General features: G+C 70.4%; 50 protein-coding genes and 2 pseudogenes (1 of these 52 running past the window's edge). 22 read left to right on the forward strand and 30 right to left on the reverse strand.

The window, feature by feature from the left end; genetic code table 11:
- Window positions 1-118, reverse strand: a pseudogene (locus DR046_RS24240) (IS30 family transposase); the annotation flags it as partial.
- Window position 119: 1 nt separating this feature from the next.
- Here DR046_RS24240 and DR046_RS14370 point away from each other — a divergent pair.
- A pseudogene (locus DR046_RS14370) lies at window positions 120-350 on the forward strand (integrase core domain-containing protein); the annotation flags it as partial.
- Window positions 351-401: 51 nt separating this feature from the next.
- Window positions 402-1,289 (forward strand): fatty acid desaturase, encoded by an 888-nt coding sequence (locus DR046_RS14375; RefSeq protein WP_115383094.1) that lies wholly within the window; start codon window positions 402-404, stop codon window positions 1,287-1,289.
- Between the two features lie 93 nt (window positions 1,290-1,382).
- On the opposite strand, the gene kduD is transcribed toward DR046_RS14375, so the two are convergent.
- The 3 genes from kduD to DR046_RS14390 are packed head-to-tail and all read right to left on the reverse strand — an operon-like array spanning window position 1,383 to window position 3,266.
- Window positions 1,383-2,120 (reverse strand): 2-dehydro-3-deoxy-D-gluconate 5-dehydrogenase KduD, encoded by a 738-nt coding sequence (kduD, locus tag DR046_RS14380; RefSeq protein WP_115383095.1) that lies wholly within the window; start codon window positions 2,118-2,120, stop codon window positions 1,383-1,385.
- The gene (kduI, locus tag DR046_RS14385; RefSeq protein WP_115383096.1) at window positions 2,117-2,938 is read right to left on the reverse strand and encodes a 5-dehydro-4-deoxy-D-glucuronate isomerase; all 822 of its coding nucleotides are present in this window, start codon (window positions 2,936-2,938) and stop codon (window positions 2,117-2,119) included. The genes kduD and kduI overlap by 4 nt, the downstream gene beginning before the upstream one ends.
- A 10-nt stretch (window positions 2,939-2,948) precedes the next feature.
- Window positions 2,949-3,266 carry a cupin domain-containing protein gene (locus tag DR046_RS14390; RefSeq protein WP_115383097.1) on the reverse strand — a complete coding sequence of 106 codons (318 nt, stop codon included), beginning with the start codon at window positions 3,264-3,266 and terminating at the stop codon, window positions 2,949-2,951.
- A gap of 520 nt (window positions 3,267-3,786) precedes the next feature.
- Between DR046_RS14390 and DR046_RS14395 the strand changes: the two genes are divergently transcribed.
- Entirely contained in the window at window positions 3,787-4,470 is a 684-nt protein-coding gene (locus DR046_RS14395; protein ID WP_115383098.1) for a GntR family transcriptional regulator, read from the forward strand.
- Window positions 4,471-4,767: 297 nt separating this feature from the next.
- Here DR046_RS14395 and DR046_RS14400 read toward each other — a convergent pair whose 3' ends face one another.
- The 4 genes from DR046_RS14400 to DR046_RS14415 form a co-directional block, all read right to left on the reverse strand.
- On the reverse strand, window positions 4,768-5,646 hold the full coding sequence (locus tag DR046_RS14400) for a Brp/Blh family beta-carotene 15,15'-dioxygenase (RefSeq protein WP_115383099.1): 879 nt from the start codon (window positions 5,644-5,646) through the stop codon (window positions 4,768-4,770).
- Complete coding sequence (locus DR046_RS14405; RefSeq protein ID WP_115383100.1) at window positions 5,643-6,767, reverse strand: lycopene cyclase family protein; 1,125 nt, start codon at window positions 6,765-6,767, stop codon at window positions 5,643-5,645. Before DR046_RS14405 ends, DR046_RS14400 begins: the two co-directional genes overlap by 4 nt.
- Window positions 6,768-6,860: 93 nt before the next feature.
- On the reverse strand, window positions 6,861-8,369 hold the full coding sequence (crtI, locus tag DR046_RS14410) for a phytoene desaturase family protein (RefSeq protein WP_115383101.1): 1,509 nt from the start codon (window positions 8,367-8,369) through the stop codon (window positions 6,861-6,863).
- 111 nt (window positions 8,370-8,480) lie between these two features.
- The gene (locus tag DR046_RS14415) at window positions 8,481-9,311 is read right to left on the reverse strand and encodes a bacteriorhodopsin (RefSeq protein WP_115383102.1); all 831 of its coding nucleotides are present in this window, start codon (window positions 9,309-9,311) and stop codon (window positions 8,481-8,483) included.
- A gap of 219 nt (window positions 9,312-9,530) precedes the next feature.
- Between DR046_RS14415 and DR046_RS14420 the strand changes: the two genes are divergently transcribed.
- The 3 genes from DR046_RS14420 (at window position 9,531) to DR046_RS14430 (ending at window position 12,200) form a co-directional block, all read left to right on the forward strand.
- Complete coding sequence (locus DR046_RS14420) at window positions 9,531-10,994, forward strand: TrkH family potassium uptake protein (RefSeq protein ID WP_115383103.1); 1,464 nt, start codon at window positions 9,531-9,533, stop codon at window positions 10,992-10,994.
- A gap of 1 nt (window position 10,995) precedes the next feature.
- Window positions 10,996-11,442 carry a potassium channel family protein gene (locus DR046_RS14425; RefSeq protein WP_115383104.1) on the forward strand — a complete coding sequence of 149 codons (447 nt, stop codon included), beginning with the start codon at window positions 10,996-10,998 and terminating at the stop codon, window positions 11,440-11,442.
- Between the two features lie 362 nt (window positions 11,443-11,804).
- Window positions 11,805-12,200, forward strand: coding sequence for a (R)-mandelonitrile lyase (locus tag DR046_RS14430; protein ID WP_115383105.1), 396 nt, complete (start codon window positions 11,805-11,807; stop codon window positions 12,198-12,200).
- A 243-nt stretch (window positions 12,201-12,443) separates the two neighbouring features.
- On the opposite strand, the gene DR046_RS14435 is transcribed toward DR046_RS14430, so the two are convergent.
- Window positions 12,444-13,370 (reverse strand): acetamidase/formamidase family protein, encoded by a 927-nt coding sequence (locus DR046_RS14435; protein WP_115383106.1) that lies wholly within the window; start codon window positions 13,368-13,370, stop codon window positions 12,444-12,446.
- Window positions 13,367-14,527 (reverse strand): M20 aminoacylase family protein, encoded by a 1,161-nt coding sequence (locus DR046_RS14440; protein WP_115383107.1) that lies wholly within the window; start codon window positions 14,525-14,527, stop codon window positions 13,367-13,369. Before DR046_RS14440 ends, DR046_RS14435 begins: the two co-directional genes overlap by 4 nt.
- 464 nt (window positions 14,528-14,991) lie before the next feature.
- Between DR046_RS14440 and DR046_RS14445 the strand changes: the two genes are divergently transcribed.
- The 4 genes from DR046_RS14445 (at window position 14,992) to DR046_RS14460 (ending at window position 18,358) form a co-directional block, all read left to right on the forward strand.
- Entirely contained in the window at window positions 14,992-15,198 is a 207-nt protein-coding gene (locus DR046_RS14445; RefSeq protein ID WP_115383108.1) for a cold-shock protein, read from the forward strand.
- A gap of 441 nt (window positions 15,199-15,639) precedes the next feature.
- Window positions 15,640-15,765: a hypothetical protein gene (locus DR046_RS24660; protein WP_280652848.1), complete on the forward strand. Its 126-nt coding sequence runs from the start codon at window positions 15,640-15,642 to the stop codon at window positions 15,763-15,765.
- Window positions 15,766-15,846: 81 nt separating this feature from the next.
- The gene (locus DR046_RS14455) at window positions 15,847-16,524 is read left to right on the forward strand and encodes a hypothetical protein (protein WP_135227305.1); all 678 of its coding nucleotides are present in this window, start codon (window positions 15,847-15,849) and stop codon (window positions 16,522-16,524) included.
- A gap of 349 nt (window positions 16,525-16,873) precedes the next feature.
- Window positions 16,874-18,358 carry a fused MFS/spermidine synthase gene (locus DR046_RS14460; RefSeq protein ID WP_167767122.1) on the forward strand — a complete coding sequence of 495 codons (1,485 nt, stop codon included), beginning with the start codon at window positions 16,874-16,876 and terminating at the stop codon, window positions 18,356-18,358.
- A gap of 165 nt (window positions 18,359-18,523) precedes the next feature.
- Here DR046_RS14460 and copM read toward each other — a convergent pair whose 3' ends face one another.
- The 6 genes from copM to DR046_RS14490 form a co-directional block, all read right to left on the reverse strand.
- A complete protein-coding gene (gene copM, locus DR046_RS14465; protein ID WP_306418050.1) occupies window positions 18,524-18,991 on the reverse strand; it encodes a CopM family metallochaperone in 468 nt (155 codons plus the stop codon).
- 44 nt (window positions 18,992-19,035) lie between these two features.
- Window positions 19,036-19,227 (reverse strand): heavy-metal-associated domain-containing protein, encoded by a 192-nt coding sequence (locus DR046_RS14470; protein WP_115383111.1) that lies wholly within the window; start codon window positions 19,225-19,227, stop codon window positions 19,036-19,038.
- A 384-nt stretch (window positions 19,228-19,611) separates the two neighbouring features.
- The gene (locus DR046_RS14475) at window positions 19,612-22,125 is read right to left on the reverse strand and encodes a cation:proton antiporter (protein WP_115383192.1); all 2,514 of its coding nucleotides are present in this window, start codon (window positions 22,123-22,125) and stop codon (window positions 19,612-19,614) included.
- A gap of 457 nt (window positions 22,126-22,582) precedes the next feature.
- Window positions 22,583-23,161, reverse strand: coding sequence for an antibiotic biosynthesis monooxygenase family protein (locus DR046_RS14480; RefSeq protein WP_167767123.1), 579 nt, complete (start codon window positions 23,159-23,161; stop codon window positions 22,583-22,585).
- Between the two features lie 269 nt (window positions 23,162-23,430).
- Window positions 23,431-25,704 (reverse strand): HWE histidine kinase domain-containing protein, encoded by a 2,274-nt coding sequence (locus tag DR046_RS14485; protein WP_135227306.1) that lies wholly within the window; start codon window positions 25,702-25,704, stop codon window positions 23,431-23,433.
- Between the two features lie 652 nt (window positions 25,705-26,356).
- Entirely contained in the window at window positions 26,357-27,967 is a 1,611-nt protein-coding gene (locus tag DR046_RS14490; protein WP_115383114.1) for a coiled-coil domain-containing protein, read from the reverse strand.
- A 130-nt stretch (window positions 27,968-28,097) separates the two neighbouring features.
- On the opposite strand from DR046_RS14490, the gene prfB reads away from it, so the two are divergent.
- Entirely contained in the window at window positions 28,098-29,216 is a 1,119-nt protein-coding gene (prfB, locus tag DR046_RS14495; protein WP_115383115.1) for a peptide chain release factor 2, read from the forward strand.
- 196 nt (window positions 29,217-29,412) lie between these two features.
- Here the strand turns inward: prfB and DR046_RS14500 are convergent, their stop codons facing one another.
- The 5 genes from DR046_RS14500 to DR046_RS14520 form a co-directional block, all read right to left on the reverse strand.
- A complete protein-coding gene (locus DR046_RS14500) occupies window positions 29,413-30,768 on the reverse strand; it encodes a glycosyltransferase (RefSeq protein WP_167767124.1) in 1,356 nt (451 codons plus the stop codon).
- A gap of 19 nt (window positions 30,769-30,787) precedes the next feature.
- Window positions 30,788-31,321: a bactofilin family protein gene (locus DR046_RS14505; RefSeq protein WP_115383117.1), complete on the reverse strand. Its 534-nt coding sequence runs from the start codon at window positions 31,319-31,321 to the stop codon at window positions 30,788-30,790.
- Window positions 31,311-32,642, reverse strand: a complete 1,332-nt coding sequence (locus tag DR046_RS14510) for a M23 family metallopeptidase (RefSeq protein WP_115383118.1) — start codon at window positions 32,640-32,642, stop codon at window positions 31,311-31,313. The genes DR046_RS14505 and DR046_RS14510 overlap by 11 nt, the downstream gene beginning before the upstream one ends.
- A 209-nt stretch (window positions 32,643-32,851) precedes the next feature.
- Window positions 32,852-33,661 carry a ferritin-like domain-containing protein gene (locus DR046_RS14515; protein WP_115383119.1) on the reverse strand — a complete coding sequence of 270 codons (810 nt, stop codon included), beginning with the start codon at window positions 33,659-33,661 and terminating at the stop codon, window positions 32,852-32,854.
- Window positions 33,662-33,680: 19 nt separating this feature from the next.
- Window positions 33,681-34,145 (reverse strand): peroxiredoxin, encoded by a 465-nt coding sequence (locus DR046_RS14520; protein ID WP_115383120.1) that lies wholly within the window; start codon window positions 34,143-34,145, stop codon window positions 33,681-33,683.
- A 91-nt stretch (window positions 34,146-34,236) separates the two neighbouring features.
- On the opposite strand from DR046_RS14520, the gene DR046_RS14525 reads away from it, so the two are divergent.
- From DR046_RS14525 to lpdA, 6 genes are all read left to right on the forward strand, one after another.
- Window positions 34,237-37,518 (forward strand): AsmA-like C-terminal region-containing protein, encoded by a 3,282-nt coding sequence (locus DR046_RS14525; protein WP_115383121.1) that lies wholly within the window; start codon window positions 34,237-34,239, stop codon window positions 37,516-37,518.
- 9 nt (window positions 37,519-37,527) lie between these two features.
- Window positions 37,528-38,592: a tRNA preQ1(34) S-adenosylmethionine ribosyltransferase-isomerase QueA gene (queA, locus tag DR046_RS14530; protein WP_115383122.1), complete on the forward strand. Its 1,065-nt coding sequence runs from the start codon at window positions 37,528-37,530 to the stop codon at window positions 38,590-38,592.
- Window positions 38,593-38,704: 112 nt separating this feature from the next.
- Window positions 38,705-39,967: an MFS transporter gene (locus DR046_RS14535; protein WP_115383123.1), complete on the forward strand. Its 1,263-nt coding sequence runs from the start codon at window positions 38,705-38,707 to the stop codon at window positions 39,965-39,967.
- A gap of 14 nt (window positions 39,968-39,981) precedes the next feature.
- Entirely contained in the window at window positions 39,982-40,551 is a 570-nt protein-coding gene (locus DR046_RS14540; protein ID WP_115383124.1) for a DUF924 family protein, read from the forward strand.
- A gap of 53 nt (window positions 40,552-40,604) precedes the next feature.
- Window positions 40,605-40,802, forward strand: coding sequence for a hypothetical protein (locus DR046_RS14545; protein ID WP_115383125.1), 198 nt, complete (start codon window positions 40,605-40,607; stop codon window positions 40,800-40,802).
- A 97-nt stretch (window positions 40,803-40,899) separates the two neighbouring features.
- A complete protein-coding gene (gene lpdA, locus DR046_RS14550; protein ID WP_115383126.1) occupies window positions 40,900-42,294 on the forward strand; it encodes a dihydrolipoyl dehydrogenase in 1,395 nt (464 codons plus the stop codon).
- Between the two features lie 226 nt (window positions 42,295-42,520).
- Here lpdA and DR046_RS14555 read toward each other — a convergent pair whose 3' ends face one another.
- A complete protein-coding gene (locus DR046_RS14555) occupies window positions 42,521-42,856 on the reverse strand; it encodes a DnaJ family domain-containing protein (protein ID WP_115383127.1) in 336 nt (111 codons plus the stop codon).
- A gap of 182 nt (window positions 42,857-43,038) precedes the next feature.
- Here DR046_RS14555 and DR046_RS14560 point away from each other — a divergent pair, with 182 nt between their 5' ends.
- Entirely contained in the window at window positions 43,039-44,190 is a 1,152-nt protein-coding gene (locus DR046_RS14560) for an MFS transporter (RefSeq protein WP_115383128.1), read from the forward strand.
- A 94-nt stretch (window positions 44,191-44,284) separates the two neighbouring features.
- Window positions 44,285-47,158, forward strand: coding sequence for an excinuclease ABC subunit UvrA (uvrA, locus tag DR046_RS14565; RefSeq protein ID WP_115383129.1), 2,874 nt, complete (start codon window positions 44,285-44,287; stop codon window positions 47,156-47,158).
- Between the two features lie 34 nt (window positions 47,159-47,192).
- Here the strand turns inward: uvrA and DR046_RS14570 are convergent, their stop codons facing one another.
- The 4 genes from DR046_RS14570 to DR046_RS14585 form a co-directional block, all read right to left on the reverse strand.
- Entirely contained in the window at window positions 47,193-47,417 is a 225-nt protein-coding gene (locus DR046_RS14570; protein WP_115383130.1) for a YgaP family membrane protein, read from the reverse strand.
- A gap of 78 nt (window positions 47,418-47,495) precedes the next feature.
- A complete protein-coding gene (locus tag DR046_RS14575) occupies window positions 47,496-47,804 on the reverse strand; it encodes an excinuclease ABC subunit A (protein WP_245190951.1) in 309 nt (102 codons plus the stop codon).
- A 290-nt stretch (window positions 47,805-48,094) separates the two neighbouring features.
- Window positions 48,095-48,409: a hypothetical protein gene (locus DR046_RS14580; protein WP_115383131.1), complete on the reverse strand. Its 315-nt coding sequence runs from the start codon at window positions 48,407-48,409 to the stop codon at window positions 48,095-48,097.
- Between the two features lie 50 nt (window positions 48,410-48,459).
- Complete coding sequence (locus DR046_RS14585) at window positions 48,460-49,617, reverse strand: cytochrome P450 (RefSeq protein WP_115383132.1); 1,158 nt, start codon at window positions 49,615-49,617, stop codon at window positions 48,460-48,462.
- 225 nt (window positions 49,618-49,842) lie between these two features.
- On the opposite strand from DR046_RS14585, the gene DR046_RS14590 reads away from it, so the two are divergent.
- From DR046_RS14590 to DR046_RS14600, 3 genes are all read left to right on the forward strand, one after another.
- A complete protein-coding gene (locus DR046_RS14590; protein WP_115383133.1) occupies window positions 49,843-50,844 on the forward strand; it encodes a DctP family TRAP transporter solute-binding subunit in 1,002 nt (333 codons plus the stop codon).
- Between the two features lie 62 nt (window positions 50,845-50,906).
- A complete protein-coding gene (locus tag DR046_RS14595; RefSeq protein ID WP_115383134.1) occupies window positions 50,907-51,629 on the forward strand; it encodes a TRAP transporter small permease in 723 nt (240 codons plus the stop codon).
- Window positions 51,630-51,632: 3 nt separating this feature from the next.
- Window positions 51,633-53,120 carry a TRAP transporter large permease gene (locus DR046_RS14600; protein ID WP_115383135.1) on the forward strand — a complete coding sequence of 496 codons (1,488 nt, stop codon included), beginning with the start codon at window positions 51,633-51,635 and terminating at the stop codon, window positions 53,118-53,120.
- Between the two features lie 65 nt (window positions 53,121-53,185).
- Here the strand turns inward: DR046_RS14600 and tpiA are convergent, their stop codons facing one another.
- The 4 genes from tpiA to DR046_RS14620 all read right to left on the reverse strand — a co-directional run.
- Complete coding sequence (gene tpiA / locus DR046_RS14605; RefSeq protein ID WP_115383136.1) at window positions 53,186-53,908, reverse strand: triose-phosphate isomerase; 723 nt, start codon at window positions 53,906-53,908, stop codon at window positions 53,186-53,188.
- 36 nt (window positions 53,909-53,944) lie between these two features.
- Window positions 53,945-54,313 (reverse strand): HesB/IscA family protein, encoded by a 369-nt coding sequence (locus tag DR046_RS14610; protein ID WP_115383137.1) that lies wholly within the window; start codon window positions 54,311-54,313, stop codon window positions 53,945-53,947.
- A gap of 57 nt (window positions 54,314-54,370) precedes the next feature.
- Window positions 54,371-55,576, reverse strand: a complete 1,206-nt coding sequence (locus DR046_RS14615) for an MFS transporter (RefSeq protein WP_115383138.1) — start codon at window positions 55,574-55,576, stop codon at window positions 54,371-54,373.
- Between the two features lie 114 nt (window positions 55,577-55,690).
- Window positions 55,691-56,123: the 3' portion of a glycosyltransferase gene (locus DR046_RS14620; RefSeq protein ID WP_115383139.1), read on the reverse strand. Its footprint extends 1,619 nt past the window's final position; 433 of the gene's 2,052 nt are visible here — the last part of the coding sequence; the start codon falls outside the window, past its right edge; the stop codon is at window positions 55,691-55,693.

A 56,123-nucleotide genomic window follows, 5' to 3' on the forward strand; every position in this document is an offset into this window, starting at 1 on the left:
GGCGCTTCATCTGGCGGGTGAAGCTGTCCAGCACCGCCTCGGCGCCGTTGCCGCGCATCCTGCACAGAACGACGAAGCGCGTCTTGCGCTCGACCATCGTGCCCACCGACGAGCGGTTGAAAGGGCGCTGCATCGACAACATCTTCATCGAGCGCCTGTGGCGGTCCCTGAAGTATGAATGCGTCTATCTCCACGCCTGGGAAACCGGGTCGCAGGCCAAGGCGGGCGTCGCGCGCTGGATAACCTTCTACAACCACCAGCGGCCACACGCCGCCCATGGCGGCCAGCCGCCCGCCGTGGTCTACTTCGACGGCATCCAAACCGATCAGCAGGTGCAGGCAGTAGCTTAAACTACCCCGGAAACTGTCCAACCGACGGGGAGTAGCTCACTAATTGCCGCGATGCTGGGACCGCTGCTGACGCTGCATTCCTCGCTGCAGCACGAGGTGCTGCACGGCCATCCTTTCCGCGACCCGCGCGCCAACGAGGCGACGGTGTTCCTGCCGCTCGGGCTCGCCGTGCCCTACCGGCGCTTCCGCGACCAGCACCTCGCCCATCACCACGACCCGAACCTGACCGATCCCTACGACGATCCGGAGACGAACTATGTCGATCCCGCCGCGTGGCAGCGGATGTCGCCCCTGCGCCGCCTGATCCTGCGCGCCAACAACACGCTGCTCGGGCGGATGGCGGTCGGGCCGTTCCTGTCGCTGGCGGGGCTGTGGCGGGGCGACCTGCGCGCGATGCGGGCGGGCGATGCGCCTGTCCGGCGCGCCTGGGCGCTGCATGCCGTCGGCGCGGTGCCGGTGCTGGCGGCGGTGGCGGCCTCGGGCATGCCGGTCTGGAGCTACCTCGCGGCCTGCTGGCTCGCGCTCTCGATCCTGCGCATCCGTACCTTCCTGGAGCACCGGGCCGAATTGCGCCCGCGCGAGCGCAGCGTCGTCATCGAGGATCGCGGGCCGCTGGCCTTCCTGTTCCTCAACAACAACTTCCACGCCGTCCATCACGCCTGCCCGGGCCTGCCTTGGTACGGACTGCCCGCTGCCTATGCCGCCGACCGCGCGGCGGTGCTGCGCCGCAACGGCGGCTACCGCTACCGCTCCTACTGGCCGGTGATCGCGCGGCATCTGCTGCGCGCGAAGGACCCGGTGGCGCATCCGTTCTGGACCTGGGGCAACCGGACCACGGCGCGCGAGGACGCCGAGGCGCTTCTGGCTGGCGTCCTGCCGGAGCCGCTGCCGCCCCCGGCGGTCGCGCCGGCCAGGCTGCGGGCGCGGACGCGCCGCTGACCGCCGGCCCCGGAAAGGACTGTTCTCGACCTCGCGTCTGCCCGCCTGAAGTTCCGCACCGTCCCCCGGCCGCCGCCTACGCGACCCGCTGCTTCAGCGGGCCAGCCAGCCCCCGTCGACGTTCAGGACGGCGCCGGTGATGTAGCCCGCCGCGGGCGTGCACAGGAACGCGGTCGCGCCGCCGATATCCGAGGCGGCGCCCCACCGCCCGGCTGGGATGCGCCCCAGGATCTCGGCCGTCCGCTTCGGGTCGGCGCGCAGCGCCGCGGTGTTGTTCGTCTCGATATAGCCCGGTGCGACCGCGTTCACCATGATGCCCGACGCCGCCCATTCGTTGGCGAGCGCCTTGGTCAGCCCCGCGATCCCGTGCTTGGAGGCCGTATAGGCCGGCACCCTGATGCCGCCCTGGAACGACAGGAGCGACGCGATGTTCACGATCCGCCCGCCCCGTCCCGCGGCGATGGCGGCGCGGGCGAAGGCCTGCGACAGCAGGAAGGCGGCCTTGAGATTGACGTCGAGCACGTCGTCCCAGTCCGCCTCGGCATGATCGACCGCGTCGGCGCGCCGGATGATGCCCGCGTTGTTGACGAGGATGTCGAGATCCTCCGGCAGCCGCCAATCGGAAGCGGGACGGGAGAGGTCCAGGATCAGGTCCTCCGCCGACCCGCCCGCCGCCGCGATGGCGGCGACGGTCTCGGCCGAGGACCGGCGCCCCGCGGCGATCACATGGGCGCCCCGCTCGGCGAGGCTGATGGCAATGGCCTGCCCGATGCCGGTATTGGCCCCGGTCACGAGCGCGCGCTGGCCGTCCAGACGGAAGGGATCGGTCATCGCAGCGCCTCCATCGGGACCATGTCCATGTCGGTGAAGTCGGTATTGTCGCCCGCCATCGCCCAGCAGAAGCTGTAGGCGTTCGTGCCCGCGCCCGCATGGATCGACCAGGGGGGCGAGATCACCGCCTCTTCGTTGGCGACGACGATGTGGCGCGTGGCCTCGGGACGTCCCATCAGGTGGAAGACCCGCGCCTGCGGGGCGAGGTCGAAATAGAGATAGGCCTCCATCCGCCGGTCGTGGAGATGCGCCGGCATCGTGTTCCACATCGAGCCGGGCGAGAACTGGGTGTAGCCCATGCTGAGCTGGCAGGTCTCGTGCACCTCGGGGTGAAGGAACTGGATGATGACCCGCTCGTTGGCCTGATCCTTCGAGCCGAGCTCGACCCGGCGCGCCTCGCCGGGGCGGATCAGCCGCGTCTGGCAGGCACGGTGCGCGGGGGTGGAGACGATGTAGAACTTCGCCTCGCCCTCGAAGGTTACCGGGCCGGAGCCCATGGCGAGGTAGAGGACGTCGCCCTTCTCCATCGCGTGGGACTGCCCGGCGGCCGAGACGGTGCCCGATCCCTCGACGGCAAGCACGCCCATCTCGCGCCGGTCGAGCACCGAGGCGGTGCCGGCCTCGGCCACATGGTCGAGCGTCAGCGCCGCGCCCTCAGGCATCGCGCCGCCGACGATCATCCGGTCGTAATGGGTGTAGACGAGCGTCACCTCGCCCGGACGGAACAGGCCGGGCACGTGGAAATGCGCGCGGAGGTCTTCGGTGCCCATCGCCTCGGCGGAGGTCGGGTCGATGGCGTAGCGGGTCTGGGTGGTCATGGAGCCTCTCTTACAGGAAGTCGTCGCGGCGCGGGGTGAAGGTGTCGATCAGGCGGCCGGGGGCGAGGCACGCGCAGCCATGAACCGCGCCGGAGGGGATGACAAAGCTGTCCCCCGGCCCGACCTCGAAGCTGTCCCCGCCGATGTGGAAGCGAAAGCGGCCGCGCTCGACATAGGTGGATTGGACGTGGGGATGGCTGTGCAACTTGCCCTCCGCGCCGTCCTCGAAGTCGAAGGAGACGACCATCAGCTCGGGACTGTCCGACAGGACCTGCCGGGTGACGCCGGGATCGGCCTCGATGGCGGGGAAGGTTCTCAGATGTGGCATGCGGGGGCCTTTCCTGTTCGGGCGTCAGCCTGCGGAGTCGAGGCGCTTGTCCGGGGCGATCCGGGCACCGAGGAAGTTGAACGCGTGCCGGGGCGCGTGGGCGGGGCAGGGGACGAGCAGGGCCGCGAGCCGAGCGCATGGTTCGGGAATACCCTCGCGACGTCGTGATCCTTCGGCGCGACAGAGTTAGTGATCCGGCCGTCGAACATCGGTGCGCTCTTTCGGCTGTCCGGGAGTCCGAGCGGCGAGAGGAATTCCCGCAGGGGCACCGTCTGGTCGAACCCGTGCAACCCGTCCAGCGCGCCGGCCGGCTCGACGACCGGGTGCAACTCAAAAGACATGCAGCCTCCCTGCAAATTGCGCCGCCGGTCCGTCTGGCCGGTCCGACGCGCGCCAGGCGAAATGGCCCGGCCCACTCGCATACTTGTATGCTAGTCGCCTAGGATACTTGCAATCGGGAATCTGGCCCCCTCTATATGACGCGCCGGGTCCCGGGCCCGCGCGCTAGGACGGACCCGCGATGCCTGCTTTGGACCTGACCCCGAAACGTCGGACGAACGCCGATCTCGTCTTCGACGGCGTCTATGGACAGATCGTGTCGTTGCAGCTTCTGCCCGGCGCGAAGATCTCCGAGACCGAGATCGCGGAGCGCTATGGCGTCTCGCGGCAGCCGGTGCGGGAGGCGTTCAACCGGCTCGACGGGCTGCAACTGCTGCAGATCCAGCCGCAGCGCGCCACCCAGGTGCGCCGGTTCTCGCGCTCCGGCATCGCTGCGGCGCGCTACATCCGCCTCGCGCTGGAGCTGGAGATCGCGCGCAGCGCGATCGCGGCGTGGAGCGAAGAGGCGGCCGCCGGGTTCGATGCCAATCTCGACGCGCAGGCCGACGCGGTCGGCCGCGGCGACCGGGCCGCCTTCCACGCGCTCGACGAAGCGTTCCACGCGCGCATCGCCGATGTCGCCGACAAGCGCTTCGCCTTCGAGATGGTCCTGCAGAAGAAGGCGCAGGTGGACCGCATCTGCGTCCTCAGCCTGAAGGACGCCGCCGGGATGCGCTGCCTCGTCGAGGATCACCGGCGCATCTCCGGCTGCCTGCGTAGCGGAGACGCCGCTGGCTGTGACGCGGCCCTGCGGCTGCACCTGTCGCGGATCGAGGACACGATCGCCCGCATCCACCGGGACTATCCCGACTATTTCGAGGACTGACCGGAAGCGGCCTTTCCTCTGCCGGCAGGGCCCGGTTCGGGCAATACAGCAGGAACGGAGAGACCCGGTCGTCGCTCCACACACCACCCAGGCTCACATGCTGCTCGGTGCCGGCGACGTCCGGACCTTCCGCGGAACAGGCAGATGCGGTTATGTGCGAGACCGGTCGCGCCCATCAATGGCACCCGCTGCACCCGGCGGACCTCCCGCTGTTATCGGGCGGGCGTGCGCCCTGGCCGACCTCTTCTCCGCCTCCGCCCCCTGCCGATCCGAAACGGCCGGGGCAGCCGCCGTAGTTCACTCCGCCAGAAAGCGGCCGTGGAAGCGGTCCATCAGAATCATGTGCGGCACGGTCAGGGCAGAGAGGGTGATGAAGACGACCGAGAGGGCGGTGCTTTCGGCCCCGATCCCCAGACCAAGCAGCAGGGCGCCGGCAAGCCCGGCGCCCAGCAGTGTCACGGCGGTCGCGGGCGCCGCGGCCCGGAGGGCCTGGCGCGGCGCAAGCTGCAATCCGCGAGCGGTGCGGCGGAAATGGCGGGGGGAATGCAGCAGGCAGAAATAGAGCACGAAATAGACGAGCGGGGGCAGCGCCCAGGCGCTCAGCGCGATGACGGCCGCTTCGGCGGCGCCGGGCCGCAAGCGGGGCCTCCCGATCGACAGCACGGCCACCCCCGCGCAGACCGCCAGCGCCGCGACCCCGACCCAGCCGCCAGCCGCCACGGCCGTCGCCGCGGCGGGCTCCGGGGCGAGATGCCCGAAGATCGCAGCCGACTCCCCTGGCCGGAACAGCAGGGGCGCGCCGACCACCGCCCCCCCGCCCGCGATCCGCGCGGCCAGGGGCCATTCGCCGCGCCAGTCGTCGGCGAAATGCCAGGCGGAATACGCGAGGAACGCCATGAGCGAGGGGCCGGGCGCAATCAGCCAGAACGCGACGGTCACCCCGGCGAGGCCGAGATAGACGGCGCTGAACACACGTTCGGCCCGCCCGTCGGGCAGGGGCCAGAGCGTCCGCGCCACGTCGAAGTCGAGCGCGCCATGCGGCACGCCGAGGATCGCGACCAGCACGACCAGCCCGGCGATCTGCGCCGGCATTCCGGGCGGGGTCGCGGCGAAGACCGCGATCACCGCAAGGGCGGCGGCGGCGAAGCCCAGGGCATGCGCCTCGCGCAGGCTCACCGCCCGATCACCTCGCGCAGGAAGGGGCGGGGCGGCATGGCCGCGATGACGCTGGCGCGGTCGAGCGGGGCCGTCGAGTCGGACAGGAACCGCTCCAGCCGGTCGGCGGGCGCGCCCTGGAACAGCGCGAGGAACAGCGCGGGCCCGTTCTGCGGGGCGCGTTGCAGCACCCGCAGGAACAGCCGGTCCATGAAGCGCGTGACCGGCGCGTCGTAGGGCGGGGCGAGTTCCGCCTCGCTGCGGAGCAGTCGGTCGGCCAGCCGCGCGGTCTGCGTCGCGATGCGCTGGAAGGCGTAGCCGGTGCTCGGCCGGGCGGCGCCCCCGGCGATCCCGGCATAGGCATGGTTCGGGCCCAGCGACGTCTGCGCCTGCCGCGCGGGGACCATGGGGATGAACCCCGCCTCCTCGCGCAGGGTCTCGACCCGTGCGCCGCCGGTGCGGGCCGCGACCTCGCGGGCAAGCCAGGTGTCGAGCTCGTCCCGGTCCGGGGGCGCGGGTCCGAAGACCGTCGCCTCGACCAGGGCGTGATCGGGGGCGAAGGGCAGGACATAGGTAAAGTCGATCCGGTCGGGGCGTGGCAGGCCGAAGGCCATCAGATCGACGGTCTGCGCGTCGAAGACGGGCCGGTCGGTGCGCAACTCGCGCCCGACGAAATACTGTCCGAAGCCGCCCGGTCCGCGCAGTGGCCGGCTGTCGACGACGGAGCGGGCGGTGAAGGCCCCTGCGTCGGTCTCGATCCGCCAGAGCCCATCCTGCCGCACGGGCTCGGCCGTGACCCGCATGCCGAGGGCAAGCTCGGTGTCCCGCGCCCCGGTGCAGGTCTCAAGCGCCCGGGCGTAGAAGGCGCCCGCCGCCACCGTCCGGTATTGCAGCCGGTCCGAGCGGCGCGTGACGGACTGCCCGCCGGCCGAGACGGTCCATGACCGCCAGCGGCCCTTGACGCAGGATTCGAACGGGCCCGGCCCCTCGGCCCAGAAGGACCAGGAGCGGTCGTCCTCGTAGGCGGTGCGCGGCTCGACGATGCGAAGCCGCAGGCCGCGCCCGGCCAGCCGCGCCGCTAGGGACAGGCCGGCGCAGCCGCCCCCGAGGATCGCGAGGTCGACGTCAGGTGTGGGCGGCATGGGCAGGCTCCTCCGGGGCAGGGGTTGCAAGGACAAGAGCGCGGCCCCTTCGCCCGAGGCGGCGCGGTCGGCGATGAATGTCGGCGCGGACGGTCATGCGGCCTGCGCGGGGGCAGGGACGAGGCGGTCGAGGACCTTCGCCGAGGAGATGACGCCGGGGACGCCCGCCCCGGGATGGGTGCCCGCGCCGACGAGAAAGAGCCCCGGCACGCCTTCGCCGCGGTTGTGGAACCGGAAGAAGGCCGATTGCCGGAAGACGGGTGACAGCGAGAAGCCCGCGCCCTGGACCGACAGGTAGTCCTCGGCGAAGTCCTCGGGCGTCTTGGCGAACTCGGCGCAGATGTTCCGAGAAAGGAGGGGCAGCAGGCGGCGTTCCAGCATCGAGACGATGCGGTCGCGCAGGCGCGGGCCTTCGACCGACCAGTCGTGCCCCGCCCCGAGATTGGGCACCGGGCAGAGCGCATAGAACCCGTCGCAGCCAGGGGGCGCGAGGCTCGGATCGGTCGCGGTTGGACGGTGGAGGTAGACCGACGGATCCGCGCCCAGCACGCCCTTCCGGAAGACGTCGTCGAGCATCCGCCGATGGCTGTCGCCGAAGACGATCGTATGATGGGCGACGTCCTCGTAAACGCGCCGCGTGCCAAAATGGAGGACGAAGACCCCCATCGACAGCGACCCCGTCCGGACCCGTGCCCGCGCCAGCGGCGAGGGCGTGCCGGGCGGCAGCATCTCGCGGTAGAGATGGACGGGATCGACGTTGGAGACGACGATGTCCGCGGCGATCCTGCGGCCGCCCTCGACCTCCACTCCGGCGGCGCGGCCGCCCTCGATCAGGACGCGCTCGACCGTGGTGCCGGTCTCGATCTCGACGCCTTCCTCGGCCATGAGCCGGGCCAGCGCCTCGACCAGCGCGCCGGTCCCGCCCATCGCGAACCAGATGCCGTGGGCGTGCTCCAGATGGGTGATCAGCCCGTAGAGGCTGGTCGTCTGGTACGGGTTTCCCCCGATCAGCAGCGGCTGGATCGAGAAGGCGCGGCGCAGCCGGTCGTCCTGCAGGTGGCCCGACACCATCTGCCAGACGGTCCGGTAGCTGCGCAGACGCAGCATGTCGGGAAGCTGCCGCAGCATCGCGGCGGGCGCGTGGAACGGCGCATGCGACAGGTCGGTGAAGGCGGCGTCGTGGATGGCGCGGCTGTGGTCCAGCAGGTCGCGGAAGCCCCGGACGTCCCCGGGCGAGAGGCGCGCGATCTCCTCCAGCGTCCGGTCGAGCGTCGGGCCGTAGTCCATCGTCTCGCCATCGGCGAAGGCGAAGCGATACCAGGGATCCGGCTGGACCAGCGTCACATGGTCCCGAAGCCGCCGCCCGAAGAGGCCGAACAGCTCCTCCAGCAGGTGCGGCGCGGTGAGGAGGGTCGGGCCCGCATCGAAGCGGAACCCGTCGCGGTCGTAGACCTGCGCGCGGCCGCCCAGACGGGGGCAGCGGTCGATCAGGCGGACGGCGTAGCCGCGGGCGCGCAGCCGGAGCGCCGCCGCCATCCCGCCGAGCCCGCCGCCGATGACGACGGCGCTGGCCGAGGGGGGCTGGGTCGTGTCACGCGGCATGGCGATCCTCCGGCTGGATGGGTGAGGGGGAGGGCAGGGCGCCGCCCGCGACGGCATCGCGGGCGGCATGTCCGGCCGGGCCGGTCACGTTCGCCCTCGGGCCCCCGGGCCTCAGGCAGCGCGGCGCTGCCCGGAGCCGCCCTCCTCTGTCCTCGACTGCTCCAGCGCGACCTGGCTCAGCAGGATGCCGAACACGGCCTTCGAGCAGACGTCGGCGAAGGTGAAGATGCCTTGGCGGAAGACGACCCAGGTGCTGGAGTCGTTGATGCCGGGAATGCCGGGGATCATGTAGGCGAAGCCGTAGATGAACCAGGTGACGATCAGCAGGATCCAGGCGTTCTGCATCAGCCCGGCGGCGCGCGGCTCGAGCCGCGCCTTTCCGGTGCCGACCGCCTCGTTCGCGGCGTAGAGCAGGTAGAAGAACACCAGCCAGCTGAGCCCGCCCCAGATCCAGAACGGCGCGCCGCTTCCCTCGGCGAAGCCCGCGACCTGCGGCTCGTAATACTGGCCGACATAGCCGAGGACGATCATCAGCGCGCCCGCCCCGGCAAGCTTCACCCAGCGCGAGCGCAGCTCCGCCCCGGCGAACTGCAGCACGATCAGGAACTGCGTCAGCAGCATGGGTACGTCGATCAGCCAGTTGGCATAGCGATACCCGTTCGAGAAGACCTGACCCTCGGCGATCGAGAAGGTCATCGTCGCGGCGTCGAAGGTGAAGGCCCGGTTCCACATCAGCCACAGCAGGAACAGCTCCAGCGTGGCCGAGACCATCACGACGCCCGAGATCACGAATGTCGTCCGATATTTTGCCGCTGCCTGGCCGACGGTCATCGCGAAATAGAACAGCGAGGCGGCGAAGACCGCCGCCGTGAAGCTGAACATGTGTCGGATCACCTCGTATTCCCAATAGGCGTAGGTGAAGAAATTCTCGTAATTGATCATGGGGGCCTTCCTCAGACTGGATATGGCTCTCACGCCGGCGGACGGACCTGCCCGCCGGGCAACAGGTGCTTCAACCTGTGGCTGTGCGATCTGTTGCGGTCCGGGCCGAGGTCACCGGGCCATCTTGTCGCGCCCCCCTTGCGGAACCGAGCGGCGGCCGGGCCGTTTGCCGGGCATGCAGGACCGGTCGACCGACCTTTCGTGCGCGGCTCCCGATCCGTGAGCCGCGACGACGCCGCACATGTCGCGCGGGTCGGCGTGATCCGCCGCTCCTGCCTGTCGCAGGCGCCGGTGCTCTGCAGCGTCGTCCTGCCGCCCTGCCTGGCGGCAGGGATCCTGGGAAGCTGGGAGCTGGCTGCCGCCCTGGCCCCGCAGGCGGTCGGGCTTCTCGCGCTCTCGGCGATGGGTCCGCAGGAAGAGGATGTCTCCTTCCGCCGGATCGAGGCGACCGTCGTCTTCTCGCTGACCTTCATCCTCGCCTGCCTGCTGTCGGCGCCGCCCTTCCTCGTGCTCGGCATGGGGCCCGTCGAGGCCCTGTTCGAGGCGACGTCCGGCATCACCTCGACCGGACTTTCGGTCGCGCGCGCCGCCGAGGACTGGCCGCCCGCGGCGCATCTGCTGCGCGGCTGGCTGCAATGGTGCGGCGGCTTCGCGCTGGCCTTCGCGGGGCTGACGATCCTGCACGACCATGCCAGCGCGACCCGCCAGTTCGGCGCCTCGGTCTTCGACGAGCGCGACCAGCTCACGACGCTGCGCAAGCAGGCCAAGCAGCTGCTCGCACTCTACGTCGCGGTGACGGCGGTGGCGATTGCCGGCTGCATCCTCCTGCTGCCGACCTGGTGGGAGGGGCTGGCCGTCGCGCTCGCCGCGGTCTCCACCGGGGGCTTCTCGCCTCGGGCCGACAGCCTGGCGAGCTACCCGGCCGTGGCGCAGGTCTTCGTCATAGCGATCTGCACGCTGACGGCGATGTCCTTCCTCTTCTACATCCGGCTTTGGCGCAGAGGACCGCGCGCGGCGGTCTCGGCGGGCCATGCGGTGCTGTTCCTCGGGCTTCTGGCGGGCGGGACTGCGCTCTATGCCGGACTCGCGGCGCTGGGCTATGGGCCCGAGGACGGGACCTCGCTGGCGCAGGTGCTCAACTTCGTCAGCGGAATGACGACGGCGGGCTTCACCGCCGGGCCGATTGCCGCCGCTCCGCTGCTGCTGGCCTTGCTGCTCATCGGGATGGTGATCGGCGGCGACACCGGGTCGACGGCCGGCGGCATGAAGATCGGCCGCATCGCCGTCGCGATCGAGATGGTCCGGCTCAGCATCCGCCGCGCCCGCCTGCCGCCCCACGGCGTGCTGCAGCTGCGCGACCGCGGCGCGCGGCAGACGGCGGACGACATCCTCGTGGCGGGCGCGGTGCTCGTGCTCTACATTGCCACTGTGCTGATCTGCTGGGGCGCGTTCCTCGCGGCGGGCCATCCGCCTCTGGCCGCCTTGTTCGACGTGGTGTCGGCAGTCTCGACCGTCGGTCTGTCCTCGGGGCTGACCGGGCCCGATCTCGGGCCGGTGCTGACCGGGGTGCTGACGGTCGGTATGCTTCTGGGGCGGCTCGAATTCCTGGCACTGATCGCGCTCGTGCTGCCCGGCACCTGGGTGCGGGCGCGACGTGCCGCCAAATACAGGAAGGGACCCTGACATGCGCATCATCGTCGTCGGCGCGTCGCGCTTCGGCCTCGCCACGCTGCGCCGCCTGATCGAGAACGGCCACGAGGCGGTCCTCGTGGACCGCGACCGGGACCAGCTGGACGCCGTCTCTGACGAGATCGAATGCGGGCTCATCCATGGCGACGGCACGCTGCCGTCGATCCTGCGCGAGGCCCTGGGGGACGGGGCCGACACGCTGATGATGCTGACCAACCACGAGGAGGCGAATATCGTCGGCGCCGCGGTCGGCCGCTCCATCGGGTTCGAGCGCGTGGTGGTGCAGATCGTCCGCACGCAGCTTCTGCCGATCTGCGACGAGCTCGGTCTGACCGATGTCGTGACTCCGCACGAGAAGGTGGCCCAGAGCATCGTCGCAGCGCTGGAGGAGGGCGGGACGTTCCGCGACCAGAACGTGTCCGAGGACCGGAAGGACGGGTAGCGGCGCTCGCGGCCCGTCGGTGGGTCCGGGCCGGTCCCTTGGCGCTGGGCGCCGCCGGCCCGCCTCCCGAGCCCCGGGGAGGGCAGGGACCCGTACCGCCCGGTCGCGCGACGGCTGTTCTGAAGTCGGTGGATGGCTCCTCGGGGTTGTCCCAAACCGATGCCTCCCCCAAGGACGGCCATGTAACTCCTACCGCCTCCGGCTCCGCCGCGTCTTGACGCGCCGCCCCGCGCTCCCGAGGGTCGGTCGGGCCATGGGCCCCGGGACCGAACGCCCGAAGCGCCATCCGCCGGGAAGGCCGCGGTGCGACTCTCGCTGCAAGCCACGGCGCGGCCGGCACCGGAGACGAAAGGAGAAGAGACATGAAGATCACCAAGGCCGGGACTGCCGCGTCGCGCCCGGGTCCGGAGGAGTGGTTCACGGGGAAGGTCCGTCTGGACCCTCTCTTCCAGGCCGAGGAGCCGGGCCGCACCGCAGGGCTGCATGTCACCTTCGAGCCCGGCGCCCGCACGGCGTGGCATACGCACCCCGCTGGCCAGACCCTGATCGTCACCTTCGGGCGCGGCCGCGTCCAGCGCGAGGGCGGCCCGGTCGAGGAGATCTCGCAGGGCGACATCGTCTGGTTCCCGGCCGGCGAGAAGCATTGGCACGGGGCCGCGCCGGAGACGGCGATGAGCCACATCGCCATCCAGGAGAGCATCGACGGCTCGTCCGTGACATGGATGGAGAAGGTCACCGACGCGCAGTACCGCTCCTGATCCGGTCCCTCGCCGGCGATGCGTCGTCGGCCCGTCATGCGGGCGCCTGTGCGGCGGACCTCGTTCGAAGACGGCGATGCCCGGCGCCGTGTGACGTCCTGGGCGAGGGAAAAGCCGCCCCCGCCATCGGACAGCGGCAGGGCGCTCTCCAAAACGGACCCGGACCGCCGGGCTGGCCGTCGTCCGGTGGCCCGTCCCCTCTGGCCCCACCAGCCGAAGCGCCTTCCGAGGCTGCGCCCCGCCCTACGCGCCGAGCGCGGTCTTCGGCATCATCATGTGCACGCCCTTCTCGCGGTTCACCGTCTGGGTGACGCGCAGGTCCCCTGCGAGCGAGCAGAGCATATAGGCCTCCTCCCGCGTGATCCCGGCCATGCGGGAGGCCAGCGCGATCATGTTGCGCGTGGCCACCCGGGCGCATTCGTCGAGATCGGCATCGGTGGCAAGCGTGATCCAGTGCGTCGGCGTCTCGGCCAGCAGCATCGGCGCCATGTCGTCGCGGAGCGTCAGGCGGAAGCGGCCCTCCAGCGCGGTCTCGATGGCCGTCACGTTGACCTCGCCGTCCCCTTGGCAGCCATGACCGTCGCCGACCGAGAACAGCGCGCCCTCGGCGTGGATCGGCAGGTAGAGCGTCGTGCCCGCCACCAGCTCCTTGCAATCGAGATTGCCGCCATGGGCGCGCGGCTCGATGGTCGAGATCCGCCCCCAGGCGGGCGGCGGCGCGACGCCCATCACGCCGAAGAACGGCGCCAGCGGCAGATCGAGGCCCCAGGGCATGCGCGCCGTCATCGCCTCGGCGTCGAGGGGGATGTTGACCTGGACGGTCTTCGGGAAGTCCATCGGCAGGGTGCCCGCCAGCGGGCGGATGAAGTTGTAGCCCCAGTCCTGCCGCAGCCCGATCTCCAGGATGTCGATCTGCAGCACCTGACCCGGCCGCGCGCCCGTGACCGCCACCGGGCCGGTCAGAATGTGGCCGGGGACGGTCGGCACCCCGGCGGCGTGGATCGCGTGCAGTTCCGGCGGAACGTGGAAGCCCTCGGGCGGAAGGACGGTCGGCCCGCCGGAGACGGTGCGGATCGTGATCTCCGCCCCGCTCTGCACTTCGGCCACGGGGCGCAGGCCCGCGTCGAAGTAGCCCCAGTGAACGGTTTCAGGCGACGCCTCGAGGATCATGCGGACAGCCTCCGCTCGGCCAGCTCGACCCACCAGGAGCATCCGGTGGGGATGATCTCGTCGTTGAAGTCGTATTTCGGATGGTGCAGCCCGGCGCTCGGCCCGTTGCCGATCTGGATGTAGGCGCCGGGGCAGGCGCGCAGCATGTAGGCGAAGTCCTCGCCGCCGGTGGTGCGGGGCGCGTCGCTCTTCACCTCGCCCGCGACCGCGCGGGCGGCTTCGGCCGCGTGGACGGTCTCGGCGTCGTGGTTGACCATGACCGGGTAGGGCACCTCGTCGAACTCCAGCGTGGCGGTGGCGCCGTAGCTGGCGGCGGTAAGCTCGATGACGCGGCGGATGTCGGCGATGGCCTTCTCGCGCGTGGCGTCGTCGAAGCTGCGGATCGTGCCGCGCAGGGTGGCGGCGTCGGGGATGACGTTGAAGGCGTCGCTGTCGGTCCGGAAAGCGGTGACGGAGACGACCAGCGGCTGCTGCGGGTCGGTGTTGCGACTGACCACCGATTGCAGCGCCATCACGATGGCCGAGGCGGCGAGCGTCGTGTCCACCGTGTTGTTGGGCCGAGCCGCATGGCCGCCCTTGCCCCGCACCTCGATGCGCAGGCTGTCGACGGCGGCGTAGAACGGGCCCGGGCGGATGGCGAAGGCCCCGGCCGGCAGCAGCGGCGAATTGTGCATGCCGTAGATTTCCTCGATCCCGAAGCGGCCGATAAGGTCGTCCTGCACCATCGCCTCGGCCCCGGCGCCGCCTTCCTCGGCGGGCTGGAAGACGACGGCCACGGTGCCCGCGAAGTTGCGCGTCTCGGCGAGGTATCGCGCGGCCCCGAGCAGCATCGCGGTGTGCCCGTCATGGCCGCAGGCATGCATCTTCCCGGGGACGGTGCTGGCGTGATCCGCTCCGGTCGCCTCGGTGATCGGCAGCGCGTCCATGTCGGCCCGCAGGCCGATGGTGCGGCCGGGCGCGCGCCCGTGGATCAGGCCGACGATCCCGGTCCGCCCGATCCCCTCGATCACCTCGTCGCAGCCGAAATCGCGCAGCTTCGCCGCCACGATCCCGGCGGTGCGGTGCACGTCATATCCCAGTTCGGGGTTCATGTGCAGGTCGCGGCGCCATTCCCTGATCTCGGGGAGCAGTTCTGCGAAGCGGTTGCGGACTGGCATGCGGGGCCTCCGGACGGGCAGGGTGAGTTTCTTGAGCGACCTAGCCCGGAGAACCGGTGGGCGTCGAGGGCTGCCGATTCCGGCGGGCCGAGCACTCCAGCACCAGACTGTGCTCGCAGCCATCTTCGGTTGCGCCCCTCGGTGATGCGGGAGATCGGTGGGCCGCGGCTGGAGGCGGACGCGGGCCGCCTGCTCAACCGGCTGGGCGGTGACGCTGTCGCAGGGTCGAAAACCGTCCAGTGCGTGTCGATGACGCCCTGTCCAGCAGCCGTCGCCAAAGGGAGATTCTCGCGACCTGGGCCGACAACACTTGTATGTTGGGGCCGGAAGGCGCATGTCCGGGTAACCATCGTTGTTCGCTTCGAACCGCTGCTTCCGTTCATCCGGCTTTCAGTTGATCGATTCAGTCTGACTTTGCCGGGCTGCCGCATACTGTGGGCAGCAATCGAACAGGAGACACGGATATGGCCAATGGCACCGTGAAGTTTTTCAATTCTCAAAAGGGCTTCGGCTTCATCGAAACCGATCGTGGCGGCAAGGACGTGTTCGTCCACATCTCCGCCGTCGAGCGTGCCGGTCTGACCGGCCTCGCCGACGCCCAGAAGGTGACGTTCGACGTGGAGACCGGCCGGGACGGCCGCGAAAGCGCGACCAATCTCGCCCTCGCGTGAACGCCTCAGGGTTGCGGGTGCAATTTGTGCCCGCCTCCCGATACTGCGCAAGCTCAACTTCCGCCAAGGCCGTGCAAGTGCGAACCAGCGCGGCCCTGGCATCCGCCGAGTGTGGCAACGGGAAGCGCAGGCCTGACTTGGCCGTCGTTCCCAGCCCGTCTAGCCGCCTTCGCCGCCCCGTCCGCCTCGGGACTGCTCTGCTAACCCGGTCCGGGACAGGTCGCTCTGGCAAGGCCGTGGGAGACGCTGCCGGAACGGATACATCCGGTCGCTTGGCTTATCCTTCCTGTCAGCCTGTCGACCGCTGCCTCCGCCGGGGCCGTCACGTCGAATGGCTCGACCCTTCCGGCTCCGTGGGCGACGCGGGTCGCCTTCGACACGGTGGGGTCAGGCGCTTTATTCGGATCAAGGAGCGTCCGGGCAGGTCCAGACATCATCGCCATGATCCGGCTATCCATCTTCGTCGCGACGGCGACACTCTGGCAGGCCCCTGCGATCGCCGGTGTTCTGGTCAGCCTCTGCCCGGCGTGGATCGCAGTGGCCTTCGCGCCCAGTCCCTCCGCCTGATCCCGCAATCCACAGACCGCCTGCCCGGCCCTCCGAGCCCGAGCGGGCCTTTTCTGCCGATCAACCCCCAGGAGCCAAAGCATGCCCACCAACGCTTCAACAAGACAGGCGAACGCCGTCCGAGACCCGTTCAAGAGCATGTCGAAGGCCAAGAAGCCCGCAGAGGCGCCGAAGGAAGCGCCCGCGATCCTTCTGGGCGAGCATAGCCGCTACCAGATCAAGTCGGGCTGGCTTGCGGGGACATTCGTCGCGCGGGCGTTTCCGAAACCGCCGACGAAGGCCCGCGGCATGATCGCCGAGGCGACGGGGGCGACCGAAGAAGCGGCGATCGCCGCGCTGCACGAGGTCATCGACGCCCGCGAGGATCGGCGGACCGGAGAACGGCGCAGGGATCCGCAGACCGGCATCGATGTGCCGAGCGTCGAGGAATATGTCGAAGCGGTCCGCCAGATCACCCTGTCCGGCCCGCAATGCGCGATGCTGACGGCGCTCTCGGTGGCTGGCGAGGACGGGCTGACGGACGCGCGCATGGCACGCGCCGCAGGCTACAAGTCCGAGACTTCGGCCAACAGGTCCTTCCTCGCGACAGGCTTGCTGATCGCCGAACATCTTTCCGTCGAGGTGCAAGCCGGCGACACCCCGGACACCCCGGAAGGCACCGCCCTTCTCGGTTTCAGGGGAGCATCCGCGAACGAGGACGTTTCCGGCAACTGGATACTCCACCCGGAGCTCCGCCAGGCGGTGCGTCTGGCCCTGTAGTCCCATCATCGCTTCCCGAGAGGAGCGTCAGCGGGGGGACAAGGCGTCTTCCCGCTGCTCCCGCATCCCCGCCCGGCCCGACCATCGCCGGCAACGAGGACCGGATTCCAGCCGGTGCTCGGCGGCTTGTGACTGACGAGCGCAACCAGTCGCCCAGACCAGAGTGTGCGGACCCGGGAGGCGGCTCAGGCTTCGGGTGTATGCCGTTTGCCCGGAGGTTGAATCCGACCGGGATCGCGAGCGGCCCACATCGTTTGGTTCCGCCTGTTTCCGGACGGACCGTTTCCTCGCCGGCATCCGCATTATGTGCAGGGCGTAACGACACGGACGTCTGAGCGAGGATCTGAACATGCGCTTCTCCACGGCGATCGGCCTGATCCTCGTGCTGTCCGCGGTCGGGCTCACCTACGAGATCGCCGCGGGCCGCGTGCTGGCACCGTTCTTCGGGACATCGCTGCTGTCCTGGACGGCCGTGATCGCGACGGTGCTTGCGGGCTTCTCGATCGGAAACGCGCTCGGAGGCTTCATGGCCGAACGGGAGCGGAGCGTGGCCCTCCGGGACGTGCGCGCGGCGCTCGTCGCGACGGCGGTCCTCGCGGCGCTTTCCCCGACGGTTCTCGGCCTCGTCTACGTCCTGGGCGCGCGCGGGACGGGCGGGATGATGCTCGCCGTCTTTCTGGCCTTCTTCCCGGCCTCGGTCCTCGCCAGCGCGCCGTCTCCCTTCCTTGCGAAGCTCGCCGTGGAGGCGCGGCCCGGTCGGGAGGGCTCCTCGCTCGGGCTCGTCCTCGCGGCGGGCTCGCTCGGAGCGATCCTGGGCGCCGTGTTCGCCGGTTTCGTGGCGCTGCCTCTCGTCGGCTCCGCCGCGACCTTCGCGGGGTGCGCCGTCACGGCACTTCTCTGCGTGCCTTTCCTGCGGGACACGGGGGGCGGTCCGCAAGATCGCGGGCCGGGCCGCGGAACCATCATGTCGTCCCTCGCGCCGCTGCTGCCCGTGGGCGCCATCATCGCCGCGAGCCTCCTCCTCGGGCCGGTCTGCCGCTACGAGTCCGGCCTTTCCTGCATCGACGTCACGGAGAGGGGCGCCACCGTGGAGCTCTATTCCGACCGGACCCGGCAGGCCGCAGAGCGGATCGTCCGCGACGGCATGCCGGACGGAGACGGCGGCGTCCTTGTCCTGCCCTATACCGAGTGGATCTGGGCGCGGATGGAGGAGGATTTGGGGCCCGCACCCTCGGTTCTCTTCATCGGCGGCGGTGGCTACAGCCTGCCGACGCAACTCCTCTCGGCACGCCCGGAGGCCACGGCCGTCGCCGTCGAGATCGATCCCCTGGTCACCGAGGTGGTCCGTCGCCACATGCCACGGGCGGGAGCCTTGATCGAGCAGACGGGCTACGACGCGTCCGGCGGGACCGCGCAAGGCGGCCGGCTCGGGATCGTGCATGAGGACGGACGGGTCTACCTCAACGAGACGAAGCGCCGCTTCGATGCCGCCGTCATGGACGCCTTCTCATCGGGCTCGGTTCCCGCGCATCTCGTCACGCTCGAGGCTTACGCGCGGGTGAGGGAGATCGTGGACGGGCCCGTCTACGTCAACCTGATCGACAGGCCGGACGGGCCCCTCGCGCGCGGAACCCGCGGGATCCTGGGCCGCATCTGGCCCCATGTCGTGGCCGTCCAGGGGCCGGTCAACAGCAGAGGCATCGCGAACATCGCGCTGGCAGCCTCCCCAAGGCCGCTGGTCGACCTGAGCGGTCTGCCGGACGGTTACGAGGTGATCCGGATCTCCCCCGGCCGAGCCTTCACCGACGATCGCGGCTGGGTAGGACACAGGTGACGAGCCGATCCTGGGTGCGGCCTGGCGCGGCGTGCGGCGGCAGGCGAGGGCTCGAGAGGCGCTTGCAGACGCGCGGCCGGGGCAGCACACCCTCCGGAACGGCGCGTCCCCGAACCCTGGCGGCACCGGTGGCAAGGCCGGTGCCGCCAGGGGAAGATTTGGCTCTTACTTGGCGTTTTCGCTCAACCAGTTCTGCAGGAAGGCGATCTCGGCCTCCTGAGCTTCGATCACCTCTTCCGCAAGCCGCCGCAGCTCCGGGTCCTCGCCGTGTTCCAGGACGATGCGGGCCATGTCTATCGCACCCTGATGGTGTCCGATCATTCCCCGGGCGAAATCGACATCCGCGTCGCCGGTGAACTCGAACTCCATCGCCTCGTGCATCGCGAGGTTGGCGGCGCGGTAGGCATCGATAGCTGCCGAACCGGAGCCGACGGCGGAACCGGCGCCGTGCGCTTCGTGGCCGGCTCCCGTTTGATCGCCATGCGGCATCTCAGTGCCCATCCCTGGCATTGTCTGGCCGTCGCCGTGCATCATGCCGTGCCCGTCGTCATGGCTCATCTGGGCCAGGGCGCCTCCGGCGACGACCAGCATGGCCATGGCGCCGGCCAGGACGCGTGATCGTTTGAGTTTCATCGGTATTCTCCTCGATGCTTCCGCTGCTGACGCGGAGCCGCGCGCTAGTGGGAAACGGGATAGCCTTCGTCTTCGATCGCCTTTCGGATCGCCTGTGCGTCCGTCCGGCTTTCGACCGACACTCGGCCCGCCACCCGGTCCACCGTCACGGCGGCGTCCGGGTCGAGCCTCCGAACCGCCTGCGTCACCGCCCGTTCGCAATGTCCGCAGGTCATGCCCTGAACCTTGAAATCCATCGTCTGTCTCCTTCTCTGTCGGATCGGATGTCGGGTCTTCCAGCGCTGGAAGGTCAAGAAGCGCGACGAACAAAATTTGCGTTGGTCCCGGGCTCGTCTCGCGAGGCGGAGCTTCGCTCGGCCCCCCTGACACTCCGCACCTGCATGACGGTGGCGCGCCCGTCCGACACATCGTCAGCGCCCGCTCGCAGCCGCCGGGACTGTCGGCTGTTCCCTTCTCGTCAGGAGGCCACGCCCCCGCCCTCCACGCGCGATGGGCACGACGGCAGCGCGGCCCCGGATGAACCCGAAGACCCTCGCCGCGCCGATGACAGATGATGGGCGGAGCTTCGCCGCGTGCGACGCGACGTAGGAGCGACCCCGGCAGGGCGCGCCGCTGCCGTATCAGGCGGTCTCGGTCTCGCCCTTGAACATGTCCTCCAGATCGATCCCGCGCTTCTCCGAGCTCGCGCGGACGGCGGCGCGAACGGCCGAGCTGCGGTCGAACAACTGGCGGAACCGCGCCTCGTCGAGCACCAGCAACGTGGAGGGCGCGATGGCCCGGACCTCCGTCCGGCGCGCCTTCCGCGTCAGGATCGCCAGGTGCCCGAACATCTCGCCGCGCCCGAGCCGCCAGGTCTGACCGGCCGCTTCCAGTTCCACGGCCCCCGAGGCGATGAAGAAGACGCTCTTCGCGGGGCTCTCCTTGCGGACGATCACCTCGCCGGCATCGACGTGACGGGCCTCCAGCGCCCGCCCGAGGCGCTTGAGCACCGCCTCGTCTATCTCCTCGAAGAGCGGGAACTGCCGCACCAGCTCCACCCGCTGCAGCGCGATGTCGAGACGCGGGCGCTCCTCGGTGGCGGCCCGGCGGGCGTCGAGCTCCTGCATCAGGGAGGTGTGGACCTCGGCGCCGATCAGCCCGTCCTCGCGCATCGCGGTATACTCGCGCTCCTCCAGCCGCAGCGCCGTGCGCCGGATGAAGCGCCGCTCCAGCTCCTCGGCATAGCCGGGATATTGCAGGCGCAGCCCGTCCAGCGCCGTCTCCACCGACTCGATCCGCCGCGACAGCAATTCCTGAAGCAGCTCCGCCACCCGCCGCCCGTGGATGCGCCGGATGCGGCCGTCGATGAAGGCGCCGAGGTCCCGCAGGATCAGCCGCTGCGACAGCAGCCGCTCGAACCGGTCGGCGGTCAGGCGCGCAAGCGGTGCCGACAGGCGCAGGCGCCCGTGCAGCAGCACGGCGGCGCGGAAGCCCGGGCCGTAGGCGACGCTGCGCCGGGCGGCGCGGTTGTAGCCGCTGCGCCCCCCGCTGCGCGCCCCCTCGATCAGCCGGTCCGCCTCCGACAGGACCTGATCGGCCATGCGCGCCGAGATCGTCCGCTCCCGCACGCGGGCGAGGATCGTGTCGCGCTCGGCCCCCGCCAGCGCGATCAGCCCGAGCGTGATCCGGTCGCGGTCGAGGATGTCGGCGCTGTCCTCGGCCGCGTTCACCGCAGCTTCCAGACGTTCGCCGAACCGCTTGGCCTCCGAGCGCACGGTCTCGCGGCTCAGTTCGTAATTCTCGGTCGTCCGGGCCACGTCCTCGCGCACCGTCTGGAGCGCCACCGCCACCACCTGCCGCGACAGTGCCTCGTCGATGGGCGACAGCCGGTCGAGCCCGAGCCGCCCGATCACCCAGCGAAGCGTCGTGCCCTGCACGATCAGCGTGAAGAGCGTGAAGCCGGTGGCGAGGATGCCGACGACGCGCTGGATGCCGTCGGGCACCCGGAAGCTTTCGGTCACGGCAAGAGCCAGCGCGAGCGTCACCGCGCCGCGCAGCCCGCCCCAGAGGATGGCGATGCGGTAGGGCCGCTCGACCGGGGGCGAGAGCCGGGCCAGGGTCAGAAGCGGCAGCAGCCCGAACAGGATGACCGCCCGCGCCGCGATGGCGGCGAGGATCACCACGCCGACCAGAGCGAAGTCCTCGACCCGCACCTCCTCCAGCAGGCGCGGGATCAGCAGCGCGGCGAGGATGAAGATCAGCGCTCCGGCCCAATGCGCCAGCACGTCCCAGAGCTCGCGCAGGTTCGCCCAGGCCTGCGGCGGCAACCGGCCCGGTCCGGTGAGGTTGAGCGTCAGGCCCGCCGCCACGACCGCGATCACGCCGGACGCGCCGACGCTCTGCTCGGCGCCGATATAGGCGAGGTAGGGCAGCGCCACCGAGATCGAGATCTGCGCCAGTTCGTGCCGTCTGAACATCGCCATGATCCAGACGGCCGCCCGTGCCGCAAGCCAGCCCGTGAAGGCGCCGCCCGCGATCAGAAGCGGGAAGCGCGCGAGCGCCTCGTCGAGTTCGGGGTCCGGCATGCCCAGCATCACGAAGCCCATGAACAGGCCGAAGAGGGCGATGGCCGCAGCGTCGTTCAACAGGCTCTCGCCCTCGATGATCCTCGCCAACCGTCGCGGCGCCGAGATCGAGCGGAAGATGCTGACCACGGCCGAGGGGTCCGTCGTCGACACGATCGCGCCGATGAGAAGGCAGGCCGCGAGCGGCAGCGTGCTGGCCCAGGACAGCGCGTAGCCCACGCTCAGCGTCGCCACGACCACCGCGACGACCGCCAGCACCAGGATCGGCACCCAGTCGTCGAGCATCCGGCGCAGGTTCATCCCCAGCGTCGCCTGGAACAGCAGGGTCGGCAGGAAGACGTAGAGGAAGACGTTGGACCGGATCGGCAGCCCGAGGATCGCCTCGGCCACCGGGTTGAGCGCGTCGGTAAGCTCCGTCCGCAGGAAGAAGATCGCGCCCGCGCCGATCAGCACGCCGAGTCCGGCGAGGATCACGCTGTAGGGTAGGCGCAGCCGCGCAGCGAGCGGCTCCGCCGCGCCGATGACGAGGAAAAGCGACGCGATGATCGTGGTGACGAGAACGATATCCATGAGGGCGAAATAGTCGCGTTTGAAGGCGGCGGTAACGGGATTCGGTCCGGGCAGCAGGATCAAGGCCCCTGCCTGTGTCCCGACGTCCAGCGCAATTCTCGACGCCTGCAGCACGCGACGTCGCGGTATCGGCCGCTCAGCCCCCCGTTATCGTGCGGCCTGTCAGCGACTACGGGCAAGCAGGCGCTTCATGAGCGGCAGATTACGCTTCCCGGTCCGGGAAGCCGCTCTCTCGCTGTCGCGCCGGGGCGTTGTGGACATGGCTGAAGCCCGAGCGTGGGTTGACGGCGGAGCCGAAGAACCGACCTTGCGGGCCTTCCGCGAGCCTGACCCTCGACGGCCGCCGGATCCTGCCTGGTCATGGCGAAGCCGAAGGCTGAGCCATTCAGCTGCGGCGATCGGGTCGCGGTGCCGACGAGCGCTTGGCCCGGGTGCTCCATCACCCGGTCCGATCCTTTCAGGCAGACCTGCCTTGGGGCGCCTCTGCCCGGTCGAACTGACCGTAGTCGCGGCGGATGGCATAGGCGGCGATCTCGTCGATGCCGTCGCGGTCTGAACCGGAGCCGAGCACGCCTTCGACCTCCGCCATGCTGCCGAAAGTGGCCAGCGACACGTGCTGCCCTTCGCGGTTGAAGCTTGCGAAGGCCGAGAACCCGGCGTCGCGCATGGGCTTGGTGCCGTAGAGCGCGAGCAGGAAGGAGGTGGAGGTTGTCGCGGGGCGCGCCGGGCCATCCACATGCGGGCGTCCGTGAAGGATCCGCTCGCCCACCCGGATGCGGTAATTCGCGAAATGCACGCGGTTTCCGGCCTCCTGCGACCGGCGGTGTTCGGCATCCTCGCGCCAGGCGACGATGTCGTCCTCGCTCTTCCACAACTGATGCGACAGGATCAGATCTGGGTCGTCGAGCGACCGGTACCGGTCGAGGAACGCGAGCCCCTCGTGCCGGGCAAGCACCGGACGCAGCCGCGCGACGTGCTCGAAGTAATGGTCGAGATGCCCGGGCTTCGGCTGCATTTCGAAGAAGAGCGCGTGCATGTTCGTCCTCCGCCTGGCCGCCGCATCGCATATCGGCGTCCGATGGCGCCAGCACATATCCGTCCAATCTCCTGAAAGGAATGTCTGCTCCACGTCCGGCTGAGTCCGCTGCGGACCCGGCTGGCGCTTGAAGCAGGAACGACCGGCCCGGGCCCGCTGAACGCCCGGAAGTGGGTCCGCGTCCGCAGTGCCGGTGCTTCCAGGCGTCTGCGACCGACCCAGGATTACGGCAGCAGGGCAGGGGCGTTCCGCGGCAACGGTCTGGCGTATCAGCCTGCCGATCCATCCGGAAAGAGTCCCGCCACCGCCGACAGGAGCCGATGCGGCAGCAGAGGCTTCTCGATCCAGGGTGCATCCGCGAACTGCGGCGGAGCCTGGAGATCGCGGACATATCCCGTCGCGAAGGCGATGGGGATGTCGCGTGCCGCGAGGGCCATCGCGGCTGGCCAGATCAGGTCGCCGCCGAGGTTGACGTCGAGAACCGCCGCATCGAGCTCCTCGGACACGGCCGCCATCAGTGCGCGCGCCAGGGTCGGGAATGGACCGACGACAGTGCAGCCCGCGGCGCGCAACGCTTCTGCGGTCTCCTCGGCGACGAATTCCTCGTCCTCGGCCACGAGGATCCTCCGGCCGGCCAGGGATGCCGGATCGCGTGGCGGCGCTGCATTCTCCTGCGGGTCCTCACGGGGCTGCCACGCGTTTCGCACGCGGATGTTTCTCATCGGCAGGTCGAAGACCGCCTGCAAACCTTCCTTTGCAAAGTCGACCGTCCCCACGCCTTCCAGTTCGTAGGCAAGCGTCCGCTCGATCAGCCGCGAACCGAAACCGCTCCGGCTCGGTCGCCCTTCCAGGGGCGGGCCGCCGCGCTCGGTCCAGCGAAACGAGAGCCTTCGGTCGTCTCCCTCACCCGTCAGCGTCCATTCCGCGACGACCCGCCCTTCCGGCCGCGAGAGCGCTCCGTATTTGGCGGCGTTGGTGACAAGCTCGTGAAGCGCGAGCGTCAGGGTCTGCGCCGGCTTCGGCATGACCTTCAGATCAGGCCCGCCGAGGGCGATCCGTGTCCCGTCGTCGCTCTGGTATGGCGCGACGGCATTCTCCACCAGCTCGCCGAACCGCGCGCCCTCCCACTGGTTGGCGGCCAGCATCGCATGCGACTGCGCCAGGGCGGAGATCCTTCCCGTCAGCCTCGTGGCCTCTTCGGACCGGCCGAGGCTTTGCCGTGCGATCGACTGCACCACCGAAAGGATGTTCTTTACCCGGTGATCCAGTTCGGCCGTGAGCGTGTTCTGACGTTCCTCCGACCGCTTCTGGTCCGTCACGTCGCGAAAGATGACCGCCAGATCCTGCGGTCCCGACTGAGGCGGCTTGAACACGTAGAAGTCGTACCACCTGTCGTCGGGCGCGGCATGGCGTTCGAGCCGCTGCGCCTCGCCCGTGCGCGCGGTGTGGCCGAAGATTTCGAGCCAGTAGTCCTCGTATGGCCCCATCTCGCTCAGCAGGTGCCCGCGGAAGGACCGGCCGGTCATTCGCACGGCTGCCGGGTTCTCGTCGTCATAGGCGATGTCGATGCAGCGGCCGTCGGTATCGAAGATGGTCCTCGCCCGGTAGAAGCCCTCGTCGATCGATTCGAAGAGCGCGTGATATCTCGCTTCGCTCTCGCGCAGGGCGGCCTCGGCGCGCGCCCGTTCCACGGCGGCCCAGGTCCGTTCCGCCGTTTCCTCCACCAGGGCGACCTCGCTGTCGGTCCACCTGCGCGGGGTCGTGCTGTGGACCGAGAGCATCGCCACCCATGTGCCTTGCTTGACGAGAGGCACGGTCACATAGCCACGGAACCCTGCGCCGCCGATGACTGCTGCCTCTTCCGAGCGGATGGTCGGGTCGGCATCGATGTCGTGGCACACCGCCGTCCGCCCGGCGCGGTAGGAGGCGAGCAGCTGCTCGCCCCAGCCCTCCGCACGATGATGAAAGGTGCCGACCATCGGCGGCAGCCCGTCGCCGTATCCCCAGTGGATCGTCACCGAAAACTCGTCGTCAGTCCCGGCGCGGACCTCGCCGTAATGCACCCGGTTCGCGCCGAGATGCCGGCCGAGCAGCTTCGCCGCGACCGTCTGCATCGCCACCGGATCGGACAGCGGGCGGAGCGCGTCGGAGAGCTTGAGCAGAAACGACTTTTCCTGCTCGCTGTCCCGCGCTGCCGCAGTCGCTTCCTGCTCATCGCGCAGTGCCGGCACGCGGTCCGCCGTCTCGAATGCGGTGACGAGGATCCCTCCGATGGCATCGTCCTCCAGCGGAATGGGGTCCATGACGAAGCTGAACCGGGCACCGCCGACTGCAGCGCGACCGACGGGAAGCGATCCATCCTCGATCCGGCATGAGCCGTTCCCGGCCATGACGTTACCGAACACGGGGCCAATTTTGTCCCAGGCTTCGGCAAAAACGTCCTGCGCCGGCTTGCCCAGGGCGTCCGGGTGCCCGTCTCCGGCCAGTTCGGCCCAGGCCTGATTGTAGAGAAAGATGAAGTCGTCGCCCCAACAGACGGCCATGGGCGTGGAGGAGCCGAGGACGATCCCGACGACGGTCTTCAGCGCCGGAGGCCAATCCTCTGAAGCCCCAAGGGAGGTCGCAGCCCAGTTCGTGCCTCGGAAGAGGCTTCGATGGTCGCCGATATTCGCTGCTCCCTCCAAGACAGGACCTCCGTACGTTCCTTGCCAAAACGCGAGCCCGGCGGGCTGTGCAGGCGAGCTCGCCCACCCACCAGGCGGGCCCGCGTCCTGAGCAGCATAGAGATGCAGTCATTCAATGCCAGCCGTCTAGGCCCTTGCGCGGAAGCCGCGACATCGGCGGGTCATGCCGGGCGATGGCCTCGCGCTCCTGCCGGGCCACCGGCGCAGGGGTGCCGAAGGGAACGACGTTCGCGTCGGGCCTGTCGCGGGCGAGGAAGCGCCCGCCTTTGGCCTGATGGGTCAGCAGGAAGTCGGCGTCGCGACTGCGACGGGCGAGCCTGGAGGCGAGAGTGGTGCCGGCGAGCCGCGCGGGGGGACAGCGCCTTCGCCCGATCCGGTGTTCCCTAGGTCGGGGCGGCTGCGACGCATCCCGCGTCGACGGCCCCAAAACGAGAAGGACCGGCGCCTTGCGGGCGCCGGTCCTCCTCATCGTCGGGCAGAGCGGCCCGGGCAGGGCCGCCCGAAGCCGGGTTCATTCCGCCGCGAAGACCGTATCGGCCAGGACGTCGCAGCCGCCGCTCTCGGGGTTGGCGAGCTCGAACCCGTCGTCGGTGACCGTCAGTTCGCAGCTCAGCGGGAAGCCGATCGCCGCCGCTGCCTCGCCCTCGACATCGGCCAGGATAAGAACCCCATCCTCGACCGACCAGGTGCCCGTGGCGCTCTCGCCGCGTGCCTGGTTGGTCATCTCGAAGCTCCCGTCGTCGGCGAAGGTGAAGGACAGGTCGTCCATCACATAGGTGCCAGCCTGAAGCTGCGCGGTCCCGGCGAGCGCCGGTTCGGCCGCGGTCGGGTCCGGGGTCGTCCCGGCGACGAAGCCGCCCTGCGGCGCGGCTCCTTCGGGGGCGACGAACAGGGCACCGGCCTGGCCGCCGCCGATGACGCCTTGCGGGGCCTCGGGCGCGGCCGCCTCTTCCTGCTCGACGATCGCGTCGGTTCCTTCCGGCTCCGGCGGCACGATGACCGCGATCTCCGGCGCGGCCTCGGCGCCCGGCTCGGTTTCCCCGGCCCCGGCGGTGCCGGAGGACTCGCCTTCGGACGTCGCCTCCGCCGCTTCGGAACCGCTCGCCGCGGCTGTCGTCATGGCCTGCTCGACGCGCTGCTCGATCGCGGCCAGTTCCTCGGACCGGCTCGACAGAAGGTTGGTCACGTCGGTCAGTTCGGTCTGGATCGCCTCGCGCTGCGCGGAGGCGTTGTCGACGTCCGTCTGCAGAACGTCGCGGCGCTCGGTCAGGTCGGCGAGCTCCGTCTCGACCGTGTTCCGGCGTTCCTCCAGCGAGGCGACGGTGTCCTCCATCTCGACCATGCGGGCCTCAAGCTCCGCCTCGGCGGCGCGGGCTTCCTGGGCACGGGCCTCGGCCTGCGCCAGTTCCTCGGTGATGGTCGCAGCCTCGGATTGCAGCTCGGACAGGGTCTCGCGCAGCGCGGCTTCCGTGCTGCGGGCCTCTTCCAGCCGGCCTCCGACGGCTTCCAGCTCCTCGGTCTGGGAGATGATCGCCTGCTCGATCTCGGCCAGGCGGGCTTCGTCGGCGGCGCGCTGCTCGGTCAGCGCCTCGGCCTCGCTGCGCAGGGCTTGGGTCGCGCTGCGCTGCTGGTCGAGTTCCGCAACGACAAGCTCCAGCTCCGCCTCGGCGCTCTCGGTCTCGGACAGGGCCACGTCCCGACGCTCGGTCAGGATGGCGAGATCGGCCTCGAAATCGGCGCGCGCGGTGTCGAGATTGGCGGCCAACTCGGCAAGCTGCGCCTCGTAGTCGCCTGCGGTCGCGTCGCGCTGGGCAGCCAGCTCGGCCAGCTCGGCCTCGAACTGGGCCTGCGACTCGCCGCGCTGCGCCTCGATCTCGGCCAGCGCGCCGTCGGCATCGGCCAGGCGCAACTCGATATCCGTCAACTCGCCCGAGGCCGCCTCAAGTGCGGCCATCGCCTCTGCGACCTGCTCCCGCTCCAGCTCGGCGGCGCGCAACTGCTCCATCGTGCTTCGGCCGGTCACCGCGAAGTAGACCATGCCGATCAGCGCGAGCAGCGCCAAGGCCCCCAGTCCCAGCGTGAGGCCGCTGACCCCACCCGATCCTCTGTCATTTGCGCTCATCTCGACCTCTCCGTTCACGATCAGGATTCAGTTAGCTCTTTCCCCCGAACGCGCAACGGCGGGGTGAAGGTCCCCACCTTGTCGCGCCGCTCCGCCCGGTCTAGGTGCGGGCCGAAGAAGGAGAGGTCAGATGCGCGCCGAGGTTCAGAACAATATCGAGGCGATACGGAAGTCGGTCGCGCTGCTCAAGCAGCGCATCGGCTGGGAGACCGCCGCGCATCGGCTGGAGGAATTCAACGCGATGATCGAGGATCCGACCCTCTGGGACGATCCTGCCCGCGCGCAGAAGCTGATGCGCGACCGCCAGGCCCTGATGGACGGCATCGAGAGCATCGAGGCGCTGGAACGCGACGCCTCCGACAATGCCGAGATGATCGAGCTGGGCGAGATGGAGGACGACCAGGAAGTCGTCGCCGAGGCCGAGGCCGCCATCGCGAAGCTGGTCGACAAGGCCGCCGAGAAGGAGCTGGAGGCGCTGCTCGACGGCGAGGCGGACGGCAACGACACCTTCCTCGAGATCAACGCGGGCGCCGGTGGGACCGAGGCCTGCGACTGGGCCGAGATGCTGCAGCGGATGTATGTCCGCTGGGCCAAGTCCCGCGGCTTCGAGGCGGAGCTTCAGTCGGAAGAGGCTGGGTCCGAGGCGGGCATCAAGTCGGCCTCCTACAAGATCAGCGGCAAGAACGCCTATGGCTGGCTCAAGTCCGAGAGCGGCGTGCACCGGCTGGTGCGGATCTCGCCCTTCGGCAAGGGCACGCGCGAGACCTCGTTCGCGAGCGTCTGGGTCTATCCGGTGGTCGACGACAACATCGAGATCGAGGTGAACCCCTCCGACATCCGGATCGACACCTACCGATCCTCCGGCGCGGGCGGGCAGCACGTCAACACGACCGACTCGGCGGTTCGGATCACCCACCTGCCGACCGGGATCGTGACGACCTCGTCGGAGAAGTCCCAGCACCAGAACCGCGACATCGCCATGAAGGCGCTGAAGTCGCGGCTCTATCAGATGGAACTGGACCGCCGGAACGCGGACATCAACGCCGCGCACGAGGCCAAGGGCGACGCGGGCTGGGGCAACCAGATCAGGTCCTACGTGCTGCAGCCCTACCAGATGGTGAAGGACCTGCGCACGGGCTACGAGACCTCGGACACGGGCGGGGTGCTCGACGGGGATCTCGACGGGCTGATGGCCTCGGTGCTGGCCTCGGACGCCTCCGGCAAGTCGCGCTCCGAGGCGGCGGGGTAGGTCGGGCGGGCGGCAGAGCGGTCGTTCCTGCACGAAGACGGCACCGCCACCCTGGCCCGGCGATCCGGCGAGGCCCGAAGCCGCCTCGACACGGCCGCAAGCAAGCACGCCGCTCGAGAACCGGATACCCGGCGCCGTGGCCTGCCGAGGTGCCGACGTCCTCGCCCGGAGGCTCAGGACACGGTCGCGGTCCTGGTCACGACGCCAGCACGATCCGCTGGAGGTGGCGCGCGGCCTGCGCTGCGCCGTCCTCCTCGGTCAGCGCCGTGCCGCGCTGTGCCGCCGCGTTCCAGTCGTAGCGCTGCAGGAAGTCGACCAGAAGCCGCGCCCCGGCCTCGGCGGTGAAGTCGCGCACCGGCATCGTCACCGCCGCCCCCATCCGCACCAGCCGCGCGGCATTGTCGGGCTGGTCGCCGCCCACCGGCAGCACCAGTTGCGGCCGTCCGGAGCGCAGCGCCTCCGCCGTCGTCCCGATTCCGCCATGATGGACCACTGCGGCCGCGAGCGGGAAGAGCGGCGCATGCGCCGCGTAGCGCAGGGGCAGCAGGTCTGGGGCGGAGGGGGCAGGGGTCTCGCCATGCAGCAGCACCGCGCGCAGGCCCATCGCCCGGGCCATCTTGGCGGCCTCGTCCCAGAAGTCCTCGCGCCCCAGCCCCTGCGCGATCGAGCCGAGCGTCACGACCAGAGGGGGCGGGCCCCCGGCGATCCAGTCGCGGACCTCCTTAGGCAGATCGCCCTCGGGCGCGGGCGGAAAGCCCGTCAGTTCCAGCCCCGAGGGCCCGTCGGGCGGCAGGGGCGAGAACCGTGCCGACCAGAGGCCCAGCCGCGCCGGAACCTCGGCCCCGTGGTCCAGAAGCGGCGTGCCGGGCTGCCGGGGCAGGCCGAGATTGCGCCGCACCCGCGTCAGGTCGCGCCCGTGGCGCGCCCGCAGCACGGACTTCGCCGCGAGGATCACGAAGCAGTTCCAGCCGAGGCGCAGCCCTCCGCGCGCCGGCCGGGTCAGACGGAACGGCCCGCCGCTCGGCGGGTCCGAGGGCGCCATCACCATGTAGGGCTGCAGGATCAGCGGCACATACGGCAGCCCCGTCATCTCGGCGGCGAGCGATCCGGCCAGTGCGAAGGTCGTCCCCGCGACGCAGCCCGCCCCGTCGCAGAGCGTCGCGATCTCGCGCGCCATCCCGGGCAGGAGAGGCATAAGCGCATCGCGGATGAGCGGGCTCGGGTCCTTCAGCACGGCCGCCGCGATCTGGTCGCGGCTGAGCCCCAGCGCCTCGCACATCTCCGCCTCGGAGGGGCCGACCGGCGTGGCCAGGAGGCCCCAGCGGCGCGCCATGTCGCAATCGTCGGGCGAGAGCGCGAGCCGAGGCTCGATCCCCCGCGCCTCCAGCGCACGCGCGACCGAGAGGACCGGATAGAGATCGCCGAGCGAGCCGATCGTGGTCAGGACCACGGCCTCCCGGCGGCCGTCGGGGATGCGGCCGGTCAGGCCCGGAAGACGACGAACCCCGCTCCACTCCAGGGGCGGGGTCCGGGTCGCGTCGGGTTCCTTCATCGGCGGGTGCCGCCGGGCTTCAGCCCTTGGGGGCCTCGGCCTTCGGCGCAGCGCTCGACCCGCCGGCATGGCCGCCGGACTTGCCGCCCAGCGGGTCTTCCTGGCGCTGGACCGCGCCCTCGAAATGGGCGCCGGATTCGATCGCGATGGTCTTGTGGATGATGTCGCCCTCGACACGCGCGGTCGAGGTGAGGCGCACCTTCAGGCCCCGCACCCGGCCCACGACGCGGCCGTTGACGACGATGTCGTCGGCGACGACCTCACCGCGGACGATGGCACCCTCGCCGACCGTCAGCAGGTGGGCGTGGATGTTGCCCTCGATATTGCCTTCGACCTGGATGTCGCCGGTGGTGGTGATGTCGCCCTTGATCGTCAGGTCGTTCGACAGGGTCGATGCGGCGACCTTCGGCTTCGGTGCGGACATTCCGGACCCCATTTCCATCCCGGCGGGCTTCGACGGCGGCTGCGACGGCTGGGACCCTGCGGGCGTGCCGGGCTGCTTGGGCTTTTCGGCGTCGCCGCCGGGCTGGTTCAGCTTGGATTTAGAAAACATCTGCGCCTGCGTTCAAGAAGGTGACTGGGTTCAGGGCCTTGCCTCCCCGGCGGATCTCGTAGTGGAGATGCACGCCGGTAGACCGTCCAGTGGTTCCCATACCACCGATGCGCTGCCCACGCGAGACCCTTTGGCCGACGCTGACATCGATGGAATTCAGATGCGCGTAGCGGGTTTCGAACCCCATCGGATGCTGGATCTTGACCAGCTTGCCGTATCCGGACTGCCAGCCCGCATGGACGACGGTGCCCGCCGCCGTCGCCTCGATGTCCGAACCCCGTCCACCGGCGAAGTCGAGCCCGGAATGCATCCGCCCCCAGCGCGGGCCGAAGCCCGAGGTGCGGCGGTGCGGGCCGGGCACGGGATGCGCCAGCGGCAGGCTCTCGGCGGCGATGCGGTAGAGCTCCACCTCCTCCAGCCGGTCGAGCAGGCGGTTGGCGCGGGCCGTGTCCTCGTCGGGGATGCCCGAGGCGTCGCCGCGGGTCGAGACGATGACCGGCTCCAGCGGGCCGCCCTGGCCGGAATAGCCGCGGCGGACCTGCTCCAGGATGGCGTCGGTCGAGATGCCGGAGCGCGAGAAGACCTTGTCCAGCGGCTCCAGCGAGACCTCCACGGCCTCCTCGAGGCGGCGGAAGATCTGGTCGTTGCGGGCCTCCATGGCCTCGGCCATGGCCTGCATGCGGTCGATCTGGCCGTCGGCGCCGGCGGCAAGGGCCCGGGCGCTGTCGCGCTCCTCGACGGTCGCGCCCAGCGCCTCGGTCAGCGCGGCGGCGGTGACGGCGGCGTCGGCATGCAGGCGTTCGGCGCGGGCGGCGGCTTCGGGCGCGTCCTCCAGCTTGGCCATCACGGCCTCGACCTGGTCGCGCGCCTCGTTGCGCTCGGCCACGGTGCGGCGCAGCGTGCGCTGGATCACTTCGATCCCGGTCTCGAGCTCGCGGGTGCGCTGCTCGGAGGCGAGCAGTTCCTCCTGCATCTTCGAGACCTCGTCGAGCGCGGTGTAGAAGCGGGTCAGCGCCTCCTCGGCATCCCGGGCGCGGGCATCGCGCTCGGAGGCGAGCGCGCCGAGCCGCGATTCGTAGGCGGCCTGGGCGTTGGCGGCCTGCTCGCGCGAGGAGTTGGAGCTGATCGCGCCGATCAGGAAGAAGGCGGTCACGACCGCCGTCCAGCCGACCAGCAGCGCGCCGCCGGTCAGGATGCCGGCCTGGGTCGCGGGACGAAGGCGTACGAAGCGCGTGCCGTCATCGGATTTCAGAAAGAGACGTTGCTCGGGTAGATACCGCTCAAGCCGTCCGTTCAGCTTGTCCGACAGGCGCTGCTTCAAACTCCCGTCTCCCTATTTCCTGTGGCCGCACGGAGGCTGAAGTCGCCCTGCCGTGACGTGACCGTTCCCCTTGCCACGGCTCGATGTCCCCCGAATCCGTGCTCCGGTGTCTGTGACATGCGATGGCGGGTCGGGCAACCGACGGTCACGGAAGCGGCCCTCTCGTGCAGATTTTGCGCAGAATCCTGCCGATCGGGGAGAGCCCGCCTTCAGGGCGCTTCGGTCAAAGGCCAATAGAAATCAGGAGGTAAACCGGCCTCGGCGCGCTTTTCCTCGTTGAAGGGCGGCTTGAGCGCGCCACGGAAATGCCGCCTCACGAGGTCGTGGAAGACGTCCTTCGGGTCGAGATCGTGGCGCCCGCAGAGGAAATGGAACCACTTCGAGCCATAGGCGACGTGCCCGACCTCCTCGGCATAGATCGTCTCCAGCGCGGCGACCGCGCGGTCGTCCCCGGCCTTCCGGAAGATGCCGATCATGCCGGGCGTGACGTCTAGACCGCGCGCCTCCAGCACCATCGGCACCACGGCGAGGCGCGCCATCAGGTCGCCGGCCGTGTCCTCGGCCGCGCGCCACATGCCGGCATGGGCGGGCAGGGCGCCGTAATGGCTGCCCTCCGCCTCCAGGCAGTCGGCCATCAGCCCCCAGTGCTTCGATTCCTCGTCGGCCGCGCGGACCCAGTCGTCGTGGAAGCCGGGCGGCATCGGGACATGGGCGAAGCGGGCGATGACGTCCCAGTGCAGGTCGACGGCGTTGAGCTCGATATGCGCGACGGCATGGAGCAGCGCGATGCGCCCCTCCGGCGTGCCGGGCCTGCGCCGCGGCACGTCGCGGGGGTCGAGCAGCTCCGGCTTGTCGGGACGCGCGGGACGGTCGGGTGGCCGTGCCGTCCCGACCAGCGGCAGCTCGCCCGCCGCGCGCGCCGCCTGCCAGGCCGCGGCGTGGCGGCGCGACAGCGCGGTCTTGGCGCGGGGATCCGCCGTCGCCAGCACCTCCACGGCCATCTGGGCGAGGGGCGTCATGCGGGGCCGACCCCGGACGTCACGCCTTCACCGCCTCGAGCACCGCCTCGGCATGGCCGTCGACCTTCACCTTGCGCCAGACCTGCTTCACCGTGCCGTCCGGCCCGATCAGGAAGGTCGCGCGCTCGATCCCCATGCTGGTCTTGCCGTACATGCTCTTCTCGACCCAGACGCCGTAATCCTCGCAGGTCGTGCCCCCCTCGTCGGAGGCCAGGATCACGCCCAGCTCGTGCTTGGCGACGAACTTGTCGTGTTTGGCGACGCTGTCCTTCGAGACGCCGATGATCGTGGCGCCCGCCGCCTCGAACTCGGGGGCGAGGCCGGTGAAGGCGATGGCCTCCTTGGTGCAGCCGGGCGTGTCGTCGCGCGGGTAGAAGTACAGGACGACCTGCCTGCCCTTCATCTCGGAGAGCGAGACCTCGCCGCCGCCGTCGCGGGGCAGGGTGAAATCGGGGGCGGGGCTTCCTGCGGTGATCTCGGACATGTGCGGTTCCTCGTTGCGGTGGCGCTGGACTTGGAACCCGGCCGGCCCCAGGTCAAGATGAACCCGCCCCGATCCGACAGCCGGAGCCGCGATGCCCCTCTCCCCCCGACGCCAGCTGGGCTGGCTGCGCCGGACGCTGCTGGCGCTGCTGCTGGTCGCGACGGGCCTCGCTGTCGGCACGGGCTACCGGCTGACGCGGGGCGCGATCCTGCTGCCCGGCTGGGTCGTGGCCGAAGTCGAGCGGCGCGCGACCGAGGGACTGGGCCCTGCGGCGCTGGCCATCGGGCGCGTCGCGCTGGCCTGGGATGTCGAGGACAACGTTCTGCGGCTCGGCGCGCGCGACCTGGTGCTGACGCGCGACGGCGCGGCGCTGGTCACGCTGCCGGAGGCGATGGTGACGCTGGATGGCAGCAGCCTTCTGCGCGGGCGGCTGCGGCCGCGCGACGTCGATCTCGCCGGACTCGCACTCGACGTGTCGCGCGATGCGGAGGGGCGCTTCTCGCTCCAGCTCGGCGCGGGCGTCGGCGCGCTGCCGCGCGATCCGGCCGAGGCGCTTGCGCTGCTCGACGGGCTGCTCGCCGCGCCGGCCATCGCGCGGCTCGACGCGGTGCGCGTCGAGGGGATCACCCTGCGGCTGAGCGACGCGATCACCGGGCTCTCGCAGGACGTGACCGACGGCACGCTCTCGATCACGCGCGAGGGCGGGACGGTCGATCTGACCCTCGCCACCCGCCTGCCGACCGGCCCGGGCCGCGCTTCGGACCTGTCGCTGCGGCTGACGCGCGGCGCGGGGGCCGAGGCCTCGGCCGCGCTCACCGACCTGCCGCTCGGCTACCTCGCCGAGGTGCTGCCCGAGGTTCCCGCCCTGCGGCTGGTGCGCGGGACGGTCTCGATCGAGGCGGGCGGCGAGATCGGGGCGGACGGGCGGCTCGGCCCCCTGTCCGGCCGCGCCGGCCTGCGCGACGCGGTGCTGACCGACCGCCCGGACCTGCGGCTCGACCGGGCGGCGCTGGCGTTGGACTGGGTGCCGGGCAGCGACCGGATCGCCCTTTCCGAGATCTCCGCCGGCTCGGAGGAGCTGTCGCTGCGCGCCGCAGGCCAGGTCATCCTGGAGGATGGCCCGACCGGCCCCGTCCAGCTGCAGCTGCGGCTGGGCGAGACCGTGCTCGACCCCGAGGGCCTGTTCGAGCGGCGCGTGGCCTTCGACCAGGGCGCGGTGGCGGTGCGGCTGACGCAGAGGCCGCTCGCGCTCCAGATCGGGCAGGCGATGGTCACCGGTCCCTCGGGCACCGCGCAGCTTTCGGGACAGGTCGCCTTCCCGCGCGAGGGGTTGCGCGGCGGATTGCGGCTGACCGTGCCCGAGATGCCGGTGGAGGACCTGAAGGCGCTCTGGCCGCCCGAGTTCCGCCCCGGCGCGCGCGGCTGGTTCACGCGCAACATGATCGGCGGCACCGCGACCGAGGCCACGGCCGTGCTGCGCTTCGCGCCCGGGACGCCGCCCGAGGTCCAGGCGAGCTTCGCCTATGCCGACGGCGCGGTCCGCTTCATGCAGCACATGCCGCCCGCCGAGGCGGCGGCAGGCGCCGCACAGTTCGACGGGCGCCGCTTCGTGCTGCGCATCGACAGCGCCGCCGTCCCGGCGCTGGGTCCGGGGCAGGCGGACGGGCCCGACGTGCCGCGGCTGGAGATCGGCGGCAGCACCTTCGTCATCCCCGACGCCACCGCGCAGCCGCAGATGGCCGAGCTGGTGCTGAACGCGGGCGGGGACATCGGCGACGTCCTGACCCTGCTCGACAACCCGCCCCTGCGCCTGCTGGAGCGGCTGGACAAGACCCGCGACCTCGCCTCCGGCCGGGGCGAGGCGCGGGTCGAGGTGGCACTGCCGCTGCGTCCGGGCAACGCGCCCGCCGATATCGACTGGGCGGTCGAGGCGGTCCTGCGTGACGTCGAGAGCGACCGGATCGTGCCGGGCCGGACGCTCAGGGCCGACCGCCTCTCGATGACGGCGACGCCCGAGGCCGTCGAGATCGGCGGCGCGCTCACCTTCGAGGGCATCCCCTTCGAGGGCACCTGGCGCCAGCCCCTTCCGCCGCCCGGAACCGCGCCGATGGTGCCCGGCGCGCCGCCGCCCCCCGGCCCGCCCGCGGGGCCGGGCACGGTGGCGGGCACGGCGCAGGTGACGCCCGAGGACCTCGCGCGGCTGGGCATCTCGCTCGCCGCGCTGGACCTGTCGGGCCGCACCCCGGCACAAATCGACGTCACGCTGGCGCGCGGGGCGCCGCCGCGCCTGACCGTCAGGTCCCGGCTGGACGGGATGCGCGTCGGCCTGTCCGCGATCTCCTGGTCGAAGCCCCCGGGCCGGCCCGCGGACTTCTCGCTGGAGGCGGATCTGGGCGCCGCGCCGGAGATCCGGCGCATCACGCTCGACGCCCCGGGGCTGGAGGCCACGGGCCGGATCGCGCTCCGCCCCGGCGGCGGGCTGGAGCGCGCGACCTTCGACCGTGTCGACACCGGCTGGTTCCGTGGCCCCCTGACGCTGACCGGACGGGGGCCGGGCGCGGCGCCGGCCATCTCGATCCGCGGCGGGCGCGCCGATCTCAGGCGTGCGCAACTGGCCGGAGGGGGCGGCGGCTCGGGCGGTGGGGGCAGCCCGCTCGACGTGGCGCTCGACAGCCTGACGATCACCGAGGGGATCGCCCTGACGGGCCTGCGGGCAACGTTGCGCGACGGCTCGGGCAGCTTCGCGGGGGCGATCAACGGCGGCACGCGGGTCGAGGGCATCGTCGTGCCGCAGCGGGGGGGCACCGCCGTGCAGGTCGAGGGCGGCGATGCGGGCGGCGTCCTGCGCTCTTCCGGGCTGTTCCGCGATGCGCGGGGCGGGCGCATCCAGCTGACGCTGCGGCCCACGGGGCGCGAGGGCGTCTATGACGGCGCGCTCCGGGTGGCCGACCTGCGGGTGCGAAACGCCCCGGCGCTCGCCTCGCTGCTGCAGACCCTGTCGGTCGTGGGCATCCTCGAGCAGCTGACCGGCGAGGGCCTCTTCTTCTCCTCCGTCGAGAGCGACTTCACCCTCCGCCCCGGCGACATCGTGGTCCGGCGGGCGAGCGCGGTGGGTCCGTCGATGTCCATCACTGCGGACGGGACCTACGACCTGCGCGACAAGGTGATGGACCTGGAGGGCGTCGTCTCGCCCATCTACGTGGTCAACGGCCTGTTCGGCGCACTGTTCTCGCGCCGCGACGAGGGGCTGTTCGGCTTCACCTACAGCCTGCGCGGCCCGGCCAGCGCCCCGCAGGTCGGCGTCAATCCGCTGTCGATCCTGACGCCCGGCGTGTTCCGCGAGATCTTTCGCAGGCCCCCGCCGGGAGGGTAAGGGCGCGGCATGAAACTCAGCGACTTCGACTTCCAGCTCCCAGAGGAGCTGATCGCCACGCGGCCCGCCGTGCCGCGCTCCTCCGCGCGGCTGATGGTGGTGGAGCCCGGGCGGATCTCGGACGACCGGGTGACCGACCTCGTTAACTGGCTGCGGCCGGGCGACCGGCTGGTCCTGAACGACACGAAGGTCATCCCGGCGCGGCTGACCGGGACCCGCCTGCGCGCGACCGCCGACGGTTCCGGCCGCGCGCGCTGCGAGTTCACCCTGACCGAGGCGCGGCCCGACGGGTCCTGGAAGGCGCTGGGCAAGCCCTTGCGCAAGCTGCGCCCGGGCGACCGGATCGAGTTCGGCGAAGGGTTGACCGCGACCGTGACCGACAAGGGCGAGACGGAGGTCGTGCTTGCCTTCGACAGCGCGAGCGGCGACCTGCAGGCCGCACTCGACGCGGCCGGGCAGATGCCTCTGCCGCCCTACATCGCGGCGAAGCGCGCGCCCGACGCCCGCGACCGCGAGGACTACCAGTCGATCTGGGCGCGCCATGCCGGCGCCGTGGCCGCGCCGACGGCCAGCCTGCATTTCGACGCGCCCCTGCTGGAGGCGCTGCGCGCCCGGGGCGTCGCCTTCTCGGAGGTGACGCTGCATGTCGGCGCGGGCACCTTCCTGCCGGTCAAGGTCGAGGACGTGACCACGCACCGGATGCATGCCGAATGGGGCAATGTGGATCCGGAGGTGGTCGAGGCGATCCGGGAAACGAAGGCGCAGGGCGGTCGGGTCATCCCAGTCGGGACCACCGCGCTGCGCCTGATCGAGACGGCGGCGCGCGGAGGCGCCATCGCGCCCTTCCGGGGCGAGACCGACATCTTCATCTATCCGGGCTTCGAGTTCCGCGTCGCCGACGGGCTCATCACCAATTTCCACCTGCCGCAGAGCACGCTCCTGATGCTGGTCAGCGCGATGATGGGGCGGGAGCGGATGCTCTCGGCCTATGCCCATGCGGTGCGGGAACGCTACCGGTTCTTCAGCTACGGCGACGCCTCGCTGCTTCTGCCGGGCGGCGGCGGGCGGGGGTGATCCGGCCCCGGCGCGGGGTCGCGAATGAAGTCCGCGGCTTCGGAAAGGGGATGGACCGGCGGGGGCCGCCCGCGTAGGCGCGGGCCGACACTTCGACCCGACGAGGCCCGTCATGCTGATCGTTCTGAGAAATTCCTGGGCATTGCTGCTCGGGATCACGCTCCTGATGCTGGGCAACGGCATCCAGGGCACGCTGCTCGGCGTGCGCGGCGAGATCGAGGGCTTCTCGACCGGCGCCATGTCGGTCGTGATGTCGTCCTATTTCGCGGGCTTCCTGCTCGGCTCGCAGCTGGTGCCGACGATGATCCGCCGCGTCGGCCATGTCCGTGTCTTCGCCGCGCTCGGCTCGCTGGCGAGCGCGGGGCTGGTCCTCTATCCGGCGATCGTCGACCCGATCGCCTGGACGGGCCTGCGCCTGCTGCTGGGGTTCTGCTTCTGCGGCGTCTACATCGTCGCCGAGAGCTGGCTCAACAACACCACCACCAACGAGACGCGGGGCCGGGCGCTGTCGCTCTACCTTATCGCGCAGATGGTCGGGATCGTGGCCGCGCAGGCGCTGTTCGCGCTGGGGGATGCGGCGGAATACGAGCTGTTCATCATCGTCTCGGTGCTGGTCAGCCTGGCCTTCGCGCCGATCCTGCTGTCGGCGACGCCGGTGCCGCCCTTCGAGACGGCCAAGGCGATGTCCTTCCGCACGCTCTATCATACCTCGCCGCTGGGCTTCGTCGGCATCTTCCTGCTGGGCGCCGTGTTCTCGGCGGTGTTCGGGATGGCGGGCGTCTACGGGGCGCTGGAGCGTCTGACGGCGCCGCAGATCGCGCTGTTCGTCTCGGCGATCTATGCGGGCGGGCTGGTGCTGCAATATCCGATCGGCTGGCTGTCGGACCGGATGGACCGGCGGCGGCTGGTCATCGTCCTGTCTTTCATCGGGCTGGCCGCCTGCGCACTGGGTTTCGCCGGTCTCGGCGGCTTTGTCGGCATCCTCGTCGCCGGGGCGCTTGTCGGGGGGATGGCGAACCCGCTCTATGGCCTGCTGCTGGCCTATACGAACGACTACCTCACGACGGACGACATGGCCGCTGCCTCGGCGCAACTGCTCTTCGTCAACGGGGTGGGGGCGATCGGGGGGCCGCTGATCACCGGCTGGCTGATGGGCTTCGTCGGTCCCGGCGGATTCTGGCTGTTCATCGGGGCGCAGATGGCGCTGCTGGCAGGCTATGCGCTATGGCGGATGACGCGTCGCAAGTCCACCGTGGTCGACGAGGCCGCGGCCTTCGTGCCCGTGGCGGGCGGTGCGGTGACGCCGGTGACGATGACGACCGTCGTCGACGAATGGGAAGAGCAGATCGCCGCCGACCGCGAGAACGCGGCCTGAGGAAGGGAACGAGGATGGATGCGCACGCGGAGGAGGTGCTGCGGTTCTGGCTGGAGGAGGCCGGACCCGAAGGCTGGTACAAGGGGGGCGAGGCGTTCGACGCAGAGATCCGCGACCGCTTCATGGGCCTCTGGCGCGAGGCGCGTCATCTCGGACACTGGTGCTGCTCGCCCCGCGGCACGCTGGCCTTCCTGATCCTGACGGACCAGTTCCCGCGCAACATGTTCCGCGGCGACGGCCGCGCCTTCGCCACCGATCAACTGGCGCTGGCGGTGGCCAAGCAGGCGGTGACGGCGCGGGCCGACCTCGGCGTCGAGGGCGCCGCGCGGCAGTTCTTCTACCTGCCGCTGGAACATTCCGAGAGCCTCGCCGACCAGGCCCGCGCGGTGCGGCTGATCCTGATGCGGCTCGACGCGTCCGAGACGCTGCTGCATGCGCGCGCGCATCGCGAGATCATCCGCCGCTACGGCCGCTTCCCCTATCGCAACGACGCCCTGGGGCGGCCAGGCACGGCGCGCGAGGCCGGGATGATCGAGGCCGGCGGCTACGGCGCCGTCCTGCGGGAGTTGCAGGCGGCGGGCTGAGACGGGGAACCGGGACCGGGTCGGGGGCATTTCCGAGACAGGAGGACCCGGCCATGAAATCGACCTACCTGACCCATTCCCGCACCGCCCACGTCTCGCTGGCCGTCATGGCGGCCGCGTCGTTGCTGGGAACCGTCGTCCTGGCGACGGCCTTGCCGATCTGGCTGATACCGGTGGGGTATTTCGCCGCACTGATCGCCGCTGTCGTGCTGTTCGTCGGCTGGGTCCGCTGGTCGGACCCGGATATCTGAGCGCAGGGCAGCCATGACGCGAGGGCAGGGCGGCGGGGTTCCCTCCGGGCGGTTCAGCGCATAGCGTGACGTGAAACGACCTTCACCGGAGACCCCCATGGCCAAGAGTTTCGACATGATCGTGATCGGCGCCGGCCCCGGCGGCTACGTCGCCGCCATCCGCGCCGCGCAGCTGGGCCTGAACGTCGCCTGCATCGAGCGCGAGCATCTCGGCGGCATCTGCCTCAACTGGGGTTGCATCCCGACCAAGGCCATGCTGCGCTCCTCCGAGGTCTTCCACCTGATGCACCGCGCCAAGGAGTTCGGGCTGAAGGCCGAGGGGATCGGCTACGACCTCGACGCGGTCGTCAAGCGCTCCCGCGGGGTGGCCAAGCAGCTTTCCGGCGGGATCGGGCACCTGTTCAAGAAGAACAAGGTCACGACGATCATGGGCGGCGCGAAGCTGGCCGGGAAGGGCAAGGTCTCGGTCGAGACCGACAAGGGCACCGAAGAGCTGACGGCCAAGAACATCGTCGTCGCCACGGGAGCGCGGGCGCGCAACCTGCCGGGGCTGGAAGCCGACGGGGAGCGGGTCTGGAACTACAAGCACGCGCTCCAGCCGCCGCACATGCCGAGGAAGCTGCTGGTGATCGGGTCCGGTGCCATCGGGATCGAGTTCGCCAGCTTCTACAACACGCTTGGCGCCGAAACGACCGTGGTCGAGGTCATGGACCGCATCCTGCCGGTGGAGGACGAGGAGATCTCGAAATTCGCCAAGAAGCAGTTCGAGAAGCAGGGGATGAAGATCCTCCAGAAGGCCATCGTGAAGGGGCTCGACCGCCAGAAGGACAAGGTCGTCGCCACCATCGAGTCGAACGGCAAGGCCGAGGAGCATGAGTTCGACACCGTCATCTCGGCCGTCGGCATCGTCGGCAATGTCGAGGGTCTGGGGCTGGAGGAAGCGGGCGTGAAGGTCGACCGCTCCCACGTCATCGTGGACGAATACTGCCGCACCGGAGTCGAGGGCGTCTATGCCATCGGCGACATCGCCGGCGCGCCTTGGCTGGCGCACAAGGCGTCGCACGAAGGCGTCATGGTGGCCGAACTGATCGCCGGCAGGAACGACGTCCACCCCGTCCGCCCCGAGAGCATCGCGGGCTGCACCTATTGCTATCCGCAGGTCGCCTCGGTCGGCCTGACCGAAGCCAAGGCGAAGGAGGCCGGGCACGACATCAAGGTCGGGCATTTCCCCTTCATCGGCAACGGAAAGGCCATCGCCCTGGGTGAGCCCGAGGGGATGGTGAAGACGATCTTCGACAAGACCACCGGCGAGCTGCTGGGTGCCCACATGATCGGCGCCGAGGTGACGGAGCTGATCCAGGGCTACATCGTCGGCCGCCAGCTGGAGACCACCGAGGAGGACCTGGCCCACACCGTCTTCCCGCACCCGACCCTGTCGGAGATGATGCACGAATCGGTGCTCGACGCCGACGGCCGCGCGATCCACTTCTGACCTCGCGCCCGGCCGGGAGGGCCGGGGGACGCCCCCCGGACCCCCGGCCTCGGGCCGGGTCGCCTTCGTTCGGCTTGCGGGCGCGGGGCAGATGTCGTGCCGTGAGTATTTGCGAAGATGTGACGGGCAAGGGTATGGCTCACGCCTGCGGCGTCGCGTTGTGCCGGGGCGGAAGGACGGCAGCGTGTCCGGATCTTGCGCCTGCGCGCGAAGCGGCGGGTCCGCGTCAGGGCGCCATGAACCGCCGTCTCGCCTCGACGGCGATGTGGTAGCGCTGCTCCAGCTCGGCGACAAGGGCCATGGCGGCGCGCTTCTCGGCGGCGCCTTCCGCGTTCCTGTAGCTCTGCTTCGCGGCCTCCAGCAGCTTCCGGATCCGGAATTCCTCGGGCAGCGCGCCCGCCTCGGCCATGAGCCGGGTCGCCACCGCCGTGGCCATGTCGGTGAAGGCCTCGCCGGAACGGTCGGGCAGCGGCCTCCCCTCGCCCGAGAGGCCGCGCAGCTTGCCCTCGGCCAGGGCCTTGCGGATCTGGGTCTCGACGAGGCGGTCGAAGGATCGGTCCATGGCATCCCCATCCGGAGTGTCTGCCGCCCCGGCAAGGCGGCGAAGGTCCCGGGAGTATAACCGGCGGGACCGGGGCGAGTCCCAAAAATTCCGGGCGATGTCATCGGCCCGCCGACGGTTTCGCCCGGCTCCCCCGTCCGGAGGGGCTGGCCCCGGACCGGCTTCGATGCCAATGCGGGCGCATGGAACGCACCTCCTGGTCCCTCGTCCTGCTCGTCTTCCTGTGCGGCCTGCTTGCCGCGGCGCAGTTCGGCAAGATCGCGCTGACCCTGCCCGAGACCGCCGCCGCCTTCGGCAGGCCGCTGCCGCAGGTAGCACCGCTGGTCTCGCTGGTCGGGCTGATGGGCCTGGTCCTGGGCGCCATGGCGGGCGGGGTCGCGGCGGGCTTCGGGCCGGGGCGGACGCTGCTGGCCGGGCTGCTGCTGGGCGGGGCGATGTCGCTGATCCAGGCGGCGCTGCCGGGCTACTGGTGGTTCGTCGCCAGCCGCGCGGTCGAGGGGCTGGCGCATCTCGCGCTCGTCGTGGCAGGCCCGCCGCTGATGGCAGCGGCGGCGAGCGAGCGCGACCGGCCGCTGGTAATGGGGCTCTGGGCGGTGTTCTTCGGGGCGTCCCTGGCGGTCTCGGCGGCGATCTTCCCGCCGATCCTCGCGGCCGGGGGGCTGCCACTGCTCTTCGCGCTGCACGGGGCGGCGCTGCTGGCGCTGGCGGTGCCGCTCTGGCGGCTGGTGCCGCGGATCCCGCGCACGCCGATCTCGCTGAACCCGCTGTCCACGCACCGGGCGATCTATGCGCGGATGCGCACGGTCGCGCCGGCGCTGGGGTTCTGGCCCTACACCTTCCTCTTCGTGGCGCTGGTGGCGCTGCTGCCGCCGGGCCTCGACCGGCCCAGGCTGGCGGCGAGCCTGCCGATCGTCACCCTGCTGACCACGCTGCTCGGCGGGGCGCTCTGCCGCCGCTTCGCGCCCTGGCAGGTGACGGCGGCGGGCTTCGCCGGCACCGCGCTGGGCCTCGCCGGCGCGGCGGTCGCGCTGCCGGGCGCCCTGCCGCTGGCCTTCGCGGCGATGGGGCTCATCCCGGGGGCCAGCTTCGCCGCCATCCCGGCGCTGAACGCCGCCCCCGCCGACCGCGCCCGCGCCACCGGGGCCATCGCCCAGCTGGGCAATCTGGGCACCGTCTCGGGCACGCCGATCCTGGCGGCGATCTGGGCCGGGTTCGGGATCGAGGCGGTGATCTGGAGCGGCGTCGGGGTGGCGGCGCTGGGCCTCGCGCTCGGGGTCTGGTCGGGGCGACAGGCGGCTGGCACGACGGACGGGGACGTGCTAGGCGTTCACTGAACGTTCTCCGCGCGGGCGGGACGCTGCGTCGGTGCGGATTGCATGGCGCGGCGCGGCCCCTAGGTAACGTGTCTGGCAAGGTTCGGGGGCTGGCATGGCCGAGCAGAAGTTCATCGAGGTCCGCGGTGCGCGCGAGCATAACCTCAAGGGCATCGACGTCGACATTCCGCGCGACCAGCTGGTGGTGATCACCGGCCTGTCGGGCTCGGGGAAGTCGTCGCTGGCCTTCGACACGATCTATGCCGAGGGGCAGCGCCGCTACGTCGAATCGCTCTCGGCCTATGCGCGCCAGTTCCTCGACATGATGCAGAAGCCGGACGTGGATCACATCACCGGCCTCTCGCCCGCGATCTCGATCGAACAGAAGACGACGTCGAAGAACCCCCGCTCGACGGTCGGCACGGTGACCGAGATCTACGACTACCTGCGGCTGCTCTATGCCCGCGCGGGGACGCCCTATTCGCCCGCCACCGGACAGCCGATCCGGGCCCAGCAGGTGCAGGACATGGTCGACCGGATCATGGGCTTTGCGGAGGGAACGCGCGGCTACCTTCTCGCGCCCATCGTCCGCGACCGAAAGGGCGAGTACCGCAAGGAGATGCTGGAGCTGCGCAAGCAGGGGTTCCAGCGGGTGAAGGTCGACGGGACGTTCCACGACCTCGACAGCCCGCCCGAGCTCGACAAGAAGTTCCGCCACGACATCGACGTCGTGGTCGACCGCATCGTCGTGCGCGAGGGGCTGGAGACGCGGCTGGCGGACTCGCTGCGGACGGCGCTGGATCTGGCCGACGGCATCGCCATCCTGGAGACCGCGCCGAAGGAGGGGGATCCGGAGCGGCACACGTTCTCCGAGAAGTTCGCCTGTCCCGTCAGCGGCTTCACCATCCCCGAGATCGAGCCGCGGCTGTTCAGCTTCAACGCGCCCTTCGGCGCCTGCCCGAAATGCGACGGGCTGGGGCACGAGCTGTTCTTCGACGAGCGGCTGGTCGTTCCGGACGTCACGCTGACCCTGCCCAAGGGGGCGCTGGCGCCGTGGAACAAGGGCAAGTCGCCCTACTTCACCCAGACGATCCAGAGCATCTCGACCCATTACGGCTTCGACCAGAAGACGCCGTGGAAGGATCTGCCGGAGAAGATCCAGCAGGTCTTCCTGCGCGGCTCCGGCTCCGAGAAGATCAAGTTCCGCTATGACGAGGGCGGGCGCATCTACGAGGTCAGCCGCGTCTTCGAGGGCGTGATCCCCAACATGGAGCGCCGCTACCGCGAAACCGACTCGGCCTGGATCCGGGAGGAGTTCGAGCGCTACCAGAACAGCCGTCCCTGCGGCGCCTGCGACGGCTTCCGCCTGCGCCCCGAGGCGCTGGCGGTCAAGATCGGCTCGCCCGAGGCGGGGCTTCTGCACGTCGGCGAGGTCGTGCAGATGTCGATCCGCGAGGCGCTCGACTGGGTCGAGGCGGTGCCGGGGCAACTTTCGAAGCAGAACCAGGAGATCGCGCGCGCGATCCTGAAGGAGATCCGCGAGAGGCTGGGATTCCTCAACAACGTGGGGCTGCAATACCTGACGCTCAGCCGGAACGCCGGGACGCTGTCGGGCGGCGAGAGCCAGCGCATCCGGCTTGCCTCGCAGATCGGCTCGGGCCTGACCGGCGTGCTCTATGTGCTGGACGAGCCCTCGATCGGGCTGCACCAGCGCGACAACGACCGGCTGCTGACCTCGCTGAAGGGCCTGCGCGACCAGGGCAACACGGTCATCGTTGTCGAGCATGACGAGGAGGCGATCCGCGAGGCCGATTACGTCTTCGACATCGGCCCGGGCGCGGGGGTTCATGGCGGGCAGGTGGTGGCCCATGGCGTGCCCGCCGACCTGGCCGCCAACCCCGCCTCGGTCACCGGCGACTACCTTGCCGGCCGACGCGAGATCGCGGTGCCCGCCACGCGCCGCAAGGGCAACGGCAAGAAGATCAAGGTCGTCAACGCCACCGGCAACAACCTCAAGGGCGTCACCGCCGAGTATCCGCTGGGCAAGTTCGTCGCCGTGACCGGCGTCTCGGGCGGCGGCAAGTCGACGCTGACCATCGAGACGCTGTTCAAGACCGCCTCGATGAAGCTGAACGGCGCGCGCCAGACGCCTGCTCCGTGCGAGACGGTGAAGGGGCTGGAGCATCTCGACAAGGTGATCGACATCGACCAGCGGCCGATCGGGCGCACGCCGCGCTCGAACCCCGCCACCTATGTCGGCGCCTTCACACCCATCCGCGACTGGTTCGCCGGGCTGCCGGAATCGAAGGCGCGCGGCTACAAGCCCGGCCGCTTCAGCTTCAACGTCAAGGGCGGGCGCTGCGAGGCGTGCCAGGGCGACGGCGTCATCAAGATCGAGATGCACTTCCTGCCCGACGTCTATGTCGAGTGCGAGACCTGCAAGGGCGCGCGCTACAACCGCGAGACGCTGGAGATCAGGTTCAAGGGCAAGTCCATCGCCGACGTTCTCGACATGACGGTCGAGGACGCGCAGGGCTTCTTCCAGGCCGTCCCGTCGATCCGCGAGAAGATGGACGCGCTGATGCGCGTGGGCCTCGGCTACATCAAGGTCGGCCAGCAGGCGACGACGCTGTCCGGCGGCGAGGCGCAGCGGGTCAAGCTGTCGAAGGAGCTGTCGAAGCGGTCCACGGGCCGGACGCTCTACATCCTGGACGAGCCGACTACGGGCCTGCATTTCGAGGACGTGCGCAAGCTGCTGGAAGTGCTGCACGAACTGGTCGAGAGCGGGAACACGGTGGTCGTGATCGAGCACAATCTCGACGTCGTGAAGACCGCCGACCACGTCATCGACATCGGCCCTGAAGGCGGCGATGGGGGCGGAGAGATCGTCGCCACCGGCACGCCGGAGCAGATCGCCGAGGTCGAGGCCAGCCATACCGGGCGTTACCTCAAGCCGATGCTGCAGGCGCGTCGCGTGGCGGCGGAGTGAGAAGCGGCCCGCCTCGCGGCGGGCCGTCCGGGGGTCAGGCCGGCGTCTTGCCGCCGGGGCCGTCTCGGCGCGTCGACCAGCCCAGCACGCTGTAGACCGGGCAATGGCCGACGAGGCCCGAGAGGAGCGGAACCAGGCCTAGCCAGAAGGCCCAGCGCCAGGCGCCAGCCTCGGGCATCAGCCAGAAGCCCGCGATCAGCGCGAGGCCGATGACAACCCGCAGGGCGCGGTCGATCATGCCGACATTGTTCGCGAACATGGACACCTCCGATCATCGATGGTTGCGGACAACGTCGATGTGGGAAGCGGTTTACGTTGCGTCAAGGGGGCGCCGCGCTCACTCCAGAAACAGCTGCACCACGTCGAGGATGATCCGCTCCTCCCGGTCGAGCCGCAGGATGCTGTCGCCGACGCGCACCCAGGCCTCGCCGTCGCGCAGCGGCGGCAGGCCGTAGTCGCCGCGCCGCACCACCCGCCCGTCGCCGAGATAGCGGTCGCCCGCCGAATAGGCCTTCGTCGCCTGACCCGGCGGCACGCAGGGCGGGGACTTCTTCGCCAGACCGGGCGGACAGCCGCCATTGCCGGCGCCTTGGGCGAAGACCGGCGGCGCGGCCAGGAGAAGGGCGATCAGGAAGATGCGGGTCATGTCGGCTCCGGGTTCTGCGCCGGCAAAACTGCCCTTCGCCGCCCCGGTTCCAAGGGGTGCCGTCGCGCCCGGCCCGGGATCGGCGGCGCACCGCCGGCGACGGCACGAGATGACAGCGCCTCTCTCGGGGCCGGCGAGAGACGGGGCGCCGCGGCGACACGGCCTTCGCCTTCGCCGCGCTGTAGGACGCCGCAACCCGGGCGCCGCTGGACCTGGACCAGGTGACGGCAGGCGGCTTCCAAGCCGGCGGCTCGATGGCCCGGCACTGGCTGCGGGCGGCGTGCTGACGCCTATTCGACGGGCACGATGTCGAGCACGTCGCGGATGCGGCGGGTCTCGATCTCGACGCGCAGCAACTGGTCGCCCAGCACGGCGAAGGCCTCGTCCTCTTCCAGCGGCGGGATGTTCTCGCGGTCGGCGGGATCGAGCGGGACGTCCTCGTCCAGCACGTCGCCGATCGAATAGACCTGCGCGGCGAGCCCCGCCTCGGGCACGCATCGCGGGCTATCGGCGGCGATGTCGGGCGGGCAGTCGAAATCCTGCGGGACGTCCTGCGCGATGGCAGGGGCGGCGGCGAGAAGCAGGGCGGCGATGAGCGGGCGCATGATGGTCCTCCGATATGTCGACGGACCAACCCCCGAAGCGCCGCTCCGGTTCAGTCGGCGCGGACGCGCAACGCCTCGAGCCCGTGAAAATGGTAGATGTCGGCATGGCGCGGCGGGCTCTCCGTGACGAGGCGCGGGCAACGTCTGGCCAGCGCGCCGAGGCCAATCCGAAGCTCCAGCCGGGCGAGCGGCGCGCCGAGGCAGAAATGCAGCCCCGCGCCGAAGCTGACCGGGGCGGGCGCGCCCGGGAAGCGCCGCGGATCGAAGCGCGCGGGGTCCGGATAGGCCGCCGGATCGCGGTTGGCGGCGGCAAGCAGGAGGCCGACCTTCTCGCCCCGCCTGAGCGGATGGCCGTGAAGCTCCATGTCCTCCAGCGCGTAGCGGGTGAAGAGATGCAGCGGCGGGTCGTGGCGCAGCACCTCCTCAACGAGCGCGTCGTCGACCGCATGGCCCCAGAGCCCCGCCCGGATCAGCCCGGCCAGGCCGTTGCCCAGCGTGTGCACCGTCGCCTCGTGCCCGGCGTTGAGCAGCAGGATGCAGGTCGCGGTCAGTTCCGGCCGGGTCAGGCCGCCCTCCGCCTCGACCCGCAGCAGGTCGGCGATCAGCCCGTCGGGCGGGTCGGCGAAGACCTCGTCCAGATAGGCCGTGAATTCGGCCGCGGCGGCCGCGGCGGCGAGTTCGGCCGCGTGGTCGCGGCCGGCCTGATACATGCCCACCATCGCGTTGGACCAGGCCAGCAGGCGCGGCGCATCGCGCTCGGGCACGCCCAGCAGGCGGGCGATGACGCGGACGGGCAGGGGGCGGGCGAAGGCGTCGAGCAGGTCGAAGGCGCCCTGGGGGAAACCGTCGATCAGCGCTTGGGCCAGTGCCTCTATGTCGGGGGCCAGGGCGGCCACGCGGCGCGAGGTGAAGGCGCGCAGGACCGAGGCGCGCAGCCGCGTGTGGCGCGGCGGCTCCAGCTCCAGCATGGAATGGTCCTCGACGGCCCAGAAGGCGGCCTGGTGGGCGGGGCGGGGCGGCGGCGCCGGATCCTCTCGCCCCAGCCGCCGGTCGCGCAGCAACGCCGAGACCACCGCGTGAGAGGAGGCCACGGGCATGTCGTACTCGTCCCACCAGGCCAGCGGCCCGAGGCCGCGCAGCCGGTCGTAGAACGGATAGGGGTCCTGCACGAAGGCAGGGTTGGTCGGGGATTGGCTGATGCGGCGCATGCCCGCTCGGTGAACGGGGCGGGCAGGCGCGTCAAGCGCGGCGCATGGCCTTCCGAACAGGCATCGCGCCGGCCGATCCGGCGCAAACCTTCCGCAAGGGCCGGAAACGCGCCACGAGGACAGGTCAATTGGCCGCGCGCCGCAAGATTTTGTTGAGGCCGGCCCGTCAATCGCTACGATCCCCCCACGATGCGCCCGGGAAGCGGCGCCAAGGGAGGAAATGAGATGAGATTGCTGACCACCGCCGCCACGGCCTTCGCCCTCACGCTGACGGGGCAGGCCGCCCTCGCCAACTGTGACGACGGCGAGATCGTGGTGAAGTTCAGCCACGTGACGAACACCGACCGCCACCCGAAGGGGCTCGCCGCGGCCGAGTTGCAGGATCGGGTGAACGCCGAGATGGATGGGACGATGTGCATGGAGGTCTTCCCGAACTCCACGCTCTATACCGACGAGCAAGTCGTCGAGGCGATGCTGCGCGGCGACGTGCAGCTGGCCGCGCCCTCGCTGTCGCTGTTCGAATCGATCACCCGGGCCTACCGGCTGTTCGACCTGCCGTTCCTGTTCAACGACATCGACGCGGTCGATGCGTTCCAGGCTTCCGAGACGGGCCAGAACATGCTCGGCATGATGGAGCGTCAGGGCCTGCAGGGCCTGGGCTACTGGCACAACGGCATGAAGCAGATGAGCGCCAACAGGCCGCTCGAGATGCCCGAGGACATGCAGGGCCTGAAGATCCGGGTGCAGCCCTCGGACGTCCTGGTCGCGCAGATGAACGCGCTGGGCGCCTCGCCGCAGCCGATGGCTTTCGCCGAGGTTTACGGCGCGCTGCAGACCGGCGTCGTCGACGGGCAGGAGAACACCTGGTCCAACATCTACGGCCAGAAGTTCTTCGAGGTGCAGGACGGCATCACCGAGACCAATCACGGCGTGATCGACTACCTGCTGGTGACGACGACCGACTTCCTCGACAGCCTGGAGCCGGACGTGCGCGAGCAGTTCCTGACCATCGTCGACGAAGTCACCGTCTCCCGGAATGCCGAATCGGAGGCGGTCAACCAGGAGGCCAAGCAGGCCATCATCGACGCCGGCGGCACCATCCGCCAGCTCACGCCCGAGCAGCGCGCCGCCTGGGTGGAGGTGATGAAGCCCGTCTGGGAGCAGTTCGCGGACGAGGTCGGCCAGGAGAACATCGACGCCGCCGTGAGCTTCAACGGCGGAAGCTGACGACATCACCGCCGGGGCCCCTTCGCGGGGCTCCGGCCTGCCGCATGCGCCGGGGAGGGGACATGGCCGAGAAATACGAACCGAAGGGGCGTCTGGGCCGCATTGTCCACGAGCTCGAAGAGACGACCATCGCGCTTCTGCTGGGGCTGATGACGCTGCTGACCTTCGTCGCCGTCGTGCTGCGCTACGTCTTCAACAGCCAGATCATCTGGTCGCTCGAGGTCATCCTCATCCTGTTTTCGTGGCTCGTCATCTTCGGCGTCAGCTACGGCTTCAAGATCACCGCGCATCTCGGGGTCGACGCCCTGACCAATGCGCTCCCGTCCCGGGGGCAGCGCATCTGCGCCCTGCTGGCCGGCGGCGTCACGATCTTCTACGCCATCCTGATGATGAAGGGGGCCTGGGACTACTGGGCGCCCTTCGCCGCGCTCGACCGCACCTCGGGGCGCTGGTTCCCGACCGGGTTCGAGCAGACCCGCGACCAGGCCTGGTTCGTCACCGATCAGGTCCCGCCGATGCGCTGGCTGTTCGGCTGGCTCGAGCCGCTGATCAACCAGGGCGAGGTCTATCCGAAGCTGCCGCGCGTCGTGCCCTACGTGATCCTGCCCGTCGGCTGCGCGCTCATCCTGTTCCGCGTGATCCAGGCCGTCATCGCCATCGCGCGCGGCACCCGCTCCAGCCTGATCGTCAGCCACGAGGTCGAGGACGTCGTCGAAGAGGCCGGCCGCACCGCCCGCACCGACGACCCCTATCTCGGCGCGCAGCCCCCGGCCGGGAGGGCCTGATCCATGGAAGTCGTCCTTCTCTTCGTCATGATCGTCGGCCTGCTGCTGATCGGCGTGCCGATCGCGGTGGCGCTGGGCTTCAGCTCTATCTTCTTCCTGCTGGCCTTCTCGGACACCTCGCTCGCCTCGATCGCGCAAAGCTTCTACCAGGCGATGGCGGGGCACTATACGCTGCTGGCGATCCCGTTCTTCATCCTCGCCTCGTCCTTCATGTCGACGGGCGGCGTCGCGCGGCGGATCATCCGCTTCTCCATCGCCTGCGTCGGGCACCTGCGCGGCGGCCTCGCCATCGCGGGCGTCTTCGCCTGCATGATGTTCGCGGCGCTTTCGGGGTCGTCTCCCGCGACCGTCGTCGCCATCGGCACCATCGTCATCGCGGCGATGACCCAAGCCGGCTACACCAAGGAGTTCGCGGCGGGCGTCATCTGCAACGCGGGCACGCTGGGCATCCTGATCCCGCCCTCCATCGTCATGGTCGTCTACGCCTCGGCGACGGACGTGTCCGTGGGACGCATGTTCCTCGCCGGCGTGATCCCGGGCCTGATGGCGGGCTTCCTGCTGATGATCGCGATCTATGTCTTCGCCCGCATCCGCGACATGCCGAGCGGCGAGTTCGCCGGCTGGGGCGAGGTCTTCGCCTCGTTCCGCGAGGCGTTCTGGGGCCTGATGCTGATCGTGATCATCATGGTCGGCATCTACGGCATCCCGCCCCTGATGCCTGCGGTCTTCACCCCGACCGAAGCGGCTGCGGTGGCGGCGATTTACGCCTTCTTCGTCGCCATGTTCGTGTACCGCGACATCGGTCCGCTGGCGGCGAAACGCGCCCAGTCGCTGTCCGCGGCCGTCGCCGGCCCGGTCGAGGGCACGCCTAGGTCACTGGCGCAGGCGCCCTGGGCGGTAGTCACCGCCTTCTGGCACCCGGACACGCGGCGGACGCTTCTCGACGCGGGCAAGCTGACGGTCACGCTTATGTTCATCATCGCCAATGCGCTGATCCTGAAGCACGTCCTGACCGACGAGCAGATCCCGCAGCACATCGCCGAGGCGATGCTCTCGGCGGGGCTGGGCCCGATCACCTTCCTGATCGTGGTCAACGTGATCCTGCTGATCGGCGGCCAGTTCATGGAGCCATCGGGCCTGCTGGTCATCGTGGCACCCCTGGTCTTCCCGATCGGCCTGCAACTCGGCATCGACCCGATCCATCTGGGCATCATCATGGTGGTCAACATGGAGATCGGAATGATCACGCCGCCGGTCGGCCTGAACCTCTTCGTGACCTCGGGCGTGGCCAACATGCCGATGATGGCCGTCGTGAAGGCCGCCGCGCCCTTCCTGGGCGTGCTCTTCATCTTCCTGATCATGGTGACCTACATCCCGTCGATCTCGACCTGGCTGCCCAACAACGTCATGGGGCCACAGATAAACTGCGCGACAGGGGGCGGGGCCAACGCGCTCGACGCGGCCTATTGCGAGGCGGTCGCCAACCGCTGACCGGCGCAGCCTACGGGAAGAAGAAGAACGGGGCGGCCTCCTGACCGGGGCCGCCCCGACGCCTGTCAGCTGTCGGACAGGGCCTTCACGATGGGCACGAAATCGGCCGCCTTCAGCGACGCCCCACCCACCAGCGCGCCGTCCACATTGGTCAGCGCGAAAAGCTCCGCCGCGTTCGCCGCCTTGACCGAGCCGCCATAGAGCAGCGAGATCTCCGGCCCGAGCTTCTCGCGCAGCGCGTCATGCACTTCGGCCACCTGCTCGGGCGTGGCGACCTTGCCGGTGCCGATGGCCCAGACGGGCTCGTAGGCGACGATGAGGGCCTCGGGCGTCACCCCCTCGGGCAGCGAGCCGTCGAGCTGGCCCATCAGCACGGACAGCGTCTCGCCCGCCTCGCGCTGCTCCAGCGTCTCGCCGATGCAGAGGATCGCGACCAGCCCCGCGCGCCAGGCGGCGCCGACCTGCGCGCGCACGTCGGAATCGGTCTCGCCGTGGTCGGCGCGCCGCTCCGAATGGCCGACGATGACATAGGTCGCGCCCGCCTCGAAGAGCATCTCGGCCGAGACGTCGCCCGTATGCGCGCCCGAAGGGGCGGAATGGCAGCACTGGCCGCCGATCTCGACATGCTGGCGCGGATCGCCGTCGGCGGCGTAGATCAGCGTCGCGGGCAGGCAGATGATCGTCTTGCAGGACAGGCCGGCGACGCCCTTGTCGATCTCCAGCACCTCGGTCAGGTCCGAGACCAGACCGTTCATCTTCCAGTTTCCGGCGGCGTATTTCTGCGGCATGAGAACCCTCCTGTTGTCGGGGGAGGGTCTAGCAGATCAGGACGGCGTGCCCAGCTTCTCGTCGAACTTGATCGATTCGCCGCAGCCGCAGGCATCGACGACGTTCGGGTTGCGGAACCGGAAGCCCGATTCGAGCAGCGACGTCTCGTAGTCGATCTCGGTCCCGAACAGGAACATCTGCGCCATCGGTGCGATGATCACGCGGGCGCCGCCCGCGACCTCGACCACCTCGTCATGGGGCTCGACCTCGGGGACGTAGTCCATCGTGTATTCCATGCCCGCGCAGCCGCCCTTCTTGACGCCGATGCGCAGGCCGGCGGCGTCCTGCCTGGCCATGAGGCGCGCGATCTGCGCGGCGGCGGCGTCGGTCACGGTGACGGGGGGCTGGCCGGGGATCGAGAACATCGGGCGCTTCCTTCGGGTTGGGCCGTAGGGGAAAGGTAGGAGATCGCGGCTGCCGTCTCAAGAGGGGCGCACGATCCCGTTCCAGTCCCGCCGGATCGCCGGAAGCCCGGCCAGCAGCGCGGCCAGCGCCAGCCCGACCAGCAGCGCGAAGGCCAGCCCGGCATCGGGCGGGTGGCCCAGCGCCGCCCCCGTGACGGTCGTCATCGCCGCCGCGATGCCCAGCACCATCGCGCCCGACAGCCCGGCCGCCGCGCCCACCAGCCGGCCGGGCACCGCCAGCGTCCCGACCGTCGCCGAGGCGAAGGTCAGGCCGTTGCCGACCCCGACCAGCGGCATCCAGACGAAGAAGGCGACCGGGCCCGAGGCGCCCAGCGCCCAGCCCGTCGCGGCGCCTGCCATGCCGACCAGCGTCACGATCCGCCCCGCGAGGATCAGCCGCGCCCCGGGATAGTGGCGGCTGAGCCGCGTGGTCAGGAAGCTGCCCAGCATGAAGCCCACCGGCGGCACCCCGAGGCAGAGGCCCAGCAGCGCCTCGGACATGCCCCAAACCTCGGAGGCGAAGGCCGCCGCCGAGGTGAGGAAGGCGAAGAACACCCCCGAGGAGAGACCCATGCAGAGCGTGTAGGACCAGAACGACCCGTCCCGCAGCAGCGCGGGGTAGGACCGGACCTGCGCGACGATGCCCCGGCCTTCCAGCGGCGCGGTCTCGGGCAGGGCGCGGGCGCACCAGACCAGCAGGGCGAGGCCCACGACGGTGAAGACCCAGAAGGTGGCGCGCCAGCCGAAGGCGCCGTCGAGCAGGCCGCCGACCATCGGCGACAGCATGGGGCCCAACGCCAGCGTGATGCCGATCGTCCCCAGCATCGCCGCCGCCTCGTGCGGGGGCGCCGTGTCGCGCACGATCGCCCGCGCCAGCACGTTGGCCGAGATCACCGCCGCCTGCAGGATCCGGCAGGCCATGAAGATCGCGAAGTTCGGCGCCAGCGCGCAGCCCAGCGAGGCGATCACGAACAGGCCCAGCGAGACGAGGATCACCGGCCTGCGTCCGTAGAGGTCCGAGAGCGGCCCGACGACCACCTGCAACGCGGCCGTGGTGAACATGTAGGCCGAGACGACGAGGCTGGCCGCGCCGAAGCCAAGCTCGAAGCTGCTCGCCAGGTTGCCCAGCGAGGGCAGCACCATGTTCAGCGTCATGATCGAACTGGTGGCGAGCGCGACAAGCAGGGCGAGGGGCGGCGCGGATGGGGGCGGCGGAGTGGACATTCCGCTCAGTTATGCCGGTTCCGCAGGAAGCTTAATCCCCTATTCGCTCCGCCCGTGCGGGCGGGGCGTCCCCGTGCGCGACCGGCCCTTCCTCATGGTCGAGCGGCGGGCGCGTCAGGTCGCCCGGCTGCGGTCGAGCGGGACGGCCAGACCGTTGTGCAGCGCGTCGATCTCCTCGGCGGCGCGCGCGCCCCCGTAGGCGCCGTGGGCGGTCTTGTCCCAGTGGAACGGGCGCAGGACGATCTCGGCCAGCGCCTTCCAGACCGCGATCGAGGCGAGCGGGAAATAGGCCTCCATCGTCGGAACCCAGCGGCGCAGATGCCGGTGATGCGGCGCGGCGCAGCCCGCCGCCCCCAGCGCCATATTGGCGAGCATGATCGAGAGGTAGAACAGCCACAGCAGCCAGGCCTGCCCCTCCGGCAGCCAGGCGAGGATCGGATGCGCGACGCCGAAGGCGATCACCGCCGTCGACCACATCACCGGCGCCAGCAGCGCGTTCAGCACCGCGCCGCCGAACAGCAGATGGAAGCCCAGGACGCGCTTCGTC

It is taken from the genome of Jannaschia formosa (assembly GCF_003340555.1).
Taxonomy (GTDB): domain Bacteria; phylum Pseudomonadota; class Alphaproteobacteria; order Rhodobacterales; family Rhodobacteraceae; genus Jannaschia; species Jannaschia formosa.

Coding starts and splice junctions, on each gene's coding strand:
- DR046_RS14535 (WP_115383123.1), top strand. CDS start 38,705: ATGCTGATCGTTCTGAGAAATTCCTGGGCATTGCTGCTCGGGATCACG.
- DR046_RS14580 (WP_115383131.1), bottom strand. CDS start 48,409: ATGCGCCCGCTCATCGCCGCCCTGCTTCTCGCCGCCGCCCCTGCCATC.
- DR046_RS14585 (WP_115383132.1), bottom strand. CDS start 49,617: ATGCGCCGCATCAGCCAATCCCCGACCAACCCTGCCTTCGTGCAGGAC.
- DR046_RS14595 (WP_115383134.1), top strand. CDS start 50,907: ATGGCCGAGAAATACGAACCGAAGGGGCGTCTGGGCCGCATTGTCCAC.
- DR046_RS14445 (WP_115383108.1), top strand. CDS start 14,992: ATGGCCAATGGCACCGTGAAGTTTTTCAATTCTCAAAAGGGCTTCGGC.
- DR046_RS14430 (WP_115383105.1), top strand. CDS start 11,805: ATGAAGATCACCAAGGCCGGGACTGCCGCGTCGCGCCCGGGTCCGGAG.
- tpiA (WP_115383136.1), bottom strand. CDS start 53,908: ATGCCGCAGAAATACGCCGCCGGAAACTGGAAGATGAACGGTCTGGTC.
- DR046_RS24660 (WP_280652848.1), top strand. CDS start 15,640: ATGATCCGGCTATCCATCTTCGTCGCGACGGCGACACTCTGGCAGGCC.
- DR046_RS14485 (WP_135227306.1), bottom strand. CDS start 25,704: ATGGCCGTCTGTTGGGGCGACGACTTCATCTTTCTCTACAATCAGGCC.
- DR046_RS14545 (WP_115383125.1), top strand. CDS start 40,605: ATGAAATCGACCTACCTGACCCATTCCCGCACCGCCCACGTCTCGCTG.
- DR046_RS14455 (WP_135227305.1), top strand. CDS start 15,847: ATGCCCACCAACGCTTCAACAAGACAGGCGAACGCCGTCCGAGACCCG.
- DR046_RS14405 (WP_115383100.1), bottom strand. CDS start 6,767: ATGCCGCCCACACCTGACGTCGACCTCGCGATCCTCGGGGGCGGCTGC.
- DR046_RS14515 (WP_115383119.1), bottom strand. CDS start 33,661: ATGACGCCCCTCGCCCAGATGGCCGTGGAGGTGCTGGCGACGGCGGAT.
- DR046_RS14425 (WP_115383104.1), top strand. CDS start 10,996: ATGCGCATCATCGTCGTCGGCGCGTCGCGCTTCGGCCTCGCCACGCTG.
- DR046_RS14540 (WP_115383124.1), top strand. CDS start 39,982: ATGGATGCGCACGCGGAGGAGGTGCTGCGGTTCTGGCTGGAGGAGGCC.
- DR046_RS14500 (WP_167767124.1), bottom strand. CDS start 30,768: ATGAAGGAACCCGACGCGACCCGGACCCCGCCCCTGGAGTGGAGCGGG.
- DR046_RS14555 (WP_115383127.1), bottom strand. CDS start 42,856: ATGGACCGATCCTTCGACCGCCTCGTCGAGACCCAGATCCGCAAGGCC.
- prfB (WP_115383115.1), top strand. CDS start 28,098: ATGCGCGCCGAGGTTCAGAACAATATCGAGGCGATACGGAAGTCGGTC.
- DR046_RS14560 (WP_115383128.1), top strand. CDS start 43,039: ATGGAACGCACCTCCTGGTCCCTCGTCCTGCTCGTCTTCCTGTGCGGC.
- DR046_RS14395 (WP_115383098.1), top strand. CDS start 3,787: ATGCCTGCTTTGGACCTGACCCCGAAACGTCGGACGAACGCCGATCTC.
- kduI (WP_115383096.1), bottom strand. CDS start 2,938: ATGACCACCCAGACCCGCTACGCCATCGACCCGACCTCCGCCGAGGCG.
- DR046_RS14570 (WP_115383130.1), bottom strand. CDS start 47,417: ATGTTCGCGAACAATGTCGGCATGATCGACCGCGCCCTGCGGGTTGTC.
- DR046_RS14615 (WP_115383138.1), bottom strand. CDS start 55,576: ATGTCCACTCCGCCGCCCCCATCCGCGCCGCCCCTCGCCCTGCTTGTC.
- DR046_RS14600 (WP_115383135.1), top strand. CDS start 51,633: ATGGAAGTCGTCCTTCTCTTCGTCATGATCGTCGGCCTGCTGCTGATC.
- queA (WP_115383122.1), top strand. CDS start 37,528: ATGAAACTCAGCGACTTCGACTTCCAGCTCCCAGAGGAGCTGATCGCC.
- DR046_RS14480 (WP_167767123.1), bottom strand. CDS start 23,161: ATGCACGCGCTCTTCTTCGAAATGCAGCCGAAGCCCGGGCATCTCGAC.
- DR046_RS14610 (WP_115383137.1), bottom strand. CDS start 54,313: ATGTTCTCGATCCCCGGCCAGCCCCCCGTCACCGTGACCGACGCCGCC.
- lpdA (WP_115383126.1), top strand. CDS start 40,900: ATGGCCAAGAGTTTCGACATGATCGTGATCGGCGCCGGCCCCGGCGGC.
- DR046_RS14375 (WP_115383094.1), top strand. CDS start 402: ATGCTGGGACCGCTGCTGACGCTGCATTCCTCGCTGCAGCACGAGGTG.
- DR046_RS14490 (WP_115383114.1), bottom strand. CDS start 27,967: ATGAGCGCAAATGACAGAGGATCGGGTGGGGTCAGCGGCCTCACGCTG.
- DR046_RS14590 (WP_115383133.1), top strand. CDS start 49,843: ATGAGATTGCTGACCACCGCCGCCACGGCCTTCGCCCTCACGCTGACG.
- DR046_RS14415 (WP_115383102.1), bottom strand. CDS start 9,311: ATGATCAATTACGAGAATTTCTTCACCTACGCCTATTGGGAATACGAG.
- DR046_RS14475 (WP_115383192.1), bottom strand. CDS start 22,125: ATGGATATCGTTCTCGTCACCACGATCATCGCGTCGCTTTTCCTCGTC.
- DR046_RS14520 (WP_115383120.1), bottom strand. CDS start 34,145: ATGTCCGAGATCACCGCAGGAAGCCCCGCCCCCGATTTCACCCTGCCC.
- DR046_RS14440 (WP_115383107.1), bottom strand. CDS start 14,527: ATGCCAGTCCGCAACCGCTTCGCAGAACTGCTCCCCGAGATCAGGGAA.
- DR046_RS14575 (WP_245190951.1), bottom strand. CDS start 47,804: ATGACCCGCATCTTCCTGATCGCCCTTCTCCTGGCCGCGCCGCCGGTC.
- DR046_RS14435 (WP_115383106.1), bottom strand. CDS start 13,370: ATGATCCTCGAGGCGTCGCCTGAAACCGTTCACTGGGGCTACTTCGAC.
- crtI (WP_115383101.1), bottom strand. CDS start 8,369: ATGCCGCGTGACACGACCCAGCCCCCCTCGGCCAGCGCCGTCGTCATC.
- kduD (WP_115383095.1), bottom strand. CDS start 2,120: ATGACCGATCCCTTCCGTCTGGACGGCCAGCGCGCGCTCGTGACCGGG.
- copM (WP_306418050.1), bottom strand. CDS start 18,991: ATGAAACTCAAACGATCACGCGTCCTGGCCGGCGCCATGGCCATGCTG.
- DR046_RS14470 (WP_115383111.1), bottom strand. CDS start 19,227: ATGGATTTCAAGGTTCAGGGCATGACCTGCGGACATTGCGAACGGGCG.
- DR046_RS14505 (WP_115383117.1), bottom strand. CDS start 31,321: ATGTTTTCTAAATCCAAGCTGAACCAGCCCGGCGGCGACGCCGAAAAG.
- DR046_RS14460 (WP_167767122.1), top strand. CDS start 16,874: ATGCGCTTCTCCACGGCGATCGGCCTGATCCTCGTGCTGTCCGCGGTC.
- DR046_RS14390 (WP_115383097.1), bottom strand. CDS start 3,266: ATGCCACATCTGAGAACCTTCCCCGCCATCGAGGCCGATCCCGGCGTC.
- uvrA (WP_115383129.1), top strand. CDS start 44,285: ATGGCCGAGCAGAAGTTCATCGAGGTCCGCGGTGCGCGCGAGCATAAC.
- DR046_RS14525 (WP_115383121.1), top strand. CDS start 34,237: ATGCCCCTCTCCCCCCGACGCCAGCTGGGCTGGCTGCGCCGGACGCTG.